52 protein-coding genes, 6 tRNA genes and 2 other RNA genes (1 of these 60 only partly in view) are annotated in these 57,516 nt (G+C 59.8%); 16 read left to right on the top strand and 44 right to left on the bottom strand.

What is annotated here, in order from left to right:
* The 8 genes from modF to gpmA form a co-directional block, all read left to right on the top strand.
* A protein-coding gene (gene modF, locus ACJ8J5_RS15575) for a molybdate ABC transporter ATP-binding protein ModF (protein WP_043137183.1) crosses the window boundary here: on the top strand, nt 1-1,359 show its 3' portion. Its footprint begins 129 nt before the window's first position; the window shows 1,359 of its 1,488 coding nt (coding positions 130-1,488); the start codon falls outside the window, past its left edge; it ends in the stop codon at nt 1,357-1,359.
* 95 nt (nt 1,360-1,454) lie between these two features.
* Entirely contained in the window at nt 1,455-2,027 is a 573-nt protein-coding gene (locus tag ACJ8J5_RS15570) for a cysteine hydrolase family protein (protein ID WP_265536168.1), read from the top strand.
* Nucleotides 2,028-2,194: 167 nt separating this feature from the next.
* Nucleotides 2,195-3,013: a CPBP family intramembrane glutamic endopeptidase gene (locus ACJ8J5_RS15565; protein ID WP_265536169.1), complete on the top strand. Its 819-nt coding sequence runs from the start codon at nt 2,195-2,197 to the stop codon at nt 3,011-3,013.
* Nucleotides 3,014-3,296: 283 nt separating this feature from the next.
* A complete protein-coding gene (gene galT, locus ACJ8J5_RS15560; protein WP_060432606.1) occupies nt 3,297-4,349 on the top strand; it encodes a galactose-1-phosphate uridylyltransferase in 1,053 nt (350 codons plus the stop codon).
* Nucleotides 4,346-5,497, top strand: coding sequence for a galactokinase (gene galK, locus ACJ8J5_RS15555; RefSeq protein WP_197825026.1), 1,152 nt, complete (start codon nt 4,346-4,348; stop codon nt 5,495-5,497). The genes galT and galK overlap by 4 nt, the downstream gene beginning before the upstream one ends.
* Nucleotides 5,491-6,534 (top strand): galactose-1-epimerase, encoded by a 1,044-nt coding sequence (gene galM / locus ACJ8J5_RS15550; protein ID WP_414105072.1) that lies wholly within the window; start codon nt 5,491-5,493, stop codon nt 6,532-6,534. Before galK ends, galM begins: the two co-directional genes overlap by 7 nt.
* A 197-nt stretch (nt 6,535-6,731) precedes the next feature.
* Complete coding sequence (locus tag ACJ8J5_RS15545) at nt 6,732-7,079, top strand: PsiF family protein (protein ID WP_025301896.1); 348 nt, start codon at nt 6,732-6,734, stop codon at nt 7,077-7,079.
* 215 nt (nt 7,080-7,294) lie between these two features.
* Nucleotides 7,295-8,047 carry a 2,3-diphosphoglycerate-dependent phosphoglycerate mutase gene (gene gpmA, locus ACJ8J5_RS15540; protein ID WP_016928714.1) on the top strand — a complete coding sequence of 251 codons (753 nt, stop codon included), beginning with the start codon at nt 7,295-7,297 and terminating at the stop codon, nt 8,045-8,047.
* A 49-nt stretch (nt 8,048-8,096) separates the two neighbouring features.
* Here gpmA and ACJ8J5_RS15535 read toward each other — a convergent pair whose 3' ends face one another.
* The 3 genes from ACJ8J5_RS15535 to aroG form a co-directional block, all read right to left on the bottom strand.
* Nucleotides 8,097-9,140, bottom strand: coding sequence for a M48 family metallopeptidase (locus tag ACJ8J5_RS15535; RefSeq protein WP_173889690.1), 1,044 nt, complete (start codon nt 9,138-9,140; stop codon nt 8,097-8,099).
* A 7-nt stretch (nt 9,141-9,147) separates the two neighbouring features.
* On the bottom strand, nt 9,148-10,338 hold the full coding sequence (locus tag ACJ8J5_RS15530; protein WP_025301894.1) for a YjgN family protein: 1,191 nt from the start codon (nt 10,336-10,338) through the stop codon (nt 9,148-9,150).
* 257 nt (nt 10,339-10,595) lie between these two features.
* Entirely contained in the window at nt 10,596-11,648 is a 1,053-nt protein-coding gene (aroG, locus tag ACJ8J5_RS15525; protein ID WP_025301893.1) for a 3-deoxy-7-phosphoheptulonate synthase AroG, read from the bottom strand.
* A 212-nt stretch (nt 11,649-11,860) separates the two neighbouring features.
* On the opposite strand from aroG, the gene ACJ8J5_RS15520 reads away from it, so the two are divergent.
* From ACJ8J5_RS15520 to zitB, 3 genes are read left to right on the top strand one after another with little or no spacing between them, the layout of a single operon-like run.
* Nucleotides 11,861-12,466, top strand: coding sequence for a response regulator transcription factor (locus ACJ8J5_RS15520; protein ID WP_089180635.1), 606 nt, complete (start codon nt 11,861-11,863; stop codon nt 12,464-12,466).
* Nucleotides 12,463-15,663 carry an ATP-binding protein gene (locus ACJ8J5_RS15515; RefSeq protein ID WP_414105071.1) on the top strand — a complete coding sequence of 1,067 codons (3,201 nt, stop codon included), beginning with the start codon at nt 12,463-12,465 and terminating at the stop codon, nt 15,661-15,663. Before ACJ8J5_RS15520 ends, ACJ8J5_RS15515 begins: the two co-directional genes overlap by 4 nt.
* Entirely contained in the window at nt 15,663-16,625 is a 963-nt protein-coding gene (gene zitB / locus ACJ8J5_RS15510; protein ID WP_025301890.1) for a CDF family zinc transporter ZitB, read from the top strand. The genes ACJ8J5_RS15515 and zitB overlap by 1 nt, the downstream gene beginning before the upstream one ends.
* Nucleotides 16,626-16,660: 35 nt before the next feature.
* Here zitB and pnuC read toward each other — a convergent pair whose 3' ends face one another.
* From pnuC to cydA, 21 genes are all read right to left on the bottom strand, one after another.
* Nucleotides 16,661-17,386, bottom strand: coding sequence for a nicotinamide riboside transporter PnuC (gene pnuC / locus ACJ8J5_RS15505; RefSeq protein WP_060432602.1), 726 nt, complete (start codon nt 17,384-17,386; stop codon nt 16,661-16,663).
* A 20-nt stretch (nt 17,387-17,406) separates the two neighbouring features.
* Complete coding sequence (gene nadA, locus ACJ8J5_RS15500) at nt 17,407-18,468, bottom strand: quinolinate synthase NadA (protein ID WP_414105070.1); 1,062 nt, start codon at nt 18,466-18,468, stop codon at nt 17,407-17,409.
* Nucleotides 18,469-18,791: 323 nt separating this feature from the next.
* Nucleotides 18,792-18,916, bottom strand: a non-coding RNA gene (locus ACJ8J5_RS15495) — RtT sRNA.
* 76 nt (nt 18,917-18,992) lie between these two features.
* A tRNA-Lys gene (locus ACJ8J5_RS15490) sits at nt 18,993-19,068 on the bottom strand.
* Nucleotides 19,069-19,074: 6 nt separating this feature from the next.
* Nucleotides 19,075-19,150 (bottom strand) — tRNA-Val (locus tag ACJ8J5_RS15485).
* Nucleotides 19,151-19,185: 35 nt separating this feature from the next.
* Nucleotides 19,186-19,261: transfer RNA gene (locus ACJ8J5_RS15480), tRNA-Lys, on the bottom strand.
* 151 nt (nt 19,262-19,412) lie between these two features.
* Nucleotides 19,413-19,537, bottom strand: a non-coding RNA gene (locus tag ACJ8J5_RS15475) — RtT sRNA.
* A gap of 15 nt (nt 19,538-19,552) precedes the next feature.
* Nucleotides 19,553-19,628 (bottom strand) — tRNA-Lys (locus tag ACJ8J5_RS15470).
* Nucleotides 19,629-19,635: 7 nt separating this feature from the next.
* A tRNA-Val gene (locus ACJ8J5_RS15465) sits at nt 19,636-19,711 on the bottom strand.
* Nucleotides 19,712-19,842: 131 nt separating this feature from the next.
* Nucleotides 19,843-19,918: transfer RNA gene (locus ACJ8J5_RS15460), tRNA-Lys, on the bottom strand.
* 178 nt (nt 19,919-20,096) lie between these two features.
* On the bottom strand, nt 20,097-20,891 hold the full coding sequence (gene cpoB, locus ACJ8J5_RS15455) for a cell division protein CpoB (RefSeq protein WP_414105069.1): 795 nt from the start codon (nt 20,889-20,891) through the stop codon (nt 20,097-20,099).
* Nucleotides 20,892-20,900: 9 nt separating this feature from the next.
* Nucleotides 20,901-21,410: a peptidoglycan-associated lipoprotein Pal gene (gene pal / locus ACJ8J5_RS15450; protein WP_025160033.1), complete on the bottom strand. Its 510-nt coding sequence runs from the start codon at nt 21,408-21,410 to the stop codon at nt 20,901-20,903.
* A 44-nt stretch (nt 21,411-21,454) separates the two neighbouring features.
* Nucleotides 21,455-22,747: a Tol-Pal system beta propeller repeat protein TolB gene (tolB, locus tag ACJ8J5_RS15445; protein ID WP_025301887.1), complete on the bottom strand. Its 1,293-nt coding sequence runs from the start codon at nt 22,745-22,747 to the stop codon at nt 21,455-21,457.
* 136 nt (nt 22,748-22,883) lie between these two features.
* The gene (gene tolA / locus ACJ8J5_RS15440) at nt 22,884-24,110 is read right to left on the bottom strand and encodes a cell envelope integrity protein TolA (protein WP_025301886.1); all 1,227 of its coding nucleotides are present in this window, start codon (nt 24,108-24,110) and stop codon (nt 22,884-22,886) included.
* 81 nt (nt 24,111-24,191) lie between these two features.
* On the bottom strand, nt 24,192-24,620 hold the full coding sequence (gene tolR, locus ACJ8J5_RS15435; RefSeq protein WP_004939859.1) for a colicin uptake protein TolR: 429 nt from the start codon (nt 24,618-24,620) through the stop codon (nt 24,192-24,194).
* A 12-nt stretch (nt 24,621-24,632) separates the two neighbouring features.
* Entirely contained in the window at nt 24,633-25,316 is a 684-nt protein-coding gene (gene tolQ, locus ACJ8J5_RS15430; protein WP_004939862.1) for a Tol-Pal system protein TolQ, read from the bottom strand.
* Nucleotides 25,313-25,717 carry a tol-pal system-associated acyl-CoA thioesterase gene (gene ybgC / locus ACJ8J5_RS15425; RefSeq protein WP_025160034.1) on the bottom strand — a complete coding sequence of 135 codons (405 nt, stop codon included), beginning with the start codon at nt 25,715-25,717 and terminating at the stop codon, nt 25,313-25,315. The genes tolQ and ybgC overlap by 4 nt, the downstream gene beginning before the upstream one ends.
* 130 nt (nt 25,718-25,847) lie before the next feature.
* Nucleotides 25,848-26,144, bottom strand: a complete 297-nt coding sequence (gene ybgE / locus ACJ8J5_RS15420; RefSeq protein WP_025301885.1) for a cyd operon protein YbgE — start codon at nt 26,142-26,144, stop codon at nt 25,848-25,850.
* Nucleotides 26,144-26,257 carry a cytochrome bd-I oxidase subunit CydX gene (gene cydX, locus ACJ8J5_RS15415; RefSeq protein ID WP_004939868.1) on the bottom strand — a complete coding sequence of 38 codons (114 nt, stop codon included), beginning with the start codon at nt 26,255-26,257 and terminating at the stop codon, nt 26,144-26,146. The genes ybgE and cydX overlap by 1 nt, the downstream gene beginning before the upstream one ends.
* Nucleotides 26,258-26,274: 17 nt before the next feature.
* The gene (gene cydB, locus ACJ8J5_RS15410; RefSeq protein WP_019454033.1) at nt 26,275-27,414 is read right to left on the bottom strand and encodes a cytochrome d ubiquinol oxidase subunit II; all 1,140 of its coding nucleotides are present in this window, start codon (nt 27,412-27,414) and stop codon (nt 26,275-26,277) included.
* A gap of 14 nt (nt 27,415-27,428) precedes the next feature.
* Nucleotides 27,429-28,997, bottom strand: coding sequence for a cytochrome ubiquinol oxidase subunit I (gene cydA, locus ACJ8J5_RS15405; RefSeq protein ID WP_019454034.1), 1,569 nt, complete (start codon nt 28,995-28,997; stop codon nt 27,429-27,431).
* Between the two features lie 683 nt (nt 28,998-29,680).
* On the opposite strand from cydA, the gene ACJ8J5_RS15400 reads away from it, so the two are divergent.
* Nucleotides 29,681-31,579 carry a bifunctional metallophosphatase/5'-nucleotidase gene (locus tag ACJ8J5_RS15400; RefSeq protein ID WP_414105068.1) on the top strand — a complete coding sequence of 633 codons (1,899 nt, stop codon included), beginning with the start codon at nt 29,681-29,683 and terminating at the stop codon, nt 31,577-31,579.
* A 72-nt stretch (nt 31,580-31,651) separates the two neighbouring features.
* Here ACJ8J5_RS15400 and sucD read toward each other — a convergent pair whose 3' ends face one another.
* The 8 genes from sucD to sdhC form a co-directional block, all read right to left on the bottom strand.
* Nucleotides 31,652-32,524 (bottom strand): succinate--CoA ligase subunit alpha, encoded by an 873-nt coding sequence (gene sucD / locus ACJ8J5_RS15395; protein WP_004939878.1) that lies wholly within the window; start codon nt 32,522-32,524, stop codon nt 31,652-31,654.
* Entirely contained in the window at nt 32,524-33,690 is a 1,167-nt protein-coding gene (gene sucC, locus ACJ8J5_RS15390) for an ADP-forming succinate--CoA ligase subunit beta (RefSeq protein ID WP_025301883.1), read from the bottom strand. Before sucC ends, sucD begins: the two co-directional genes overlap by 1 nt.
* A 122-nt stretch (nt 33,691-33,812) precedes the next feature.
* The gene (gene odhB / locus ACJ8J5_RS15385) at nt 33,813-35,030 is read right to left on the bottom strand and encodes a 2-oxoglutarate dehydrogenase complex dihydrolipoyllysine-residue succinyltransferase (RefSeq protein ID WP_025301882.1); all 1,218 of its coding nucleotides are present in this window, start codon (nt 35,028-35,030) and stop codon (nt 33,813-33,815) included.
* 63 nt (nt 35,031-35,093) lie between these two features.
* Nucleotides 35,094-37,901 (bottom strand): 2-oxoglutarate dehydrogenase E1 component, encoded by a 2,808-nt coding sequence (sucA, locus tag ACJ8J5_RS15380; RefSeq protein WP_025301881.1) that lies wholly within the window; start codon nt 37,899-37,901, stop codon nt 35,094-35,096.
* A gap of 275 nt (nt 37,902-38,176) precedes the next feature.
* Nucleotides 38,177-38,893: a succinate dehydrogenase iron-sulfur subunit gene (locus tag ACJ8J5_RS15375; protein WP_025301880.1), complete on the bottom strand. Its 717-nt coding sequence runs from the start codon at nt 38,891-38,893 to the stop codon at nt 38,177-38,179.
* Between the two features lie 16 nt (nt 38,894-38,909).
* The gene (gene sdhA / locus ACJ8J5_RS15370) at nt 38,910-40,676 is read right to left on the bottom strand and encodes a succinate dehydrogenase flavoprotein subunit (RefSeq protein WP_015376974.1); all 1,767 of its coding nucleotides are present in this window, start codon (nt 40,674-40,676) and stop codon (nt 38,910-38,912) included.
* A complete protein-coding gene (sdhD, locus tag ACJ8J5_RS15365) occupies nt 40,677-41,024 on the bottom strand; it encodes a succinate dehydrogenase membrane anchor subunit (protein ID WP_004939891.1) in 348 nt (115 codons plus the stop codon).
* Entirely contained in the window at nt 41,018-41,407 is a 390-nt protein-coding gene (gene sdhC, locus ACJ8J5_RS15360) for a succinate dehydrogenase cytochrome b556 subunit (RefSeq protein WP_004939893.1), read from the bottom strand. Before sdhC ends, sdhD begins: the two co-directional genes overlap by 7 nt.
* Nucleotides 41,408-42,136: 729 nt before the next feature.
* Here sdhC and ACJ8J5_RS15355 point away from each other — a divergent pair.
* Nucleotides 42,137-43,429 carry a citrate synthase gene (locus tag ACJ8J5_RS15355; RefSeq protein WP_016928730.1) on the top strand — a complete coding sequence of 431 codons (1,293 nt, stop codon included), beginning with the start codon at nt 42,137-42,139 and terminating at the stop codon, nt 43,427-43,429.
* A 58-nt stretch (nt 43,430-43,487) separates the two neighbouring features.
* Here ACJ8J5_RS15355 and nei read toward each other — a convergent pair whose 3' ends face one another.
* The 12 genes from nei to ACJ8J5_RS15295 form a co-directional block, all read right to left on the bottom strand.
* The gene (gene nei / locus ACJ8J5_RS15350) at nt 43,488-44,279 is read right to left on the bottom strand and encodes an endonuclease VIII (protein WP_025301879.1); all 792 of its coding nucleotides are present in this window, start codon (nt 44,277-44,279) and stop codon (nt 43,488-43,490) included.
* A 54-nt stretch (nt 44,280-44,333) separates the two neighbouring features.
* Nucleotides 44,334-44,978, bottom strand: coding sequence for a pyroglutamyl-peptidase I (pcp, locus tag ACJ8J5_RS15345; RefSeq protein WP_016928732.1), 645 nt, complete (start codon nt 44,976-44,978; stop codon nt 44,334-44,336).
* An 8-nt stretch (nt 44,979-44,986) separates the two neighbouring features.
* A complete protein-coding gene (locus ACJ8J5_RS15340) occupies nt 44,987-46,006 on the bottom strand; it encodes a DUF979 domain-containing protein (RefSeq protein WP_033641071.1) in 1,020 nt (339 codons plus the stop codon).
* A complete protein-coding gene (locus ACJ8J5_RS15335) occupies nt 46,003-46,734 on the bottom strand; it encodes a DUF969 domain-containing protein (RefSeq protein WP_197835348.1) in 732 nt (243 codons plus the stop codon). The genes ACJ8J5_RS15340 and ACJ8J5_RS15335 overlap by 4 nt, the downstream gene beginning before the upstream one ends.
* 62 nt (nt 46,735-46,796) lie before the next feature.
* A complete protein-coding gene (gene pxpA / locus ACJ8J5_RS15330; RefSeq protein WP_025301876.1) occupies nt 46,797-47,537 on the bottom strand; it encodes a 5-oxoprolinase subunit PxpA in 741 nt (246 codons plus the stop codon).
* Nucleotides 47,527-48,459, bottom strand: a complete 933-nt coding sequence (gene pxpC, locus ACJ8J5_RS15325) for a 5-oxoprolinase subunit PxpC (protein ID WP_197835346.1) — start codon at nt 48,457-48,459, stop codon at nt 47,527-47,529. The genes pxpA and pxpC overlap by 11 nt, the downstream gene beginning before the upstream one ends.
* Nucleotides 48,453-49,109: a 5-oxoprolinase subunit PxpB gene (pxpB, locus tag ACJ8J5_RS15320; protein WP_025301874.1), complete on the bottom strand. Its 657-nt coding sequence runs from the start codon at nt 49,107-49,109 to the stop codon at nt 48,453-48,455. Before pxpB ends, pxpC begins: the two co-directional genes overlap by 7 nt.
* 159 nt (nt 49,110-49,268) lie before the next feature.
* Nucleotides 49,269-50,012: a type 2 GTP cyclohydrolase I gene (locus ACJ8J5_RS15315; RefSeq protein ID WP_197780777.1), complete on the bottom strand. Its 744-nt coding sequence runs from the start codon at nt 50,010-50,012 to the stop codon at nt 49,269-49,271.
* Nucleotides 50,013-50,030: 18 nt separating this feature from the next.
* On the bottom strand, nt 50,031-51,011 hold the full coding sequence (locus tag ACJ8J5_RS15310) for an MBL fold metallo-hydrolase (protein ID WP_414105067.1): 981 nt from the start codon (nt 51,009-51,011) through the stop codon (nt 50,031-50,033).
* Nucleotides 51,012-51,033: 22 nt separating this feature from the next.
* Nucleotides 51,034-52,464: a deoxyribodipyrimidine photo-lyase gene (gene phrB / locus ACJ8J5_RS15305; RefSeq protein WP_414105066.1), complete on the bottom strand. Its 1,431-nt coding sequence runs from the start codon at nt 52,462-52,464 to the stop codon at nt 51,034-51,036.
* Between the two features lie 15 nt (nt 52,465-52,479).
* A complete protein-coding gene (locus tag ACJ8J5_RS15300; protein ID WP_414105065.1) occupies nt 52,480-53,436 on the bottom strand; it encodes a YbgA family protein in 957 nt (318 codons plus the stop codon).
* Between the two features lie 142 nt (nt 53,437-53,578).
* Nucleotides 53,579-53,788, bottom strand: a complete 210-nt coding sequence (locus ACJ8J5_RS15295; protein WP_004939916.1) for a YbfA family protein — start codon at nt 53,786-53,788, stop codon at nt 53,579-53,581.
* A 441-nt stretch (nt 53,789-54,229) separates the two neighbouring features.
* Between ACJ8J5_RS15295 and ACJ8J5_RS15290 the strand changes: the two genes are divergently transcribed.
* The 3 genes from ACJ8J5_RS15290 to kdpB form a co-directional block, all read left to right on the top strand.
* On the top strand, nt 54,230-54,319 hold the full coding sequence (locus ACJ8J5_RS15290) for a K(+)-transporting ATPase subunit F (protein WP_016928742.1): 90 nt from the start codon (nt 54,230-54,232) through the stop codon (nt 54,317-54,319).
* Nucleotides 54,319-56,007 (top strand): potassium-transporting ATPase subunit KdpA, encoded by a 1,689-nt coding sequence (gene kdpA, locus ACJ8J5_RS15285; protein ID WP_414105064.1) that lies wholly within the window; start codon nt 54,319-54,321, stop codon nt 56,005-56,007. The genes ACJ8J5_RS15290 and kdpA overlap by 1 nt, the downstream gene beginning before the upstream one ends.
* 26 nt (nt 56,008-56,033) lie before the next feature.
* Nucleotides 56,034-57,516: potassium-transporting ATPase subunit KdpB (gene kdpB, locus ACJ8J5_RS15280; protein WP_442520483.1), on the top strand; the 1,483-nt coding region annotated here is incomplete at its 3' end.

Genomic DNA, 57,516 nt, shown 5'->3' with positions numbered 1-57,516 from the left:
GCCCTGGCGCGCGCGCTGGCCGACGAACTGGTTCTGCTGAGCGGTGAACGCCGCAGCGACTTTCAGCATGCGGTGCGCATCTCCTTCGAACAGCTGCAAAAAATGGTCAGCGACGAGTGGCAACGCAACAACACCGACCTGCTCAGCGCGGACGAGGACGATACCGGCCGCACCGCGGCGGAGATCATTCAGGAAGAGGTGAAAGACGCCGCGCGCTGTGAGCGGCTAGCCGCGCAGTTCGGCATCACCGCCCTGCTGACCCGCCGCTTTAAATACCTCTCCACCGGCGAAACGCGCAAGACCCTGCTGTGCCGGGCGCTGATGCCCGAGCCTGACCTGCTGATCCTCGACGAACCCTTCGACGGGCTGGACGTGCACTCGCGCGCACAGCTCGCCGCGTTGCTGAGCGAGCTTTCCTCCCAGGGCCAGACCGTGGTGCTGGTGCTCAACCGGTTCGACGAAATACCGGATTTTGTCCGGCAGGTGGGCGTGCTGGCGGACTGCACCCTGACCAGCCGCGGGCCGCGCAGCCAGGTGATGGCGGACGCGCTGGTGGCGCAGCTGGCGCACAGCGAAAACCTCAGCGGGCTGGCGCTGCCGGAAACCGAGGATCCGACGCAAAAAGTAGCCCTGCCGACGGACCGGCCGCTGATCGTCCTGCGCGACGGCGTGGTCAGCTATAACGATCGGCCGATCCTCAATCACCTCAACTGGCAGGTTAACCCCGGCGAGCACTGGCAAATCATCGGCCCGAACGGCGCCGGCAAATCCACGCTGCTCAGCTTGATCACCGGCGATCATCCACAGGGCTACAGCAACGATCTGACGCTGTTCGGCCGCCGTCGCGGCAGCGGGGAAACCATCTGGGAGATCAAGCGCCATATCGGCTACGTCAGCAGCAGTCTGCATCTGGATTATCGCGTCAACACCAGCGTGCGCAACGTGGTGCTGTCGGGGTTCTTCGATTCGATCGGCATTTATCAGGCGGTCTCGGATCGTCAGCGGCAACTGACCGAGCAATGGCTGGCGCTGCTCGGGCTCGACGGCGCGCGCGGTGATGCCCCGTTCCATAGCCTTTCCTGGGGCCAACAGCGGCTGGCGCTGATCGCCCGTGCGCTGGTGAAACACCCGGCGCTGCTGATCCTCGACGAACCGCTGCAAGGGCTGGATCCGCTCAATCGCCAGCTGGTGCGCCGCTTCATCGACGTGCTGATCGGCCAGGGCGCCACCCAGTTGCTGTTCGTTTCGCACCATGCCGAAGACGCGCCGCAGTGCATCACTCACCGCCTCAGCTTCGTGCCCGACGGCGAGGGCGGCTACGGCTATCAACACCAGCGGCTGGAGGCGGCCTCCGCCTGAAGCGCGGCGTAAACATATCCGGCAACACTTCACCGCAGCACATCACATTTGGCCTTTTATCATAGAAAGAAAGAAGGCCATTTTCTGGAGACGCCATGTCCGCTGCGTTGATTATCATCGACCTGATCGAGGATCTGATCGGGCTCAAAGGGCGCGCCAACCACTGCCGCGAACAGGTGGTGGCGACCCACCTGCTCGCCAACGTCAATGCCGCCGCGGCCTACGCCCGGGTGCGAAAAATCCCGGTGATTTGGGTGCGGGTGGGATTCGCCGACGATTATCATGATATTCCCCCCCACTCGCCGCTGTTCAACCATTTGAAACAGATAGGCGCGCTGCGGCTTAACAGCCCGGGCTGCCGCTGGATGCCCGACCTGCATCAGGAAGAGAGCGATCTGCTGTTTGAAAAAACGGCGGTCAGCGCCTTCTCCGGTAACAATTTGTTAGCCTGGCTGCGGCAGCATCGGTGCCATCATCTGCTGCTGGCGGGCGTCAGCACGCCGCTCGCCATCGAGAGCACCGCGCGTCAGGCGCACGACGCCGGCTTTCAGGTGACCGTACTGCACGATCTGTGCGCAGCCCCTACGCAGGAGATCCACCAGCAGAGTCTGGATACCCTGCAAAACCTGGCCGAAATCACCCGTTCGCAGGCATGGATGAAAGGCTGACCCGCATCGCCGCCGATCGTGTGGGCCGGCATCATGCACGAATGCATCACTGCCCCGACCTTTAGCGTCATCCTGGTGTGCTACTATCCGCTCTAGCGCTCAATTTCGCCATCATCGCACGCCGCAAAGGCGCTGAGCGCCGTGTACATATTTTAAAGGGACATATTATGTGGGGCGTACTGGCTGCTTCGTTATTTTTCTTGCCGTTTAACCGGCTGATAGCCTGGGTGATCCTGGCCGCCTCGGCGGGTATGGGGCTTTATCATGGGGTACTGACGCCGCTCAGCCTGAGTTATATGCTGGCGATCGTAGCGCTAGCGGGGCTGCGTCACCATTTTCGCGCGCAGCGCAATCTGGCGATCGTGCTCGAAGGGTTGGTGGTCGCCGGCTGCGTGGCGCTGTTCTTGCATCTGGTGCCGGGCATCCACAACCAGCTGATGATCGACGGCGAAAGAGCCGGCCCGCTCAGCGCGCCGTTCACCATGTATTACAACTTCGATAAGGCGATGGTGCCCTTCCTGCTGTTCGCCTGCTTGCCCACGCTGTTTTCCGCCGAACGCGACGGCAACGCCGGCAGAGCGGGCTGGATTGCGCTGCTGCTGGCCGTGCCGGCGCTGTTGCTGCTGGCCGTAGCGCTGGGCGGCTTAAAAATCGAGCTGCATGCGCCCGCCTGGATCCTGCCTTTCGTGATGGCGAACCTGTTCTTCGTCTGCATGGCCGAGGAAGCGCTGTTTCGCGGCTACCTGCAACAGCGCCTCAGCCAGTGGCTAGGCGCCTGGCCGGCGCTGATCGTCGCCTCCCTGGTGTTCGGCGCCGCACATTTGGCGGGCGGTATGCTGATGGTGATCTTCGCAACCCTCGCCGGGGTGATCTACGGCCTGGCGTGGATGTGGAGCGGCCGTCTGTGGGTGCCGATTCTGTTCCATTTCGGGCTTAATCTGACCCATCTGCTGTTCTTCACCTACCCGCTGTATCAGCATTCTTAACGGCTGACGCCGGCAGAGAGCCCCTTTCTGCCGGCTGGTCGGGTGAAAACGCTATCACTAGCACCTCACCGTATGACCTCAATCATGCCGCCCCCTGCTTTTCTCCGCCCGTCCAGTGCTTTTCAATGAAGTGTAAACGATTCCATTTTTCGCGTTAGATCACCTTTTTACCGTCGCGAGCGTGCTATCTTTTTGCGCAATGACTTCTCCCTGTTCAGCAACGGGCGTATTAAAACGGTAATTGGAAGCGATTACACCCTTGTCGACGCCAATAAGGAACCGTATGACGGAATTTAACCCTATCGACCATCCGCACCGCCGCTTTAACCCGCTGAGCGGCCAGTGGGTGCTGGTCTCACCGCACCGCGCCAAGCGCCCCTGGCAGGGCCAGCAGGAGACTGTCCCCACGGAAACGCTGCCGGCGCACGATCCCGACTGTTTCCTGTGCCCGGGCAACGCGCGCGTCACCGGCGATCGCAATCCGGAATATCGCGGCACCTATGTCTTTACCAACGATTTCGCCGCACTGATGAGCGATACGCCGCCGGCGCCCGACAGCCACGATCCGCTGATGCGCAGCCAGAGCGCGCGCGGCGTCAGCCGGGTGATCTGCTTCTCTCCCGATCACAGCAAGACTCTGCCCGAACTGACGCTGCCGGCGCTGGAGCAGGTGGTCACCACCTGGCAGGCGCAAACCGAGGAGCTGGGCAAGCACTACCCCTGGGTGCAATTGTTCGAAAACAAAGGCGCGGCGATGGGCTGCTCCAACCCGCACCCGCACGGGCAGGTCTGGGCCAACAGTTTTCTGCCAAACGAGGCCGAGCGCGAAGATCGCCTGCAACACGACTATTTCCGGGAACATGCCTCCCCGCTGCTGCTGGATTATGCGCAGCGCGAGCTGGCCGCAGGCGAACGCATCGTGGTGAACACCGAACACTGGCTGGCGGTGGTGCCCTACTGGGCCGCCTGGCCGTTTGAAACGCTGCTGCTGCCGAAAACGGCGGTGCAGCGCATCACCGATCTCAGCGCGGCGCAGAGCCGCGATCTGGCGCTGGCGCTGAAGAAGCTGACCAGCCGCTACGACAACCTGTTCCAGTGTTCTTTCCCCTATTCGATGGGATGGCACGGCGCGCCGTTCAACGGCGCCGACAACCGACACTGGCAGCTGCACGCCCATTTCTATCCGCCGCTGCTGCGTTCAGCCAGCGTGCGTAAATTTATGGTCGGTTACGAGATGCTGGCGGAAACCCAGCGCGATCTGACCGCCGAACAGGCCGCAGAGCGTTTGCGCGCCGTCAGCGATATTCATTACCGTGAAGCCGGAGCCCAAGCATGAGCCTGAAACCGCTTACCCATTCCCTGTTTACCGAACACTTCGGCTACGCGCCGGCGTTGACCATCCAGGCGCCGGGGCGGGTGAATTTGATCGGCGAGCATACCGATTACAACGACGGCTTCGTGTTGCCCTGCGCCATCGATTACCAAACCGTCATCGCCTGCGCCAAGCGCGACGACCGCCAGATCCGCGTACTGGCCGCCGATTATCAGAATCAGCAGGATCAATTCTCGCTCGACGAGCCGATCGTCAACCACCCCGATCAGCGCTGGTCCGACTATGTGCGCGGCGTGGTGAAACATCTTCAGCGACGCAACCCCGATTTCGGCGGCGCGGATCTGGTGATCGCCGGCAATGTGCCGCAGGGCGCGGGGCTCAGCTCCTCCGCCGCGCTGGAAGTGGCGGTAGGCCAGGCGCTGCAGGCGCTCTATCAGCTGCCGCTGGACGGCGTGGCGCTGGCGCTGAACGGCCAGGAGGCGGAAAACCAGTTCGTCGGCTGCAACTGCGGCATCATGGACCAGCTGATCTCCGCGCTCGGCCGGCGCGACAGCGCTCTGCTGATCGACTGCCGCTCGCTGGAGACCCGTGCGGTGCCGATGCCGGACAGCGTCGCGGTAGTGATCATCAACTCCAATGTGCAGCGCGGGCTGGTGGACAGCGAGTACAACACCCGCCGCAAACAGTGTGAAGAAGCGGCTCGGTTCTTCGGCGTCAAGGCGCTGCGTGACGTCAGCCCGGAACAGTTTGAAGCACGTCAACATCAGTTGGATCCGTTGGTGGCCAAACGCGCGCGCCATGTCATCAGCGAGAATACCCGCACGCTGGCGGCGGCCGATGCGCTGGCGGCCGGCGATCTGCAACGCATGGGCCGGCTGATGGCGGAGTCCCACGCCTCGATGCGTGACGACTTCGAAATCACCGTGGCGCCAATCGATCGGTTGGTCGAGATTGTCAAAGCGACGATCGGCTCGCGCGGTGGCGTGCGCATGACCGGCGGCGGCTTTGGCGGTTGCATCGTCGCGCTGATGCCACAGGATCTCGTGGAGACGGTGCGTGCCGCCGTGGCGCACGAGTATCCGCGGCAAACCGGCGGATTACAGGAAACGTTCTATGTCTGCCAGGCTTCGCAGGGGGCCGGTACATGCTGACGATGAACACGGCAGCGGCGCCCGATGGGGAGCCTTATCAGCTGACGCAGCTGCAAAACGCCGCCGGCATGACGGTGACGCTGATGGACTGGGGCGCCACCTGGCTGTCCGCCGTCTTGCCGCTCAAATCCGGTGAAAAACGCGAACTGCTGCTCGGCTGCCGCAGCCCGGCAGACTACCCGCGCCAGGGCGCCTATCTGGGCGCCACCGTCGGCCGTTACGCCAACCGCATCGCCAACGCCAGCCTGCCCATCGATGGGACTCCCCATGCGCTGGCCGCCAATCAGGGCGTCCACCAGCTGCACGGCGGCCCCGACGGTTTTCATGCCCGCCGCTGGCGCCGGGTCCAGCAGGATGCGCAACAGGTCTGCTATGCGCTGCACTCGGCGGAGGGCGATCAGGGTTTCCCCGGCAATCTCGACGTGCAGGTCTGCTACCGTCTGACCCCGGATAATCGTTTGGAAATCAGCTATCTGGCACAGGTCGATCGCCCCTGCCCGGTCAACCTGACCAACCACGCCTATTTCAATCTGGACGGCGCCGGCACCGACGCCCGCGCCCAACGGCTGCAGCTGTTCGCCGATCGCTATCTGCCCGTCGACGCCGAGGGCCTTCCCTGCGCCGATCTGACGCCGGTGGACGACAGCGGCATGGATTTTCGTCAGCCGAAAACGCTGCTGCAGGATTTCCTGCGCGATCGCGACCAGCAGCGGGTAAAAGGCTACGATCACGCATTCTTGCTGCACCGCACCTGCGGCGCGCTGGAGAGCCCGGCAGCCCATTTGTGGTCCGCCGACGGCCAGGTGCAAATGAGCGTGTTCACCGACGCGCCTGCACTGCAACTCTACAGCGGCAATTTTCTGGCCGGCACGCCGGCGCGCGATGGCGGCAGCTACGCCAACCATGCCGGCGTGGCGCTGGAGAGCGAGTTTTTGCCGGACAGCCCGCACCATCCCGAGTGGCCGCAGCCGGACTGCTGGCTGCAACCGGGGAGTCGCTACCGCAGCGCCACGCATTATCAGTTTTATCCTATCTGACCCGCTACGCCCCTCGCCGTGCGGCCGGGGGCAATTTGTTATAAATGCTTACCTTTTAGCGCTATCCCCCTACCGGCGCCCACCTTCCCTTATTCCAAAGCGCGCACTACACTCAGGCTACCGTGATAAGCACAACGCCTTGTGCAACGTCACCATTTTCGGCCGATGGCGGCCAATCAATAGCTGAAGGAACACCTATGCGTCTGATTACTGCACTTCCATTGCTGGCGGGCTTAATGCTGAGCACCAATCTGATGGCGGCCGACGCGACGACGGCGACGAAAACGCCTTCTCCGGCGCAGGCCGCCCAACAGAAACGCATGACCGATTGCAACCAGCAGGCATCCACCAAATCGCTGAAAGGCGCCGATCGCTCCACCTTCATGAGCACCTGTCTGAAATCCGAAGGCTCCGCCGCGGCGGGCAAAACCCTGACGCCGCAGCAGCAGAAAATGAAAAGCTGCAACGCCGACGCCAAGACCAAGGATCTGAAGGGCGACGCGCGTAAAACCTTCATGAGCAACTGCCTGAAAAAATCGGCCTGATTTCCCCCACGCCACGGCGCGCCCGGAGCGATTTCGGCGCGCCGTTTCCCCCTCACAGCGCCAGCCTGAACGATTCAGCTTTTTCCTTTCGCCAGCCCTTACTTTGCGGCAAGAAATTGGCTATGGTTAGACACTATCGATTGCCGAGCCCCGGCCCGCGGCAATATAATGATTTTCGTTATCATTGAAATGTCAGATTATTAAGGAGTTAAGCTATGGCTGTAACTAAGCTGGTTCTGGTGCGTCACGGCGAAAGCCAGTGGAACCAAGAAAACCGCTTCACCGGTTGGTATGATGTTGATCTGTCCGACAAGGGCCGCACCGAAGCGAAAGCAGCAGGCAAGCTGTTGAAAGAAGAAGGTTTCACTTTCGACTTCGCTTACACCTCCGTACTGAAGCGCGCGATCCACACCCTGTGGAACATCCTCGACGAGCTGGATCAGGCCTGGTTGCCAACCGAAAAATCCTGGAAGCTGAACGAACGTCACTACGGCGCGCTGCAGGGTCTGAACAAAGCCGAAACCGCTGAAAAATACGGCGACGAGCAGGTGAAACAATGGCGTCGCGGCTTCGCGGTGACCCCGCCGGAGCTGACCAAAGAAGACGAACGTTACCCTGGCCACGATCCGCGCTACGCCTCGCTGAGCGAGCAAGAGCTGCCGCTGACCGAGAGCCTGGCGCTGACCATCGATCGCGTTATCCCTTACTGGGACGAAGAGATCCTGCCACGCATCAAGAGCGGCGAACGCGTGATCGTTGCAGCACACGGCAACTCGCTGCGCGCGCTGGTGAAATACCTGGATAACCTGAGCGAAGACGAAATCCTCGAACTGAACATCCCAACCGGCGTGCCGTTGGTGTATGAGTTCGATGAGAACTTCAAGCCAACCAAACGTTACTACCTGGGTAACGCCGACGAAATCGCTGCAAAAGCGGCCGCCGTGGCGAACCAGGGTAAAGCGAAGTAATTTCGCCCGTTAACGAAAAAGCCCCCGGTTTTCACCGGGGGCTTTTTTATTACTGTCGCGGCTGCTGCGCCATCGCCTCGTTCACCGCGTCCAGCCGTTCCTGCATCGCCGGATGGGTGCTGAGCCAGGCAGGCAGCGCCCAGTCATCGGTCTTTTCTCGTTCAGGCGCCTGCGCCAACGCGCGATAGATCGCCGCCATTTCCGCCAGCGAACGCCCCTGGCGCTGCATTTCCGCTATCGCAAACGCATCGGCCTCACGCTCCATCCCGCGAGAAAACTGCATCTCATTCACGAAGGACGCGGACTGCAGCAACGTGTCGCCGATGCCGCTGACGTCACCCGTCATCCACATCAGCGTCAACGCCACCAGTGACGAACGCACCAGCATGCGCATCGGATGACGATAAGCGTGATGCCCCATTTCGTGCAGCATCACCGCCGCCAAGCCATCGTCGTTTTTCGACAAAGTGACCAGCTCATCGCTGAGCACCAGCGTGCCGTCTGGCAACATAAAGGCGTTCGGCGCACCGGGCACCGCCATCAACTTCAGCGACAGCGGCGTGCGCTCCTGGCGCATCTCAGGCGGCATCACCTGCCGGAACAGCTGTTGCAACGCCTGCTGCCGCTCGGCCGGGAGTGCGGAGGGCGCGAAGCCGCTCTGGTCCAAAAACGTCTGTGTATGCTCGCCCAGCGTCTGTTCCACCGAGGTGGGGATGCGCATGGCGATCTCGCTGCTCGCCCACGGCAGCACCACGTAAACGTAAGCCACTACCGCCAGCAGCGTCATCAGCAGCGCCAGGGCAACGCCGCGTTTATGGCGTTCCAGCCGATGTACCCACCCCGGCGAACGACGCTGATAGAACCAGCGGCGAAAGGCCGCATCGTCATCCGGCACAAAGCGCGCACCGTCGCTAAAGGTGAGCGTCAGCGGAATATTGCCCAGCGCGGCAGAAACGGTGATGTCCGCCAGCGGGATGTAACGCTGTTCATCCTGCCGCTGCAGCGTCACGCCTTCGCCGCTTTCGTTCACCAGTAAACGGGCCGCCTCACGTGCGGCCCGCCCCGGCAATTGATAAGCGCCTTCAAGGATCATCGGCGCCTCAGAAGCTGCCGCCCAGATCCAGCGCCTGCACCGCTTCTTCGGCCACCGCGCTGTTGGCAGTTTCCTGATGCGCAGTAATGTTCAGCAGCGCCAAATCGCCTTCAACCGCCGTGCAGGCCGCCAGATAACGGGCATGGCGCACTTCCGCCACCGGCGCCGCCAAACCGAGCGAGAACAGGGTAATCAGGGTATTGGTGATCAACAATCCCATGTACGGCATCGTTTTCATTGAGGAATGCAGCTTGATGTCGCCGTTCAGCCTTGCCTGGTTAAACAGGTAGTTGCGTTGGGCGACAACCTGGTAACTGCTGGCCACCAGGGCGCCGATCAGCAGCACCACCATCATCAGCAGCAGGCTGCTGATATTGTCCAGCACCAGCACATCAATGGCTTCATTGGTCAACATGCCCATCAACACCATCTGATAGAGGGTAAGGAAGAACGAACCGATGCACACCAGCGCGACCAACATGAACGGCAGGAATATGAGCAGGCCAACCAAGGCAAATTTGATAAAGGCCGATTTCTTCAGTTCGGCAATAAACGGTGTCTTCCCGAAAAACAGGTTATTAACGTACAAGTCATGCTGCAGTGCGCTAATAATGCCGTTTACCGCCGCAAATGCCGGCACGGCCAAAATCAGCGTCAGCACCAGCATAAAAGCAATAGCGTTGATGCTGCCAAGACCGCTGCCAATGCCGAGCAAGACGATCAGACCGACATACAGCCCGATAATCAGCAATAACGGGCAGAACAGTAAAGCCCAATAGGCGCGCCCGGTGCGGCAGACATAATTAAAACGCACGCCGCGATAGCTCGACATAATCGCATTGTAACGCCAGCTGCGGATAACGATCCACGGCAACAGGGCAAGCAACACCAGCAAAGCCAGCAGCCCCAGCAGAGGCGTTATCGCCAGCAAGATATAAAACACGATGATGCCGCCGATCACCAACAGCCGCCCTTTCAGAATTTGCAGCGGTTGTGCATGATAATCGAAACGATCGCCGTCCAATTCCGTGTTGCCGTAAAAATAGCGACGACGACGCACCGTCGCCCAGGCGGAATAGATGCCCAGGGTCAGAGCCGTCAATAACGCGTTGACTAACCAAATAGCGAAGTACTCACCACCTTTCCCATGGAATTTAATCCGGTGCAGCCCCAGCGGCTGCGAGGTATTACTTGTCATAATTCTTTCGTCCTGAAAGGAATAGGTCATACCACTCCCCGCTTATTCGTCATGCGGAGTTTGTGGAATAAAAAAGCGTCTTATATAAGCACAATGCCGAGAGCGGTGACAATTATTCTTTTATTAAATAGGAATAATGCGAAGACGGTCGCTTAATGATTTAATAAGCCTATTGACTGTAGGCCTTAAATTGACAGGAGATATAAAAATTTAAGATAAATAGAAAAGGGCCCGCTGGCGAGCCCTTCTTTACGCGATTAACCGCGGCGCGCTTTCACCGCCGCCGCCAGATCGCGCAGCACGGTTTCGGTATCCTGCCAGCCGATGCAGCCGTCGGTGACGCTCTTGCCGTAAACCAGCGGTTCGCCGCTTTCGAGGCTCTGGTTGCCTTCCACCAGATGGCTTTCGATCATCACGCCGATAATCGCTTTTTCACCGCCGCCAATTTGCCCGCAAACATCGGCGCTCACGTCCATCTGCTTTTTGAACTGTTTGCTGCTGTTGGCATGGCTGAAGTCGATCATCACCTGCGCCGGCAGCCCGGCTTTGCTCAGACCGGCTTTGACGTCCTTCACGTGCGCCGCGCTGTAGTTCGGCTCTTTGCCGCCGCGCAGGATAATGTGGCAGTCGCCGTTGCCGCTGGTGTTAACAATCGCCGAGTGGCCCCATTTAGTCACCGAGAGGAAGCAGTGCGGCGCGCCGGCGGCGTTGATAGCGTCGATCGCCACCTTGATGGTGCCGTCGGTGCCGTTCTTGAAGCCGACCGGGCAAGAAAGGCCGGAAGCCAGCTCACGGTGCACCTGCGATTCCGTGGTGCGCGCGCCGATGGCGCCCCAGCTCATCAGATCCGCCAGGTACTGCGGCGTGATCATGTCGAGGAATTCGCCGGCGGCCGGCAGGCCGCTGTCGTTGATCTCCACCAGCAGCTTGCGCGCCAGGCGCAGGCCGTCGTTGATGTTGAAGCTGTTGTCCATTTGCGGATCGTTGATCAGGCCTTTCCAGCCCACGGTGGTGCGCGGTTTTTCGAAGTACACGCGCATCACCACTTCCAGCTCGCCGCTCAGTTCTTCACGCAGCGCCAGCAGGCGCCCCGCGTACTCTTTGGCGGCTTGGGTATCATGGATGGAGCAAGGGCCAATCACCACCAGCAGGCGATCGTCGCTGCCGCGGAGGATATTGTGAATTGCGCTGCGGGCCTGGGACACCGTCTTTGCCGCGCGTTCAGTGGCCGGGAATTTCTCCAGCAAAGCCACCGGCGGCAGGAGTTCCTTAATATCATTAATGCGTAAATCGTCGTTTTGGTAATTCATAGCTTTTCCATTCGGTATCGTGGGGTATTTCGCAGTGCGTAACGGTGTAGATCCCAACAATCTAGCCTGTGAGAATGGCGCTGTAAATCACCTTTGCCCCCCACCGCTGGAACCGCCAAATTAACAGCAGATTGTGCTGTTTCATCTGGCGAGCGCAGAGCCTCCTTTTTCGCTATGCTAGCGATCAGAATATAAAGTGACCCGAGTTGAACATGCCCTCTCTGCTATTAGTTGATGACCACCCGGTGGTTCATGTCGCACTGGAAGCGGCGCTAATGAAATCATCCCGTCCCTACCACCTGCAGGCGGCACAGGATGACGTACAGGCGCTGGCCCTGCTGGCCGAGGCCGCTTTTGGCCTGGTGATCCTGGATATCGGCCTGCCGCAGGCCGACGGGCTGCAGCTGTTGAAAAAAATCCGCCGCCGCTATCCGCAACAAAAAATCCTGATCTATACCGCGCAGGAAGCCGATGTCTATGCGCGCATGGCGCATGCCGCCGGCGCCGACGGTTTCGTCAATAAAGGCAGCTCGCTGGCGGAGTTGGTGCAGGCGATCGAGCAGGTGCTGGACGGTGAAACCCGCTTCCCCGCCGCCGCGCTGGCCGAAGAGCCACCGACGGCGGACGGCGGGCAGCTCACCCCCAAGGAGCTCGAGGTGCTGGGCTTGCTGAGCCAGGGGCTGTCCAACCTGCAGATCGCCGACCGGCTGCACATCAGCAACAAGACCGTCAGCACGCACAAAAAAAACATCCAGCGTAAAACCGGCGCCGGCAACCTGCTGGAGCTGGTGGCGGTGTTTAAAGAGCTGGCGCCATGATGCGCCGCGCCCTGCTGCTGCTGATCCTGTGGTGCGGCCTGGCGCAGGCGGCGGAGCCGGTGCGCTATCAGTTGGTCAGCAACCTGAATACCCCCGAGAACATGCTGATCGTCGGCGAGAAAAATCCCTGGCGCGATCGCACGCTGCGCGTCGGCATCATCAGTGAGAACACCAGCCCATACAACATCATCGTGGACGACGATCTGTATGGGCTGAACGCCGACTACCTCGGCTATATTCAGCAGGTGACCGGCATCCGCTTCGCCATTTACGGCTTCGCCGACCTGACGCAGCTGGAGCAGGCGCTGCACGACGGCAAGGTCGATCTGCTGTACGGCATCCCGCAGAGTGAAGCGCTGCACGGGCTGGAGATCTCTCAGCCCTACTACGTCAGCAATCTGCGCGTATTGCGCGATCGCAGCAACGATCGGCCGGTGATGCTCAATTCCGCCAACGCCCGCGTCGCGATCGGCGCGCTGACCGACATGCAGTCCGGCGGCGCCCTGCAGGCGGTGGCATCGCAGATCCAGCGCTACGACAACAACCTGCAGGCGGTCTATTCGCTGCTCAACGGCAGCAGCGACTACTTTATCGCCGACGAGGCCAGCGCCAGCTTTATCATCGACCAGCTGCAGCTCGGCCAGCTCTATCAGATTGAAAGCAACGAGAACCTGGGCAACCTCTCCTTCGTGTTCGCCGCCGCCGATCCGCGCCTGATAGACACGCTGGACACCGCCATCGCCGACGCGCCGATGGAGCTGATGAATGCCCTGCAGAGCCGCTGGAGCAAAAAGATCCCCAGCTACCTCGACACCGGCAATGCCGATCTGACGGCGATGGAGAAAAACTGGGTGGCGAGCCACCGCGTGGTTTACTACGCCGCCATCGAGAACAACTTCCCGTTCGCCTACCGCGGCTCCGACGGCCAGCCGCGTGGCTACGCCATCGACATTCTCAACATCATCGCGCAAAACACCGGACTGCGTTTCGCGCCACTGTGGGCGCGCAACGCCGAGCAGGCCGATGAGCTGGTGCAGTCCGGCCAGGCCAGCTTCCGCGCCGCCCTGCCGCTGGCGCGCGGCGTCAAGGCGCGCTACGGTGCCAGCATGCCGATCCACCGTTCGCTATGGGGCGTTTACGTCGGCCAATACGCCAACGGCATCTCAACCTGGAGCGATTTGGCCGGTAAGCGCATCGGCGTGCTGCAGGGCGATTTGGCGCGGGGGCTGGTACCGGAACAGGAGCAGACCGTCAGCTTCGCCGACAGCAAGTCGATGTACGACGCGCTGGCCAACGGCCAGTTGGATGCGCTGGTGGATAACGTCATTTCCGCCAACTTTTTGGCGCTGTCGCGCTATTCCGGCGCCATCAAACTGGCCTTCGCCGCCAACAATATCCCCTATCCGGTGGCCTTCGGCGTGCGTCGCGATCAGACGCTGCTACTGGCAATCCTCGATAAGAACCTGATGCAGATCCCGGCGGACACCCTGCAATCGCTGCGCGACGAGTGGATCGTCGATCGCAGCAACCTGATCGATGCGGTGAACGATAACCGCATGCCACCGCAGACTACCTGGCTGCTGGCGCTGCTGGCCGCCGCCACCGTGCTGCTGTTGGCGCTGACGCTGCGCCGTTTCATGCTGCAGCGCCGTGAAAAACGCGAACGCGAAGAGCTCGAGCAGGCGCGCCGCCGCGCCGAAGCGGAAAACCGCATGAAGAGCAAATTCCTCGCCACCGTCAGCCACGAGTTGCGCACGCCGATGCACGCCATCCTCGGCCTGCTGGAACTGGAGCTCAAACGCCAACCCGCGCAGGAAGGCCTGCCGGTGATATACAGCTCGGCCTCTTCGCTGCTCAACCTGCTCAACGACCTGCAGGATCACGCTCGGCTGGAAACCGGTTCGCTGACGCTGGCGCCGAAACCGGTGGCGCTGCGCCCCTGGGTCGCGCGCATCGACGCCCTCTACCGGCCGCTGATCGGCGAACGGCCGTTGACGCTGAGCGTAGTGGCGGATCCGGCGCTGCCGGAGGCGGTGATTATTGATGGTGAGCGTTTACTTCAGGTGGCTAATAACTTGATAAACAACGCGATAAAGTTCACGCCACGCGGCGCTATTCAGGTCGAGGTCGGCTGGCGCGCGCAGGATGAACGGCAGGGAGAGTTGCAGTTAACGGTAAACGACAGCGGCTGCGGCATCGCCGCCGATGAAATAGGCAAGTTGTTCCAACCGTTTTACCGTGCGCGCGGCGCGCAACGCATCTCGGTGCAGGGCACCGGTTTGGGGCTGTCGATCTGCAAAGAAATCGTCGAACAGATGGGCGGCCGTATCGAACTGCACTCGCAGCCGGGCGTCGGTACCCGTGTCAAGGTCGCGATACCGGTCGAGCTGAGCGGCGCGCTGCCGGCTGTCGCCCCGGCAGAGCGCACTTTTGATCTGCCGTCTTCCGCCTTACGTACCGCGCTGATCGACGATCATCCCACCAATCTGTTGCTGATGGAACGCCAGCTGCGCCACTTCGGATTACAGCCGGCCCGCTTCGAACAAGGCTATGCGCTGCTGAAGGCCCAGCGCCGACAGCCGTTCGATCTGCTGTTTATCGACTATAACATGCCGCGCCCGGACGGCCTGACGCTGGCCAGACTGATCCGACGCGACGAACAGCGGCTGCAGCGCCCGCCTTGCCGCATCGTGCTCTGCTCGGCAGACGTGCAGGAGTTTACCCGCATCCCGCCGGGGCTGGTGGCGATCGACCACTTCCTGACCAAACCGATTTCACTGGCGGCGATCGGCCAGGTATTGGCTCAACAGCCGCAGGCTCAGGAAGAAAAGTCAGTCCTTACTGACCTGCGGCAAACGCTGGCCGAAATGGCGGGTGGCGATCGCGCCATGCTGCAGCGGCTGGCGCAGACGCTCGGCAATACGCTGCGGCAAGACCGGCAGCGGCTCGCGGACGCCGTCGACGCGCACGACTGGCCGCGCCTGGAGCAGGCGGCGCACCGCATCAAGGGCAGCCTGCTGATGCTGCAGCTGCCGGAAGCCGCGCAGCTGTGCCAGCAGCTGGTGGATACCGCACGTCGGGGCGAGCTTGCCGCCGCCGCTTATACTAAATTAAAGGCGTTAGTGGCGCAGATAGAACCGGAGCTGGACGCTCTGCTCGCCGCCGCCCCCTCTTTCGCTATGCATAAGGATGAATAATGTCGGACACTCCACACGTACACCTGCCGAAAGACAGTAATAGTAAACGCCTACTGACCGCTTTTTTAGTCACCGCGGTCTTTATGGTGGCCGAGGTGGTCGGCGGCCTGTTGTCCGGCTCGCTGGCGCTGTTAGCCGATGCCGGGCACATGCTGACCGATGCCGCCGCGCTGTTGGTGGCGCTGATGGCGGTGCACTTTTCCCAGCGCAAGCCCAACGCGCGCCACACCTTCGGCTATCTGCGCCTGACCACCCTGGCGGCCTTCCTCAACGCCGCGGCGCTGCTGGTGATCGTGGTATTCATCCTGTGGGAGGCGATACGGCGTTTCTTCGAACCACAGCCGGTGATGGGTACTCCGATGCTGATCATCGCCATAGCGGGGCTGCTGGCGAACCTGTTCGCCTTCTGGCTGCTGCATCGCGGCAGCGAAGAGAAAAATATCAACGTGAGGGCGGCCGCGCTGCATGTGTTGGGCGACCTGCTCGGCTCGGTGGGCGCCATCGTCGCCGCCATCGTCATTCTCGCCACCGGCTGGACGCCGATTGACCCGATCCTGTCGGTGCTGGTCTCCTGCCTGGTACTGCGCAGCGCCTGGCGGCTGCTGAAGGAGAGCTTCCACGAGCTGCTGGAAGGCACGCCGCAGGAGGTCGACATCGCCAAGCTGCAAAAAGACCTGTGCCTGAATATCCCGGAAGTGCGCAACATCCACCACGTACACGTCTGGCAGATTGGCGACCAGAAGCTGATGACGCTGCATGCGCAGGTGATCCCGCCGCATGACCACGATGGGCTGTTGCAACGCATTCAGGCTTATCTGTTGGAACACTACAAAATTGGCCACGTGACCATTCAGATGGAGTACCAGCACTGCGAGACGCCGGACTGCGGTATCAACCGGGCGCCGGAGCCGAGTGAACACTCACATGCCGAAGCGCATTCCCATCTGGGACATCGCCACTAAGCCAAGAGGGCGCCACCACGGCGCCCTCTGCGTTGTTAAGGAGCGGAAGATAACGGATTGGAATGGTTGCGCCCGGCGCTCTTGATCCACAGCCAGGAGCCGTTCAGGGCGATCAGCGTCAGAATGACGTACTCCAGCGCCATCGCGTACACCCCTTGGTAGGCGAAGATCGCCACGCTGATGACATCAATAACCACCCACAGCAGCCAGTTTTCCACGTACTTGCGCGTCATCAGGATCATCGCCACGATGGAGAGCACCATCATCGCCGAATCCCAAAACGGGAACGCGTCCGGCTGCAGCGTCGGCATCTGCACGTTCAGCCCCAGCCCTTGCATCACCGCCACCGCAACCTGCGTCAGCCAGGCGAACACGCGGTCGATGTTAAAGGTCATCAGGCCGATGCCGATGACGCAGACCGCCGCCCAGGCCAACGCTTTCGGCAGCGGCAGCCAGCGGATCTGCAGTTCGGCCTGATTATCCTGGGTCTGGCGGCTCCAGGCATACCAACCGTAAATATTGGCGCCGAAGAAAAACAGCTGCAGCAGCAGGCTGGCGTACAGCTGGATCTGGAAGAAAATCACCGCGAACAGCGTGACGTTGATCAGGCCGAACAGGTAGTTGATGATTTTTTCCTTGCTGGCGTACCAGATGCACAGCAACCCGAACAATGTGCCGATAGCTTCGATCCACGACAGATCGTAACCGCCTGCACCAAGCGGAATGTGCACCAGAATATTGCTGGTACTGAAAAAGCTCATGAGGTCATCCTTTTAAACGGTTAAGCGTTGCCTTTAACCTGCATCTTAAGCTGAGCGGCGAAATCCAGCATGCGATTCAGCGGCACCAGCGCCTTCTCACGCAGCGCGGCGTCCACGTGGATTTCATGCTGCGCGCCCCCCTGCTCCAGCCCTTCGGCAATTGCCTTCAGGCCATTCATCGCCATCCACGGGCAATGCGCGCAGCTGCGGCAGGTCGCGCCTTCTCCGGCGGTCGGTGCTTCGAATAACTCTTTGTCCGGGCAGGCCTGCTGCATCTTGTAAAAGATACCGCGATCGGTGGCGACAATCAGCTGTTGATACGGCAATGTTTTCGCCGCCTGGATCAGTTGGCTGGTAGAGCCCACCGCATCCGCCAGCTCGACCACCGCCTGAGGCGATTCGGGATGCACCAGGATCGCCGCCTGCGGATAAAGCGCCTTCATGCGCCGCAGCGCCTGGGTCTTGAACTCGTCATGGACAATGCAGGCGCCTTGCCAACACAACACGTCAGCGCCGGTCTGCTTCTGCACGTAGCTGCCGAGATGACGATCCGGCGCCCAGATGATCTTCTCGCCCAGGCTATCCAGATGCTCGATCAATTCGACGGCGATGCTGGAGGTCACCACCCAGTCAGCGCGCGCTTTGACCGCCGCCGAAGTGTTCGCATAGACCACCACGGTGCGATCGGGATGGCTGTCGCAAAACGCATGAAACTCCTCTTCCGGGCAGCCCAGATCCAGCGAACATTCGGCAAACAGCGTCGGCATCAGCACCTGCTTTTCCGGGCTGAGGATTTTGGCGGTTTCCCCCATGAAACGCACGCCGGCCACCAACAGCGTGGAAGCCGGATGGGCGCTGCCGAAGCGCGCCATTTCCAGCGAATCCGCCACGCAGCCGCCGGTTTCTTCCGCCAGCGCCTGGATTTCCGGATCGGTATAATAGTGGGCGACCATCACCGCATTGCGCTGCTTGAGCAGGGTTTTTATCTTCTCGCGATAAAAGGCTTTTTCGGCTACGTCCAGCGGTACCGGTTTAGGCGGGAAGGGATACACCGTCGCGTTGACATCAAACATTTCACTCATCGCTGCAATCTCATGCTAGGCTGGGCGCCTGCCGCGTGAATATCGCCTGCCGCAACGCCCTTCGTTTTATATACTAAACAAAATACCTAAAACTGCGCGAAAAGTCCGCTGATATTTTCATATTTGCGCACCTATTGTTTAATGAATTAAAAAAACAGGCGTTACCGCGCAGTTCACAGCGGATTAACAGCCTGGCGAGAACGTATAGCCGTTCAGAAAAGAGCGGGATGACGATCGGTGTGGTGTTGAAACGAGAAAGCAGCGGATTTAGATTGCGATGACGCAGATGCGAAAAAAGCGCCAAAAGGCGCTTTTTTCTGAATGGGTGGGTCGTGCAGGATTGATTCGGCCTGTGGCCTCACCCTACGGGCAACGCTGCGCGTTGTCGTATCGCTGCGCGATGCTCGAACCTGAACGCAGGATCTCACCCGCACGACTCAGTGGGCTATGTCAGCAAGAAGATAAAGGTAGAGTCAGGTGGGCGCAGATGCGAAAAAAGCGCCAAAAGGCGCTTTTTTCTGAATTGGTGGGTCGTGCAGGATTCGAACCTGCGACCAATTGATTAAAAGTCAACTGCTCTACCAACTGAGCTAACGACCCGCAGTGTGGTGGGTGATGACGGGCTCGAACCGCCGACCCCCTCCGTGTAAAGGAGATGCTCTACCAACTGAGCTAATCACCCACTGCTGTGGTACTGCTATTTTCACTCTCAAAGAGTGGTGGGTCGTGCAGGATTCGAACCTGCGACCAATTGATTAAAAGTCAACTGCTCTACCAACTGAGCTAACGACCCACTGATGTGGTTTACTGCTGATGGCGAATAGGTTATTGGAACCGACTCGCGGAAAACAAGGATGGGGATGTTCAGGACAACTCGACGGGTACTCGACTCGGACCTTTACTTGCCACATCAAACCGATTCTGAAGCTGCCATTCTTAAAGAATGGTGGGTCGTGCAGGATAACTCGGCCTTTGGCCTCGCCCTTGCGGGCCATCACCGGAGTGATGTTGTCTCGCTGCGCGAGACTCGAACCTTTACGGTTCTCATCCTTTACGATTCTCTATCGCAGCCATTCGCGAAGAATGGTGGGTCGTGCAGGATTCGAACCTGCGACCAATTGATTAAAAGTCAACTGCTCTACCAACTGAGCTAACGACCCATAACAGTGGTGGGTGATGACGGGCTCGAACCGCCGACCCCCTCCGTGTAAAGGAGATGCTCTACCAACTGAGCTAATCACCCACTGTTGTGGTTACTGCTACTTCAGAAATTGGTGGGTCGTGCAGGATGACTCGGCCTTTAGCCTCGCCCTGACGGGCCATCACTTCGTGATGTTATCCTTCCCGATTCCACTTCATTTCTTGCTTCAAAATTGGTGGGTCGTGCAGGATTCGAACCTGCGACCAATTGATTAAAAGTCAACTGCTCTACCAACTGAGCTAACGACCCAATTTCCCTGCCGCTTTAACATCTTGCAAGATGTCTTGGCAACGGCGGCATATATTACTAATTTATCTTGGCAGCGCAACCTAAATTTTTTACCGATGCGTTCAACTGCTTGTTCTTCACGCGAATGAGCCCAGAAATCGGTCAAATCGACTAACTTCTGGGCTCATTTTTCTGACTATTAACCGCCTACACGACTTTTCGCCTGTTTGGCCGCCGCACTGGTTGGGTATTGTTTAATCACCTGCTGGAACACGGCTTTGGCTTTATCGGCCTGCCCTTTCTCCTGCATGATGATACCCACCTTGTACATGGCGTCCGGCGCCTTCGGTGATTTAGCGTAATTCTTCACCACCACCGCAAAATAGTAGGCCGCGTCGTCCTTTTTACCCTTGTTGTAGAACAACTGACCCAGCCAATAGTTGGCGTTGGGCTGATAGGTAGACTTCGGGTACTGTTTTACGAAGGACTGAAAGGCAGAAATCGCCTGGTCATACTGTTTTTTTTCCAGCGCCAGAGAAACAGCGGCGTTGTAGTCGCTGTTCTCATCACCGCCGCTCGGCGTTGCAGACGCGGCTGCAGGCGCGCTGCTGCCCGCATCGGAAGATGCGCCTGCGGCTGCCCCACCGGTAGCGCCCGCGGCCGCAGAGGCGCTCTGAGCGCCGCCCTGGCTGAGGCTATCCATCTGCTGATAGATTTGCTTCTGGCGTTCAACCACCTGATTCAACTGATACTGACTTTCCTGGATTTGCCCACGGAGAGAATCAATGTCGCGTTGGTTATCAGAGAGTTGTTGCTGGAGTTGGTTTAAAAGCTGGCCTTGAGCATTGCTGATGCGCTCAAGCGAGGTGACGCGGTCTTCGACCGAGCCGGAGCCGACATTACTGATTGGCGCTTGGGCAGTAGCGGCCCAGGGGGCCGCTACGCCAACCAGTAACGACAGACTCAACAGGTGACGTCTGAAGTTACTGTTCATGCGATTCTCTTAGTAAACCAGAACGGCACGACGGTTTTTAGCATAAGCCGCTTCGTCGTGGCCCAGTACTGCTGGTTTTTCTTTACCGTAAGAAACGATAGAGATCTGGTCAGCGGAAACGCCTTTACCCTGCAGGTACATTTTAACGGCGTTAGCACGGCGCTCACCCAGAGCGATGTTGTATTCCGGCGTGCCGCGTTCGTCAGCGTGGCCTTCAACGGTCACTTTGTAAGACGGGTTGTTACGCAGGAATGCAGCGTGCGCGTCCAGCATCTGAGCGAATTCGGAGCTAACGTCATACTTGTCCAGGCCGAAGTAAACGATGTTGTTCTTCTGCAGTTCTTGCATCTGCAGACGAGCTTGTTCTTCGGAAGACAGGTTGCTGCTGCCGTTTTCCATACCAGTGCCAGCGCCCATACCAGATTGGTCGTTGTTCGCGCTTTTGTTAGAACTACAAGCTGCTACAGCCAGAACTGGCAGTGCCAGCAGAAGCCCTTTCAGCACTTTGTTCAGTTGCATTTCTTTGATCCTTTTATAGTTTGCCATACATATTTACACATGCATCACAGATACGGCGACCAGGCAGGGAATTTGACCTGTCCATCAGTTGCCGGAAGACGCGCTTTGAAACGCCCATCAGTTGACACCAACTGCAGCACGGAGCCCATACCTTGCGTGGAGCTATAGATCACCATGGTGCCGTTTGGCGCAATACTAGGCGTTTCATCCAGGAAGGTGCCGGTCAAAACCTGAACGGCGCCCGATCCAAGATCTTGTTTGGCGATGTGTTGTGCACCACTGTTGGTGCTCACCATCACCAGGAATTTACCGTCGGAGCTAACTTCAGAATCCTGGTTCTGAGAGCCTTCCCACGTCAGACGCTGTGCGGCACCGCCGCTGGCGCTGATTTTATAAATCTGCGGACGCCCGCCCTGGTCGGAGGTAAACGCCAGAGACTGGCCATCCGGGAACCAGGTCGGTTCGGTGTTGTTGTTGCGACCATCGGTCAGCTGCGTGATTTGGCCGGAGCCGAGGTTCATCACGTACAGGTTCAGGCTACCGCTCTTGGACAGCGCGAACGCCAGCCTGCTGCCGTCCGGAGAGAACGCCGGCGCACCGTTGTGGCGCGGGAACGAGGCGATCTGGCGGATAGCGCCGTTAGCCAGGGTCTGTACCACCAGCGCGGAACGGCCGCTCTCGAAGGTCACGTAAGCCAGTTTGCTGCCGTCCGGCGACCAGGCCGGCGACATCAGCGGCTCAGGCGAACGGTGCACCGTGAACTGGTTGTAACCGTCGTAATCCGCTACGCGCAGCTCATACGGGAATTTCCCCCCGTTGGTCTGCACGACGTAGGCGATACGGGTACGGAACGCGCCCTTAATGCCGGTCAGCTTCTCGAACACTTCGTCGCTGGCGGTATGGGCAGAATAACGCAACCACTGTTTGGTCACTTTATACTGGTTCTGCGCCAATACGGTGCCCGGCGAACCCGAGGTGTCCACCAGCTGGTAGGAGATCAGGTAGCTGCCGTCGGCGCCAGGCTGAACCTGGCCAACAACCACGGCGTCGATGCCCAATGCAGTCCAGGCCGCCGGCGTCACTTCAGACGCGGAGGTCGGTTGCTGCGGCATGCGCGCCACGTCGATCGGGTTGAATTTGCCGCTGTTGCGCAGATCCGCGCCGACAATCTTGCCGATATCTTCCGGCGGCGTGCCTGGGCCCGCCCACTTAAACGGCACCACGCCAATCGGGCGAGCGGAGTCGACCCCTTGGGTGATTTCAATGCGAACTTCCGCGTGCAGCACGGACGCCCACAGAATTAAAAAACCTAGCGCTACTCGAAATGCCTGCTTCATCTCATCTCCCTTATCCAGGCGGGATGCCTGCGATAAATTAGCAGAATTTTAACAAACCAACTTACGTAAAACTACATAATCCCTGTTGGTTACCTTAGTACATCCCTGTGATCTTACTCAGCTCAAACAACCATTATTAAGGTTTGAATTCAAGGGTAGCATTCTTAACATGCTGATAAACGGCATCGCTCGGCGGCTTCGGTATATGCGCCAACTTGGCGGCAGATACCGCGGCCTGGCACAATGCCGGATCGCCTCCCGCCGGTTGTACACTTATCAGCAGGCCGTCCGGCGCCAGCTTGATACGCAGGTCACAGGTTTTTCCGGCGAACGAACTGGCGTCATAGAACTTGCTTTCAATCGCGTTTTTAACCTGCCCAATATAACCATTGATATCCGCCCCGCTGGCGCCTGCCGCCTTGGCATTGCCCTGCCCGGCCGGTTTACCATCACCTTTCGATTTGGCACCGCCGCCCTTCGGCGCGTTCTTGCCGTCCGCCAGGCCGCCAAACAGATCGCTCACTTCATCCGATTGTTTCGCAGCCTCAGCGGCGGCCTTCTTCTTGGCGTCCGCAGCGGCTTTCTTGGCTGCCGCAGCTTTCTCAGCGGCGGCCGCTTTCTTCTCTGCCTCAGCGGCAGCCTTCTTCTCGGCTTCCGCTGCGGCTTTTTTCTCGGCTTCAGCGGCCGCTTTCTTCTCCGCGGCCTCTGCGGCTTTTTGCTCTGCGGCGGCAGCTGCGGCTTTCTTCGCCTCTTCCGCCTGTTTCTTGGCGGCGGCAGCGGCGGCCGCTTCTTTCTTGGCTTCCGCTTCGGCTTTCTTCTGCGCGTCCGCCTGTGCCTTGGCGACCTTTTCCGCTTCGGCCTTCGCCTTGGCGGCGGCGGCTTCGGCGACCTTCTGTTGCTCTTTGGCCTTGGCTGCGGCGGCTTCCGCCGCTTTTTGCTGCTCGGCGGCCTGTTTCTGCTGCTCCGCTGCCTTCTGCTGTTGCTCAGCCTGCGCCTTGGCGTCCTGCGCAGCTTTCTCCTGCGCCGCCAAACGCTCTTTCTCCAGCTCCTTCAGGCGCTGCTGCTGCTCCGCCTGCTTCTGCTGAAGCTCTTCGGCCTGTTGCTCCGCCTTTTTCTGGCGCTGCTTCTCGGCACGCTGCGCATCGTTGCTCTGCTGCTGCTGGCGGTTGTATTGCTCCACCACCGCGCCAGGATCGACCATCACTGCGCCCACCACGGTGCCATCACCGCCACCGCCGGCGCCCATGTCGACCTTTTCCTGCAGCGATCCCCAAATCAGCAGGGCAATCAATATGAAGTGCAGAACGACCGAAACAATAACGGCGCGGTTCAGCTTATCGTTTTGCTCAGTTGCCTTTACCAAAATAGATTCCCAAAAACTGGTGTTGCTTATACGGGGTTCCTGGGCCGCAGCGCAGGAACCGGGTTGCCGTTCGCCTCACGGTCAGATCGGCTGGGTCATCAGCCCCACGGAAGCCACGCCCGCCTGATGGAGAATATTCAATGCCTTAATAATCTCATCGTAAGGGACTTCCTTCGCACCGCCGATCAAAAAGACCGTTTTCGGGTTAGCCGCCAAACGCGACTTGGCTTCGGCCGCGACTTGCTCAGGCGGCAGCAGCTCCATACGGTTATGGTCCACCACCAGGGTGTATTGACCTACGCCGGAAACCTCAAGGATCACCGGCGGATTGTCATCGCTGGACACCGTTTTGGAATCGGTGGCGTCCGGCAGGTCAACCTCCACGCTCTGCGTGATGATTGGCGCGGTTGCCATAAAGATCAGCAGCAGCACCAGCAACACGTCGAGCAGCGGAACGATGTTAATTTCGGACTTCAGCTCGCGCCGACTACGTCCACGTACTCTCGCCATGCTACCTCCTACTTATTTGCTGTCGCTGGAGAAGGCCTGACGATGCAGAATAGCGGTGAACTCTTCCATAAAGTTGTCGTAATTCTGCTCAAGCTTGTTGACGCGCTGGTTGAGACGGTTGTAGGCCATTACCGCCGGGATAGCGGCGAACAGACCGATCGCGGTGGCGATCAGCGCTTCGGCGATACCCGGCGCTACCATCTGCAGCGTGGCTTGTTTCACCGCGCCCAGCGCGATAAAGGCGTGCATGATCCCCCACACGGTGCCGAACAGGCCGATGTACGGGCTGATCGAACCGACGGTGCCGAGGAACGGAATATGGGTTTCCAGCGTTTCCAGCTCGCGGTTCATCGAAATGCGCATCGCGCGCGACGCCCCTTCGATCACCGACTCCGGCGCATGGTTGTTGGCGCGGTGCAGGCGAGCGAACTCTTTGAAGCCGGAATGGAAGATCTGCTCGGAACCGGTCAGGCTATCGCGACGCGCCTGACTTTCCTGGTACAGACGGGAAAGCTCGATACCGGACCAGAATTTGTCTTCAAAGGCTTCGGCGTCACGCGTCGCCGCATTGAGGATGCGGGTGCGCTGAATGATGATCGCCCAAGAAGCTACCGAGAAGCATATCAAAATCAACATGATAAGCTTAACCAGCAGGCTCGCCTTCAAGAATAAATCTAGGATGTTCATGTCAGTCACTGCTTAAACTCCGCGACAATAGACTTAGGAAGCGCTCTTGGCTTCATTTGGTGTGGATCAATACAGGCAATCAGGACATCTGCCTGGCTCAGTAGGGCCCCGTCAGAATTGACAATGCGTTGAGCAAACGTGAGAGAAGCCCCGCGCAGACAGGTGATTTCGCTCTGGACCTCCAGTTGCTCGTCGAGACGAGCCGGAGCCAGATAATCCACCGTCATGCGCCGGACGACAAAAGCGACTTGTTCACTGAGCAGCTGCTGTTGATGAAAGTTGTGCTGACGCAGCATCTCTGTGCGCGCTCTTTCAAAAAAGGCGACGTAGCGGGCGTGATAGACCACACCACTGGCATCGGTATCCTCGTAGTAAACGCGAACCGGCCATCGAAACAACGTATTACTCACTCTACTTCCCAGCAATGCAATTTAACGCTGCTACTATACGCAAGACGGATCGGGTTGGGAATGGGTTACAAGATGGGAATGAAAATAATTATGGGCCGTGAGGGCCCATAACAAGGGGACATCGGGGAGATTATAAAGAAACGTAAAGTAATCCTGCGAACAAGATCACAATGGCGGGAAGCGGCGCGAAAAAAGCGCGCCAGACGCTGCGCTGTGGGCGGAATCCGAAACCGTGGATCACCCCGGCGCACACCGCCCAAATCAGCAACAGCCCTTCCCAAATCTCCAGCGAGCTGGTTTTGGCGGCGAAACGCGTCGGATCCCAGAACACGCACCCCGCCAAAATCAACGCCAGCACCAGGGAAAGGGCCCGGATCGGGCCCTTGTCGGTGACAGCGTACAGCTTGTCAATCACGGACGAGCTCATCACTTACCGTCTTGCTGAGCTTTGGTCGCTTCGCTCTGCTCAAGCGCCAGCGCCGTGATAATGCCGAAGGCGCAGGCAAGAAGCGTTCCGAGAATCCAGGCAAAATACCACATGGTTTAGCTCCTTATCCTTAGTACAGCGAGTGCTTGTTGTTTTCGATGTAGTTCTTGTCGAGGCGACCGAACATTTTGTAGTACGACCAGCTGGTGTACGCCAAAACGATAGGCACGAAGATCGCCGCCACGACGGTCATCACTTTCAGCGTCAACAGGCTCGAGGTCGCATCCCACATGGTCAGGCTGACGTTAGGCACGGTGCTCGACGGCATCACGAACGGGAACATGGTGACCCCGGCGGTGAGGATGACGCAGGCGATGGTCAGCGACGAGGTGACGAACGCCAGCGCGCCCTTCTCCAGACGCGAGAACAGGATGGTGAACAACGGCAGCACCACGCCCAGCGCAGGCAAGGCCCACAGCAGCGGATACTTGTTGAAGTTGATCAGCCAGGCACCGGCCTGATGCGCCACTTCTTTACGCATCGGGTTGGATTCCGCCAGGGTGTCCAACGCCGACGTCACAACGAAGCCGTCGATGCCTTTCACCAGCCATACGCCCGCCAGCAGGAAACATACCGCCATGATCAGCGTCGCGATCTGTGCCGCAGCGCGTGAACGCAGGTGGATCTCGCCGGTGGTGCGCATTTGCAGGTAGGTCGCGCCCTGAGTGACCAGCATGGTCAGGCTGACCACGCCCGCCAACAGACCGAACGGGTTCAGCAGTTGGAAGAAGTTGCCGGTGTAGAACAGGCGCATGTACTCGTCCATGTGGAACGGCACGCCCTGCAGCAGGTTACCGAACGCCACGCCGAATACCACTGCAGGCACGAAGGAGCCGATGAAGATGCCCCAGTCCCACATGTTGCGCCAGCGGCTGCTCTCCAGCTTGGAACGGTAGTCGAAACCGACCGGGCGGAAGAACAAGGCGGCCAGCACCAGGATCATGGCGACGTAGAAGCCGGAGAAGGCCGCTGCGTAGACCATCGGCCAGGCGGCGAACAGCGCGCCGCCGGCGGTGATCAGCCACACCTGGTTACCGTCCCAGTGCGGAGCGATGGAGTTAATCATCACCCGACGCTCGGTGTCGGTTTTGCCGATGATGCGCACCAGAATGCCGACGCCCATGTCGAAACCGTCGGTGACGGCGAAGCCGATCAGCAGAACGCCAACCAGGACCCACCAAATAAATCGCAGTACTTCATAGTCAAACATACGTGGACTCCTGTTTAGCGCGCTTCCTGCACGGCGGCAGTCGGTTGTTCAAAGTGATAGCGGCCGGTTTTCAGGCTGCTTGGACCCAGACGCGCAAACTTGAACATCAGGTACAATTCAGCCACCAGGAACAGGGTGTACAAGCCGCAGATCAGCCCCATTGAGAACAGAATGTCGCCCGCGGTCAGCGAAGAGTTGGCGACCGCCGTCGGCAGCACCTCACCAATCGCCCACGGTTGACGGCCGTATTCCGCCACGAACCAACCCGACTCGATCGCGATCCAAGGCAGCGGCAAACCGTACAGCGCCGCGCGGTGCAGCCATTTTTTCTGGCCGATGCGGCCGCGGATCACGTTCCAGAACGACAGGCCGATGATCAACAGCATGATCACGCCACAGGCCACCATGATGCGGAAGGCGAAGTACAGCGGCGCCACGCGCGGAATGGAGTCCTTGGTCGCCAGCTGGATTTGCGCTTCCGTCGCGTCGGTGACGTTCGGGGTATAGCGCTTCAGCAACATGCCGTAGCCCAGGTCTTGCTTGGTTTTGTTGAATTCGGCACGCACCGCAGGATCGGTATTGCCGCCGCGCAGCTCTTCCAGCAGCTGGTAGGCTTTCATCCCGTTGCGGATACGCACTTCATGCTGCGCCATCAGATCTTTCAGGCCGGTGACCTGAGTGTCCGTGGAGCGGGTGGCGATCAGGCCAAGCGCATACGGGATCTGAATAGAGAAGGAGTTTTCCATCTTGTCCTGATCGGGAATGCCGAACAGGGTGAAGGAGGCCGGCGCCGGCTGAGTGTCCCATTCCGCTTCGATAGCGGCCAGTTTGGTTTTCTGCACGTCGCCCATTTCGTAGCCGGATTCATCACCCAGAACGATAACGGACAGAATGGCAGCCATACCAAAGCTGGCAGCGATGGCGAAGGAGCGCTTGGCAAAGGCGATGTCGCGGCCTTTCAGCAGATAGTAGGAACTGATACCCAGCACGAACATCGCGCCGCAGGTGTAGCCGGAAGCCACGGTGTGAACGAATTTCACCTGCGCAACCGGGTTAAGCACCAGTTCGGAGAAGCTGACCATCTCCATGCGCATGGTTTCGAAGTTGAAATCCGAAGCGATCGGGTTCTGCATCCAGCCGTTGGCGACCAGGATCCACAGCGCGGACAGGTTGGAGCCGAGGGCCACGAACCAGGTTACCGCCATGTGCTGCACCTTGCTCAGACGATCCCAGCCGAAGAAGAACAGGCCGACCAGCGTCGATTCAAGGAAGAACGCCATCAGACCTTCGATAGCCAGAGGGGCCCCGAAGATATCGCCGACGTAGTGAGAGAAATACGACCAGTTAGTCCCGAACTGGAACTCCATGGTCAAACCGGTGGCCACACCCAGAGCAAAGTTAATCGCAAATAACTTTCCCCAGAATTTGGTCATGTCTTTATAAATTTGTTTGCCAGACAGGACATATACCGTTTCCATAATTGCCAGCAAGAACGCCATACCGAGCGTTAATGGGACAAATAAGAAATGGTACATCGCCGTTAAAGCAAACTGTAAGCGCGACAGTTCGACAATATCAAACATCTTGACTCCTTGCTCCTCGCAGGAAGACTCCGACACGCGGTTATCGGCACGCTTCTTTCAAAGCTGCCAGTAACGCCCCGCAGTGAATGCCCTTAAACACAACAAATTTGATCCAGCTTCTCCGCTTTCAACCGCACACTCGGCCAATAGCCCCTCGGGCCCTCGACAAGCACGCCACTGAAAACCGACAACGGGTAACAAATGCAACAAGATCAACCATCCATAATCACAACATGGATGATACTCGCCCAATCCCACACAATAAATAGGTTTTTACGTGACGTGGGTTAGACTTTTGGTTACAGGTCAAATCTTAGCCGAAAGAGGTACTTCGGGCTAATTTGATCTGAGACAATTTAAGCCTATCCGCATCTTATTTCCATATTCATCAGCACATTTCGCATAATTTTCTTAGGGTCATGTTGCGCAATGGTTTAATTGTTTTTTAATGATATTTTTGTGTTAAATAAATGTAATTTAAAAGAGCCGCCATTGTATTATTACGCGCTTATTATGCGACATAATTAACCTTTTATTTCCAATAAGCCGTGACAGTGATAGCAGTCACAAAACAACAAATCTCTCTCCAATATTAGTCTATTTCTCGCGATGGGATCGTAAAGGTTGCGATTTTGTAGCAAAATGACCACTAATGTTAAAATTACATTGAGTGACAATAACTTATGAAAAAAATCATCTTTGCCTCTGTATTGGGACTCTCGGGAAACGTCATGGCCGCCGAAACGGTAAATATCACCTTGCTGGGTACTTCCGATCTGCACGGCACTTTCGTGCCCTGGGACTACGCCAGCGACACGGAAAATCTGGCGGGCAGCCTGAGCCAGATAGCCACTCAGGTCAAACAGGTGCGGGCCGAGCAGCCCAACCTGATCCTGGTGGACGCCGGCGACACCATTCAGGGCAATTTCGTCGAAACCTTCAAGCATGAGGCCGTCAGCCCGATGATGCTGGGCCTCAACGCGCTCAATTATGATGTCTGGGTGATGGGTAACCACGAGTTCGACTTCGGCCTACCGGTGCTGGCTACGCCGCTCAAGCAGTTCAAAGGCGCGGCGCTGGCGGGCAATATCGTCTGGGACAGCGGCAAGCCCTACCTGCCGGCCTACACCATCGTCGAACGCCAGGGGGTGAAAATTGGCATTATCGGCATGGACACGCCGATGACCGCGGAATTCGCCAAGGGCACCGATCGCATCAAAGGGTTGAACTTCACCGATCCGGTGCAGGCGGTGAAACAGGTCATCAGGCAAATCGACGGCCAGGTCGACGCCATCGTGCTAGTGGCGCATATGGGCATCGACAACGAGAACCAGCGCCCCGGCACCGGCGTGGCCGACATCGCCAACGCCAACCCGGAGCTGGCGGCGATCGTCGCCGGCCACATGCATGTTAAGATCGACAAAGCGGTGGTTAACGGCGTCATCATCACCGAGCCGGATAAATACGGCCGCGCGCTGTCGCGCATCGACCTGCAGTTTGAACGCCGCGACGGCAAATTCACGCTGATCGACAAAAACAGCTACACCTACCCGATCAAAGGGCTGGCGCCGGACAGCGCCATGCAAGCGCTCTACCAGCCGTACCATGACATTTTGCGCGCCAACGCCAACCGGGTCGTGGCGAAGCTGAGCGGCAGCGATCTGGTGCCCGCCGACGAGTTTCGCGGCATTCCCCAGGTTCACGTGCAGGATACCGGCATCAGCGCGCTGTTCCAGCAGGCCGCCCGCCACTATGCGCCGCTGGCTCAGGTGATCGCCCTGCAGATCGACAACGATCGCGCCAAATTGAACGTCGGCGACATCAAGGCCAAGGACATCGCCTTTAACTACCAATACGCCGGCGGCGAGATCACCGTTTATCAGCTCAACGGCAAAGCGCTTAAACGCTACATGGAGTGGTCCGCCGACTATTTCAATCAGCTGCAGCCGGGCGACGTCACCTACAGCTTTAACCCGGCGCGGCGATCGTCCAAATATTCCACCAACGATTTCTTCGACGGCGTCACTTACACCATCGATCTGCGCCAGCCCGCCGGTTCGCGCATCGTCGATCTGCGCCTGGCGGACGGCACACCGGTCACCGACGACATGCCGATCCGCCTGGGCATGAACAGTTACCGCATGGGCCACCTGACGCAAAAGGGCGGCGCGTTGGAGGGGCAATCCTTCCCGGTGCTGTTTGACAGCAAAGCGCAATACGGTGAAGAAGAAGGCACCATTCGCCACCTGGCTCTGCGCTACCTGGCGGAAGTGAAACACGGCCAGTATCAGGGCGTGACGCCGCAGCGCTGGAAGCTGGTCGGCATGGAGGGGTACGAACCGCAGCGGGCGATCGTCAAACGGCTGCTCAATGAAGGCGTTATCCAGGTGCCGACCACCGACGATGGCCGCTACACCAACGTCGCCTCGATCAACGTCAAAGACGCGCTGTTCCGCAACGCCGACGATTACCGCACCGCCCTCACCTCGCTGGAAAAACAGCGGCAAACCGCCGCGGATCCGGTGCAACAGCGCCGCCTGCAGGATCGGATCGCGCTGATCAAAGCACTCAACGATTTCTGATCTTCCCCCATAAAAAAGGCCACCCAATGGGTGGCCAAACATGTCGAGATATTATTATTTCGTACTAAGATCTTAGCGCTTCAGCACCGCTTTTACCGCGTCGCCGATGTCCGCCAGGCTGCGAACGGTTTTCACGCCCGCCGCTTCCAGCGCAGCAAACTTCTCGTCCGCCGTGCCTTTGCCGCCTGCGATGATGGCGCCCGCGTGGCCCATACGCTTGCCTTTCGGCGCGGTTACGCCGGCGATGTAGCCGACAACCGGTTTGGTGACGTGTTCTTTGATGTAAGCTGCCGCTTCTTCTTCAGCGCTGCCGCCGATCTCACCGATCATCACGATCGCTTCGGTCTGCGGATCCTGCTGGAACATCTTCAGGATATCGATGAAGTTGGAGCCCGGGATCGGGTCGCCGCCGATGCCCACGCAGGTGGACTGGCCCAGACCGGCATCGGTGGTTTGTTTCACCGCTTCATAGGTCAGGGTACCGGAGCGGGAAACGATGCCCACTTTGCCCGGCAGGTGGATGTGGCCAGGCATGATGCCGATTTTGCACTCGCCCGGGGTGATCACGCCAGGGCAGTTCGGCCCGATCATGCGCACGCCGGCTTCGTCCAGCTTCACTTTCACGGTCAGCATGTCCAGGGTCGGGATGCCTTCGGTGATGGTGATGATCAGTTTGATGCCGGCATCGATCGCTTCCAGGATGGAGTCTTTGCAGAAAGGCGCTGGAACGTAGATGACCGAGGCAGTCGCGCCGGTCGCTTCAACCGCTTCGCGCACGGTGTTGAACACCGGCAGACCCAGATGCTGAGTGCCGCCTTTGCCCGGGGTTACGCCGCCAACCATTTTGGTGCCGTAAGCGATAGCTTGTTCGGAGTGGAAAGTCCCCTGGCTACCGGTGAAGCCCTGGCAAATTACTTTGGTGTTTTTATCGATTAAGATGGACATTATTTACCCTCCACTGCTGCAACAACTTGCTGAGCCGCATCAGTCAGGCTGGTCGCAGCAATGATATTCAGGCCGCTGTCCGCCAGTTTCTTGGCGCCCAGTTCGGCATTGTTCCCTTCCAGGCGCACCACGACCGGGACGTTAACGCCCACTTCGGCCACTGCGCCGATGATGCCGTCGGCGATCAGATCGCAACGTACGATACCACCGAAGATGTTAACCAGAACCGCTTTCACCTTGTCATCGGACAGGATGATTTTGAACGCTTCGGTCACGCGCTCTTTGGTCGCGCCGCCGCCAACGTCCAGGAAGTTGGCCGGTTCGCCGCCGTGCAGTTTAACGATGTCCATAGTGCCCATCGCCAGACCGGCGCCGTTAACCATGCAACCGATGTTGCCGTCGAGGGCAACGTAGTTCAGCTCCCACTGAGCAGCACGGGATTCGCGCTCGTCTTCCTGCGAAGGGTCACGCATTTCACGCAGTTCCGGCTGGCGGAACAGGGCGTTACCGTCGGCGCCCAGTTTGCCGTCCAGGCACACCAGATCGCCCTGCTTGGTGATCACCAGCGGGTTGATCTCAACCATCGCCAGATCGCGCTCCAGGAACAGCGTCGCCAGGCCCATGAAGATCTTGGCGAACTGGCTGACTTGCTTACCGGTCAGACCCAGTTTGAAGGCCAGCTCACGGCCCTGATAAGGCTGTGGACCCGCCAGCGGATCGATGGTCATTTTGTGGATCAGTTCTGGGGTTTCTTCCGCCACCTTCTCGATTTCCACGCCGCCTTCGGTAGACGCCATGAACACCACGCGACGGGTAGAACGATCCACTACCGCGCCCAGGTACAGCTCTTTATCGATGTCGGTCGCCGCTTCTACCAGGATCTGGTGAACCGGCTGGCCCAGCGCGTCAGTCTGGTAAGTCACCAGACGCTTGCCCAACCAGGCTTCCGCGAAAGCACGGATATCTTCTTTGCTGTTGACGACTTTAACGCCGCCCGCTTTACCACGGCCGCCAGCATGAACCTGACATTTCACCACCCACGGGCCGGAGCCGATTTTGGATGCGGCTTCTTCTGCTTCACGCGGAGTGGTACAGGCGTAACCGGTTGGTGCCGGCATGCCATACCGAGCAAACAGCTGTTTTGCCTGATATTCGTGTAAATTCATGATGTTCTATCCATTCAGTTCTGAAGGTTTTTAGCCGGACCATTATTACGCGGTAAACCGCATGGTTTTCCGGCCACATAGCACAGAGTGCGGGCGCGGCACGCCGCGCCCGGCAAGGGTTACTAGACGTCCAGCAGCAGACGAGCCGGATCTTCCAGCATCTCTTTGACCGTCACCAGATAGCCGACGGATTCTTTACCGTCGATCAGGCGGTGGTCATAAGACAGCGCCAGATACATCATCGGCTGGATCACCACCTGACCATTGACCGCCATTGGGCGATCTTTGATGGCGTGCATGCCCAGGATGGCGCTCTGCGGCGGGTTGATGATCGGGGTAGACATCAGGGAGCCGAATACGCCGCCGTTGGTAATGGTGAAGTTACCGCCGGTCAGCTCTTCAACGGTCAGTTTGCCGTCGCGGCCCTTAACGGCCAGCTCTTTGATTTTCTTCTCGATGTCAGCCATGCTCATGGCGTCTACATCGCGCAGTACCGGCGTCACCAGGCCGCGCGGGGTAGAAACCGCGATGCTGATGTCGAAGTAGTTGTGGTAAACCACGTCGGAACCGTCGATCGACGCGTTCACTTCCGGGAAGCGCTTCAGCGCTTCAACCACGGCCTTGATGTAGAAGGACATGAAGCCCAGACGCACGCCGTGGCGCTTCTCGAAGGCTTCGCCGTACTGCTTGCGCAGGTCCATGATCGGCTGCATGTTGATTTCGTTGAAGGTGGTCAGCATCGCGGTGCTGTTCTTCGCTTCCAGCAGACGCTCGGCAACGCGTTTGCGCAGGCGGGTCATCGGTACGCGTTTTTCGCTGCGGCCGGCCAGAACAGGCTGCGGTGCGGTTTCAGCGGCGGCGGCCGGTTTGGCAGCGGCGCCGCCTTTGGCCAGGTGCGCTTCCACGTCTTCACGCGTGATGCGGCCACCCACGCCGGTGCCTTTGATGGCGCCAGCATCGAGATCGTGTTCGGCGATCAGGCGGCGAATCGCCGGGCTGAGCGCGTCATTGCTTTCTTCTTCCAGGCTCGCGGTAGCGCGCTGTGCAGGCGTGGCTTCTTTCTCTTGGCTCTTCTCAGCGGTCGGCTTGCCGGAGCTGTCGCCCGGACGGATGCGGCCGAGCAGCTGGCGAGACAGCACGGTCGCGCCCTCTTCTTCCACGATAGCATCGAGAATACCCGCTTCACTGGCCGGCACTTCCAACACCACTTTGTCGGTTTCGATTTCAACCAGGACTTCATCACGCTGCACGCTGTCGCCCGGTTTTTTGTGCCAGGTGGCTACGGTCGCATCGGCAACCGATTCAGGAAGGTCAGGAACCAGAATATCTACGCTACTCATTTAGCTTTCCCTTAAGTTTTTTATCATCTGCTTGCCGGCCCTCGGCCGGCAAGCGAGCGAACATTAGTCAATATTCAGCGCGTCGTTCACCAGAGCCTGCTGCTGCTTCTGGTGTACGGACATATAGCCCACTGCCGGAGAGGCGGAGGCCGGACGTCCTGCGTAACGTAAAGAAGCCCCGAACGGCACCACTTCACGGAAGTTGTGTTGGCTGCAGTACCAGGCGCCCTGGTTCAGCGGCTCTTCCTGACACCAGACGAAATCATGCACGTGCGAGTATTGTTCCAGCACGGCCTGCACGGCCTGATGCGGGAACGGATACAGCTGCTCGATACGCACGATGGCCACGTCTTTCTGCTCGTTCTTGCGACGCTGTTCCAGCAGGTCGTAGTAGACCTTGCCGGAGCACAGCACGACGCGCTTGACCGCTTTCGGATCCAAGTCGTCGATCTCGCCGATCGCCGGCAGGAAGGTGCCGTTGGCCAGCTCGTCCAGCGAAGAAATCGCCAGCGGGTGACGCAGCAGCGACTTCGGCGACATCACCACCAGCGGACGGCGCATACCGCGCAGCGCCTGACGACGCAGCATATGGTAAACCTGCGCCGGCGTAGACGGGACGCACACCTGCATGTTCTGCTCTGCGCACAGCTGCAGATAGCGTTCCAGACGCGCGGAAGAGTGCTCAGGGCCCTGGCCTTCATAGCCGTGCGGCAGCAGCATCACCAGGCCGCACATACGGCCCCATTTTTGCTCGCCGGAGCTGATGAACTGGTCGATAACGACCTGTGCGCCGTTGGCGAAGTCACCGAACTGCGCTTCCCAGATGGTCAGCGTGCGCGGTTCCGCCGTGGCGTAGCCGTATTCGAACGCCAGCACCGCCTCTTCAGACAGCACGGAGTCCCAGACCTTGAATTCGCCCTGGCCGCTGTGAATATTCGCCAGCGGAACATAGACGGAACCGTTTTTCTGGTTGTGCACCACCGCGTGACGGTGGAAGAAGGTGCCGCGGCCGGCGTCTTCACCGGAGATGCGGATCGGGATGCCTTCATCCGCCATGGTCGCGTAAGCCAGCGTTTCGGCAGCGCCCCAGTCGAACGGCTTGTTGCCCGCCGCCATCTCGGCGCGGTCAGCGTAGATTTTCGCCACGCGCGACTGCATTTCAATCGCTTCCGGCACGGTGCTGATGCGACGTGCCAGCTCTTGCAGGCGCTTCATCTCAACCTTGCTCGGGTACTCCTCGTCCCACTCATGGTTCAGATACGGTGACCAGGTGAAGGAGTGCAGGTTCATCGGACGCCACTCTTCAACCACGCAATCGCCGCGGTCGAGCGCGTCGCGGTACAGGTTGACCATTTCCGTGGCATCTTCCAGGCTGGCCACTTTCTGCTCGGTCAGCACGTCAGCGTAGATTTTGCGCGGCGTAGGGTGTTTCTTGATCTTCTGATACATCACCGGCTGGGTGGCGCTCGGCTCGTCGGCCTCGTTGTGCCCATGGCGACGGTAGCAGACCAGATCGATCATCACGTCACGCTTAAAGGTGTTACGGAAATCCAACGCCAGGCGGGTGACGAAGGCCACGGCCTCCGGATCGTCCGCGTTAACGTGGAAGATCGGCGACTGAACCATTTTGGCGATGTCGGTGCAGTATTCGGTAGAGCGCGCATCCAGCGGGTTGGAGGTGGTGAAGCCAACCTGGTTGTTGATGACGATACGCACGGTGCCGCCCACTTCGTAACCGCGAGCCTGAGACATGTTCAGGGTTTCCTGAACCACGCCCTGGCCGGTGATGGCGGCGTCGCCGTGGATGGTGATCGGCAGCACCATGTTGCTGCGCGCTTCGTCCAGACGATCGCGACGGGCACGTACCGAGCCCATGACCACCGGGCTGACGATCTCCAGGTGCGACGGGTTGAACGCCAGCGCCAGGTGAACCATGCCGCCTTCGGTTTCCACGTCGGAAGAGAAGCCCTGGTGATATTTCACGTCACCGGTGCCGAGATGTTCTTTATGCTTACCGGCGAATTCGTCGAACAGATCGGCCGGCTTTTTGCCCAGCACGTTGATCAGCACGTTCAGACGGCCGCGGTGGGCCATGCCCAACACCACTTCGCGCGTGCCGTTCTTACCGGCGTGGCGCACCATCTCTTTCAGCATCGGCACCAACGCGTCGCCGCCTTCCAGCGAGAAGCGTTTGGCGCCCGGGAATTTGGCGCCCAGGTAGCGTTCCAGGCCTTCCGCCGCAGTCAGCTCGTTCAGGAAACGGCGTTTTTCGTCGGCGGTAAAGCTGGCGCGCCCCACCACCGATTCGATGCGCTGCTGGATCCAGCGTTTCTCTTCGGTGTTGGTGATATGCATGTACTCAGCACCGATCGACCCGCAATAGGTCTGCTTCAGCGCGGCGTACAGATCGCCCAGCTTCATGGTTTCTTTGCCGATGGCGAAAGAGCCCACGTTGAAGGTTTCCTGGAAATCGGCTTCGGTCAGGTTGTGGTAAGCGGGATCAAGGTCAGGAACTTGCTCGCGCTGCCACAGGCCGAGCGGATCGAGGTTGGCATGCTGATGCCCGCGGAAGCGGAAGGCGTTGATCAGCTGCAGTACCTTGACCTGTTTGGCGTCGGTTTCCGGATCGGTGATGGTGGTATTGTAGCGCGCGGAGTCTTTCGCCAGGCGGCGGAAGTAATCGCGCGTTTGAGAGTGAAGCTGATCGGGTTTGACACCCGCGGTTGGTAGCTGTTGAAAAATGGAACGCCAGCTATCTTCAACGGAACCCGGATCGGTTAAGAAGTCTTCATAGAGCTGTTCTATGTAAGACTGGTTCGCGCCCGCCAGATAGGAGGAATCCAGCCAGGCCTTCATTGCGCCGTTCTGCATCATGATCCCTTAAGCTTTGAAGCTTTAGTTTTCGCCGTGGTTAACATAATTACCGTGATGAATACGGTTTGCCGTAAAACGGTTCACTCGACGTACTTGCGGCCATGACGGCCCGATACGTTCTGTTATGGACCTTGCGGTCCCTTACAAGGAACCTCTAAAAACCGGCGGAAGAACCAGGCTGCATAGCGCCGCAGCCGCGGGTCAGTTTTTAGAGGTTCCCTCCCCTATGGGATGTGCGCCGGAAAAGAGCCCGGCGCAGCATCTCATTCCGTTTATGCGCCGCGTTGCAGCAGCATGGACTTGATATGCCCGATCGCACGCGTCGGGTTCAAGCCTTTAGGACATACACTGACACAATTCATAATGCTATGGCAGCGGAAAACACTAAAAGCGTCGTCCAGATCATCTAAACGTTCTTGCGTTTCCGTGTCACGGCTGTCGATCAGGAAGCGATACGCCGCCAACAGACCGGCTGGGCCAATGAACTTGTCCGGGTTCCACCAGAACGATGGGCAAGAGGTCGAGCAGCAGGCGCACAGGATGCACTCGTACAGACCGTCCAGCTTGGCGCGTTGGTCCGGCGACTGCAGGTGCTCGCGCGCCGGCGGGTTCTTGCCGTCGTTCAGCAGGTATGGCTTGATCTTTTCATACTGGGTATAGAACTGGCCCATATCCACCACCAGATCGCGCACCACCGGCAGGCCCGGCAGCGGACGGATCACGATCTTGCCGTTGCCTTTGCGCAGCGACGAAATCGGGGTGATGCACGCCAGGCCGTTTTTACCGTTCATGTTCAGGCCATCGGAACCGCATACGCCTTCACGGCATGAGCGACGGAACGACAGGGTCGGGTCTTTTTCTTTCAACTGGATCAACGCATCCAGCAGCATCATGTCGCGACCTTCTTCCGCTTCCAGGGTGTAATCCTGCATGTGCGGCGCGTCATCGACATCCGGGTTGTAGCGATAAATGGAAAATTCGAGTTTCATCTGTCGATCTCCGCAATTAGTAAGAACGCACTTTCGGCGGGAATGCCGGGCGCAGCTTCGGTTGCATGTTCACTTCACGACGCGTCATGCTTTCCGATTGCGGCAGATACAGCGAATGGCACAGCCAGTTGGCGTCATCGCGTTCCGGGTAGTCGAAGCGGCTGTGTGCGCCACGGCTCTCGGTACGGAAGTTGGCCGACACGGCGGTGGAATACGCGGTCTCCATCAGGTTATCCAACTCCAGGCACTCGATGCGCTGGGTGTTGAACTCGCTGGAGGTATCGTCCAGGCGTGCGTTCTTCAGACGTTCACGGATCACTTTCAGTTCTTCCAGGCCCTTGGCCATCGCATCGCCTTCACGGAATACCGAGAAGTTGTGCTGCATGCAAGACTGCAGCGCTTTGCGAATTTCGACCGGGTCTTCACCGGAACGGGTGTTGTTCCAACGGTTCAGACGGTCCAACGAGGCTTCCACGTCGGAGTCGCTGGCGTCACGGCTCACGCCCTGCTCTTCCAGCGATTCCTGCAGGTGCATGCCGGCGGAACGGCCGAACACCACCAGGTCGAGCAGCGAGTTGCCGCCCAGGCGGTTGGCGCCGTGCACCGATACGCAGGCGATTTCGCCCACGGCGAACAGCCCCGGGATCACCACGTCTTCGCCCTTCTCGTTCACGGTCAGCGCCTGGCCGGTCACCTTGGTCGGAATCCCGCCCATCATATAGTGACAGGTTGGGATAACCGGGATCGGCTCTTTCACCGGATCGACGTGCGCGAAGGTGCGGGACAGCTCCAGAATGCCCGGCAGACGGGATTCCAGTACCTCTTTGCCCAGGTGATCCAGCTTCAGCTTGGCGTGCGGGCCCCAAGGACCGTCGCAACCGCGGCCTTCGCGGATTTCGATCATGATCGAACGGGCAACCACGTCGCGGCCCGCCAGATCTTTGGCATTCGGCGCATAACGCTCCATGAAGCGCTCGCCGTGTTTGTTCAGCAGGTAACCGCCTTCGCCGCGGCAGCCTTCAGTCACCAGTACGCCCGCGCCAGCGATGCCGGTCGGGTGGAACTGCCACATTTCCATGTCCTGCACCGGCACGCCAGCGCGCAGCGCCATGCCGACACCGTCGCCGGTGTTGATGTGGGCGTTGGTGGTGGACTGATAAATACGGCCTGCGCCGCCGGTCGCCAGCACGGTGGCCTTGGCTTTGAAGTAAACCACTTCACCGGTTTCGATGCAGATAGCCGTGGTGCCGACCACCGCGCCATCCTGGTTTTTCACCAGATCGAGCGCATACCACTCGGAGAAGATGGTGGTGTGGTTTTTCAGGTTCTGTTGGTACAGGGTGTGCAACAGCGCGTGACCGGTACGGTCGGCTGCAGCTGCGGTACGCGCCGCCTGCTCGCCGCCGAAGTTCAGCGACTGACCGCCGAACGGGCGCTGATAAATGCGGCCGTCGTCCAGACGAGAGAACGGCAGGCCCATGTGTTCCAGTTCCAGAATTGCTTCCGGGCCGGTTTTACACATATATTCGATGGCGTCCTGGTCACCGATATAGTCGGACCCTTTCACCGTGTCGTACATATGCCATTCCCAGTTGTCCTCGTGGCTGTTGCCCAGCGCGACGGTAATGCCGCCCTGTGCAGACACGGTATGGGAACGGGTCGGGAAAACTTTGGACAGCAGGGCACAGGTCGAGCCCGCTTGGGAAATTTGCAGCGCGGCACGCATGCCCGCACCGCCGGCGCCGATTACGACGGCATCAAACTCTCTGACTGGCAGTTTCATTTAAGCACCCCACACTACGATTGTTCCGTACAGTAAATAGACCAGCAACGCGACCACGACAGCCAGCTGCAACACCAGGCGAACCGCCAGCGGCTTGACGTAGTCCGTCAGCACCTGCCACAGCCCGATCCAGGCGTGCACCAGAATCGACAGCAAGGTCAGCAGAGTGAACACTTTCGTAATGGAAGTGGCGAAGAAACCGCGCCAAATGTCATAAGTGAGTTCCGGAGCCGTGACGAAAAAGCCCAGGATATACAGGACGTACAGGGTGATGATGATCGCGGAAGCACGCAGCAGCAGCCAATCGTGCACGCCGTTGCGCCCTAATGCAGAAACGTTGTTTACCATACGAGGACTCCAGCCAGAACTGACAGCACGACGGTCAGACCGATCGCCACCTGGGCGGAACGGGTACCGGCGGCCAAACTCTCTTCGATGTAGCCAAAATCCATTAACAAGTGACGGATGCCACCGCAAATGTGATAGGCCAGCGCCGTGAGGATGCCCCAGAATATGAATTTGACGATGAAGCTATTCATGATGGCGGCCGCCTGCAGGAACCCCTCTTGGGAAGAGAGTGACAGGCCCAGCAGCCAGAGGAGGATACCCACGGCAACGAAGGTAATTACGCCAGAGACTCGGTGTAAGATAGACGCTATCGCAGTTACGGGGAACCGGATCGTTTGCAGATCCAAGTTGACAGGTCGTTGTTTTTTCACGTATTTGCCCACACAGCTCTTATTATTTTCCTTCCTCCGGGCCTGGGCGGGGATCAGACAGCGTTAAGAGCCTAAAACCCTTACACGTCACGCGCTCAAACATCAACATCCTCTGTGCTCAAACGGCGCGCATTTATAACGCTGGGTGCTCCTACTTCAGGGTAATCCGGAGACCTGGCGGCAGTATAGGAGGATCACATTCTGATTACAATTCTCATACAACCGCTTTGATAACATTTCCCCCGAACAGTGATTCAGATCACGGATTTCACAATTAGTGCAAAATTAATTATCTGATTTGACAAGAGATCAACATTTCCATTACATATAGGGGCACAAACGGTCCTATGATGCGCTATGGGTCAGCAGATACACTTCCTCCCGGGTTCGAGTTATGCAACAGTGTATTTGGCGAACCTATCCCAATAGACGTTGTTTCCCGCTCGAGTTTGCCGGCGTCAAAAGCAAATAAAGCACATAAAAACAGATTATTGGGATAGGTTCACATCTCTTCGAACAGCTCATAGGTAAGATTAACAGACTATAACGAATTACTCTGAATCGTTAACAACTGGTCACCCGTCTCGTTCGCCTGGTCAGCACTCTGTACCCTACCCGCGCACAGTTGCGCAGTCGCTCACAGAGTTAGCGTCCGCACCATTTTTTGCGGGCAACCTGCAGAGATTTAAGGTATTTCAGTTGTTAGTGGTTTTTTAAAATAAGGCGCTAAGGAGACAGTAAATGACTGATAAGAAAGCGACGCTAACCATTAACGACAGCGAAGCTCCGATCGAACTGGGCGTATTGACACCGACACTGGGCCCTGATGTCCTCGATGTCCGCGCTCTGGGTTCCAAAGGTTATTTCACATTTGATCCCGGCTTTACCTCCACCGCTTCTTGCGAATCCAAGATTACCTTCATCGACGGCGACAAAGGCGTGCTGCTGCACCGCGGCTTCCCTATCGAGCAGCTGGCGAAAGAATCTTCCTACCTGGAAGTGTGCTACATCCTGCTGTACGGCGAGACCCCAACGCCGGAAGAGTTCGAAACCTTCAAGACGACCGTAACCCGTCACACCATGATCCACGACCAGATCACCCATCTGTTCCGTGGCTTCCGTCGCGACTCGCACCCGATGGCGGTGCTGTGCGGCGTGACCGGTGCGCTGGCGGCGTTCTACCACGATGCGCTGGACGTCAACAACGAACGTCACCGCGAAATCACCGCGTTCCGTCTGCTGTCCAAAATGCCGACCGTGGCCGCGATGTGCTACAAATACTCCCTGGGCCAGCCGTTCGTTTACCCGCGCAACGATCTGTCCTATGCCGGCAACTTCCTGCACATGATGTTCGCCACCCCGTGCGAAGAGTACGTGGTGAACCCGGTGCTGGAACGCGCCATGGACCGCATCCTGATCCTACACGCCGACCATGAGCAGAACGCCTCTACCTCGACCGTGCGCACCGCCGGCTCTTCCGGCGCCAACCCGTTCGCCTGCATCGCGGCCGGTATCGCCTCCCTGTGGGGGCCGGCACACGGCGGCGCCAACGAAGCGGCGCTGAAAATGCTGGAAGAGATCAAGACCGTCGAGCACATTCCAGAGTTCATCAAGCGCGCCAAGGACAAGAACGACTCCTTCCGCCTGATGGGCTTCGGCCACCGCGTGTACAAGAACTACGATCCGCGCGCCACCGTGATGCGCGAAACCTGTCACGAAGTGCTGAAAGAGCTGAACAAGAAGGACGACAACCTGCTGCAGGTCGCGATGGAGCTGGAACACATCGCGCTGAACGACCCGTACTTCATCGAGAAGAAACTGTACCCGAACGTCGACTTCTACTCAGGCATCATCCTGAAGGCAATGGGCATTCCTTCTTCCATGTTCACCGTGATCTTCGCCATCGCACGCACCATCGGCTGGATCGCCCACTGGAACGAAATGCACGACGAAGGCATTAAAATTGCCCGTCCGCGTCAGCTGTACACCGGCTATGCCGAGCGTGATTTCAAATCCCAGCTGAAAAACAAGTAAGCCGCTTTCCTGGCTGAAACCGCACAGCGCCGCCCCTTCGGGCGGCGTTTTTTTTTGGTTATTTCTGGCAACCCGGGCACCAATAAAACGGCCGCGATGACAGCTCGGTGCGCACAATCATCGCGCCGCAGCGTTCGCAAGGCTCACCGCTGCGATGAAATACCTTGAAGCGAAACAGCGCGCCGTGATGCCGGTTGTCATCCGCCTGCCCGCGCGTCTGGTAGGAAAGGCGCGGCACTGCCAGCAACGCCTCCGCCAGACGGCGCAGCGCCTCTGGCGTCAGATCCTGCGGTTTATGCTGCGGCGCCAGTTCGGCCTGCCACAGGATTTCGGCACGCAGATAATTGCCCAATCCGGCAAGAAATGCCTGGTCGAGCAGCATGCCGCTCAGCTGCCTGCGGCGAAAACGCGGCGTCAGCAACCGCTCCGCCACGGCGTCTACCGTCAGCGACATGTCCAACACGTCAGGGCCGATGCGTTGCAAAAACGGGTGCTGTTCTATTTCCTCGCGCGGCCCGACGGTAATGTCGGAAGCGCTGTAGAGCAATATCGCGCTGCGGGCGGTTTCCAGTCGCACCCGCAGATCGCGTTTGGTCTCCGGCGTCTCTCCTGCCGCCGCCACTTTCCACACGCCATACAGCTGGTTATGGCTGTACATCGTCAGCCCATTGGAGAAATGGGTCAGCAGCGCCTTGCCGCGCGGCTCGATGGCGACGATACGCTCGCCGATCAGACGCTGGCGATAGTGTTTCAACTGAGGAAAAGCGAAATCGACGGCGGTCAACGGCTGATCGATCACCGCCGCCGCCAGTTTGTCCGCCGCCCGGCGAATCTCCGGTCCTTCCGGCATAGACCACTCCTTGCGTAGACCCGGCGCAGCCCGGTGCGCCGGGAGTGTTCTTGATTAATGCGTTGCGCCACCCACCACTTTCAGATCGTGTTCCACCTGCAAAGCGATGGAAACGGCCAGCTCCAGCGCAAACAGCACCGTCGAAGCCGCCATGCTCGGCGCACCGGGGTGGGCCGCCGCCTGTTCCGGCAGGTATGGAATATGGATAAAACCGCCCTTCACCTCACGCTGGCCGCTCAAACGGTGCAGCAGCCCATACATGACATGGTTGCACACGTAGGTGCCGGCAGTCTGCGAAACGGCAGCCGGAATGCCAGCTTCGCGCATCGAACTGACCATCGCTTTGATCGGCAAGGTGCTGAAATAGGCCGCCGGACCGCCGGCGACGATCGGCTCGTCCACCGGCTGCTGCCCCTGATTGTCGGGAATGCGCGCATCGTCGACGTTGATCGCCACCCGTTCAATCGTGATATCGGTGCGGCCGCCGGCCTGGCCGATAGCCAGCACCATCACCGGCTGCACCTCATCGATCGCCGCATTGAGCGCCTCCAGCGCCGCGCCGAACACGCACGGCAGCTGGCGCGCCACGATGCGCGTGCCGACCAGCTCCATATCATTGAGCTGCTTCACCACTTCCCAGGAGGGGTTAAGGCGTTCGCCGCCAAACGGCTCAAAGCCGGTAATCAATACTTTTTGCATCCTTACTCCTACAGGAACATCAGGAAATACAGCAGGAACACGTTAACCAACAGCAGCAGCACGCCGGTCGGCACCTGCGCCTTGATCACCGCATTCTTGTCCGGCAACTCCAGCAGCGCCGCCGGCACAATGTTGAAGTTCGCTGCCATCGGCGTCATCAGGGTGCCGCAATAGCCGGAGAACATGCCGATCGCCGCCATCACCGCCGGGTTGCCGCCGTGTTGCAGCACCAGGATCGGAATGCCGATGCCTGCGGTGACGATCGGGAAAGCGGCGAAGGCGTTGCCCATCACCATGGTCAGCACCGCCATACCGATAGCGTAGACCGCCACGGCGATAAAGCGGTTATCGACCGCCAGATACTCCTGGGTCAAATGCGAGATCGCAGTACCAACGCCAGCGACGGTAAACAGCAGCCCCAGCGTGGCGAGGATCTGCGGCAGAATGAACGCCCAGCCGATCGAATCCAGCAGGCGCCGCGCTTCCTGCACCGGCTGCAACGCCTTCTCATGGGTCATTTTCACCGCGATCGCCAGACCGATCAGGCAGCCGACGGTCATCGAGAACAGCGTGATCAGCGTCGCGTGGTTACCGCTGCCGAACACCGCGCTTTGCAACGCCGGAATGTTGTTGAACAGCAGCACGCCGATCACCGTCACCACCGGGATCGCCAGTGCGGGGATAAACAGCTTGTTGCCCAAACGCTTGGCGCTGGTCTCGCGCTCCTGCGGCGTTCGCTGATGATAGCTGCCGAGGCGCACACCGCCGAAGCCGGCGATCAGGGCCATCACCACCACCACCCCGCCAACGATGATGTGCAGCATACGTTTCTCGTTACTGCCCTCGCCCAGTACGTCGCCCAGCAGGCGGTAAGTCCAGTCGCCGACCAGGAATACCAGGCCGTACAACCCCCAAAACAGCCCGGTGGTGATGCGGCGCGGGTTGGCGCGATCGCGGAAGGACATCACCGCCACAATCAGCAGCACCGCGCCGGCCAGCCAGTAGAGATATTGTTGCTGGAAGTTCATCGCGCCTCCCCCTTCGCCTGCAGCGCCGCCTGATTCAGCTGCGCCAGCTCGGTGCTCAGCTGTTTATCCATTCGATACAGCCGGAATGCGTGGATCAGGAAAGCGAAAATGGCGGTCGGAATGCCCCACAGCGCGATATGCAGCGGCTCGGTCTGGATGCCGCCGGACTCCAGCATAAAGTTGTGCATGAAGATGATCGCGCCGAAGGCCACGAAGATATCCTCACCGAAAAACAGCCCGACGTTGTCGGTCGCGGCCGACATGGCGCGCAGGCGGTGGCGCGTACGCTCCGGCAGTTCGCCATAGCGGTTTTCCGTTGCCCCTTCCGCCATCGGCGCCAGCAGCGGCCGCACCATTTGCGGGTGCCCGCCCAGGCTGGTCAGCCCTATCGCCGCGGTGATCTCGCGCACGAACAGGTACACGATCAGCAAACGGCCGGCGGTGGCGCTTTTGATCTTGGCGATCCACGCCTGCGCCCGCTCCTTCAGCCCGTGGCGCTCCAGCAGGCCGATCACCGCCAGCGGCAGCAGCAGGATCAGCGGCAGGTTGCGGGTGTTGAGAAAGCCCTCGCCGAGCTTTTCCAGAATGACGTCCAGCGGCATCAGCGCCGCCAAACCGGTGATGATACCGGCGGCGATCACCACCAGCACCGGGTTGAAACGCAATACAAATCCGACCACGATGGCGGCGATGCCGATCAGTGGCCAGAGATTCACGGCCTGTTCCATAGTCTTCCCTCGATATTTTCTAATAGTTTTTTGCTTGTGATGTTGAGTCTTGCTTTACGGCTTTATTGCTCCGCGCTGACGCGAATACCCTGTTGAACAAAACTGTCCCGCAGCTTGCGCGCATACGCCAGCGCATGCTCGCCGTCCCCGTGCAGGCAGACAGTTTCCGCCTGAACGGCGGCCCAGACGCCATCCACGCTGCGCACCCGGTGATGGCGCACCATCTCCAGCGTTTGCGCCAGCGCCTGTTCGTCATCCTCGATCAATGCCCCCGGCAAACCGCGCGGCACCAGCGTGCCGTCGGCCTGATAACCGCGATCGGCGAACACCTCCTGCCGGGTGGTCAGACCGAGTTTTTCCCCGGCGCGGATCAGCTCGCTGCCGGCCAGCCCCACCAGCCGCAACGCCGGATCGACCGCCTGCACCGCCCGGGCGATCGCTTCCGCCAGCGCCGGTTCAACCGCCGCCTGGTTATACAGCATGCCGTGCGGCTTAACATGTACCATCACCCCACCCTCGGCGCGTGCGATCGCCGCCAGCGCCCCGAGCTGATACACCACCTGCGCGTACACCGTTTCCGGCGGCAGCTGCATGCGGGTGCGGCCGAAGTTCTCCCGATCGGGAAAACTCGGGTGGGCGCCGATCGCCACGCCGTACTGCAATGCCCAGCGCACCGATTGACGCATGGTCTGCGCATCGCCGGCGTGGAAGCCGCAGGCGATGTTGGCCGAGCTCACCAATTGCAACAGCGCCTGATCGTTGGCGCAGCCTTCGCCGAGATCGGCGTTCAAATCAACGATCATGTAACCCCCAGGCAATCTGTCGAAGGAAGAGATCCTGCTCGGCTTTGGCGCGCTGCGCCTCCGTCAGTGAGCAGAGAACGAAGTGGATCGGTTCGCCGAGACGGATCTGCGCCAAGTGGTAGAGATCGGCTTCGATCACGCAGGCGATACGCGGGTAACCGCCGGTGGTTTGCGCATCGGCCATCAGCACGATCGGCTGGCCGTTATGCGGCACCTGCACCACGCCGGGCATCAGGCCATGCGACAGCATCTCGCGGTCGGTGGTGCGCTCCAGCGGCGTACCGCCGTGCAGGCGGTAGCCCATGCGGTTGCTCTGCGGGCTGAGCTGCCAGGCGGTGCGCCAAAACGTATCCTGCGCCTCTTCGCTGAATTCGGCGTACTCCGGCCCCGGCAGCGCGCGGATGCGGTTGGTGAACAGCAGCTGTTTCACGCCGCAGCGATATTGCGGTTGAGCGGCTGATTTGCCCAGCGGCAGCCGATCGCCGTCTTTCAGATTACGGCCTTCGTGGCCGCCAAAGGCGGCTTTCATGTCGGTGCTGCACGAGCCCAGCATTTCCGGCACGGCGATACCGCCCGAGATCGCCAGGTAGCTGCGCATGCCGCGTTTCGGCGTGCCTAGCGCCAGCCGCTGCCCCTTTTTCACCGGGTAGCGCCAGCCGGTCCACAGCGGCTTGCCGTCCAGCTGCGCGTCGCAGCCGGCGCCGGTCAGGGCGATCCAGCCAGAGTGGGTAAACTCGGCGCTGAACTGGCCGAGCGTGATCTCCAGCCCGGCGGCCTCCGGCGCGTTGCCCACCAGCAGGTTGGCGATCTTCAGCGCCGGTTGATCCAACGCCCCGCCGGTGCTGATGCCCAGGCGGCGGAATCCCTCGCGGCCCAAATCCTGCACCGTGGTATAGATGCCGGCACGCAGAATAATCAGCATACGCCCTCCTTCTGCGGCACGAAGCGCACGCTATCGCCCGGACGCAGCAGCGTCGGCGGCATTTCATGCGGATTGAACAGCGCCAGCGGCGTGCGGCCAATCAGTTGCCAGCCGCCGGGCGTCACCAGCGGATAGATGCCGGTCTGGCCGCCGCCGATGCCGACGGAGCCGGCCGCCACCGCCAGACGCGGTTCGGCGCGGCGCGGCGTCGCCAATTTTTCCGGCATGCCGCCCAAATAGGAGAAGCCCGGCTGAAAGCCGAGGAAATAGACCACATAGGCCGCCGCCGCGTGGCATTCCACCACCTGCCGCGGCGTCATGCCGGTATGGCGCGCCACGTCATCCAGATCGGGGCCTTGCTCCCCGCCGTAGACCACCGGAATATCCACCTGGCGCGACTCCGGCGTCAGGCGCTCTTTGCTTTCCCAACCCTGCTGCAGCAACGCAAGCATCGCTTCGGCGTCGGCCTGCGGCGTATGCAGCAACAGCGTCAGGTTGTTCATCCCCGGCACCACTTCCCGCACGTCGGGGTGGTGATTCAGCTTTTCCGCCAGCGCCCAGATGCGCTGCTGGCTCGGTAACGTCACCGGCGGCGACAGTTCAAGCACTACCGCTCTTTCACCCAACAGGTAATAACGTGCTTGTTGCACCCTTATTCTCCTTATTATTATCGCGATGAAAAACACACCAGTTATGCGTGACGCGGCCCCGGCTGTCAATAGAACGCAACCATAAGGAAAATAAGGAAATAGCGCGATAAAAGGATTCAGCCGGCGCACAGGCCGGGCTGGATCCGGGGAAGAAAAAAATCAGGCGGGATTCGGGATATCGATAAAGGTCACATCAAAGCCGTGGTGCTGGGCCAGCCAGTCCCCCAACGCTTTCACGCCACCGCGCTCGGTCGCATGGTGACCGGCGGCGAAGAAATGCACGCCCATTTCGCGCGCGCTATGAATGGTCTGCTCAGACACTTCACCGCTGATGAACGCATCGACGCCGAAGCGCGCCGCGCTGTCGATAAAGCCCTGGCCACCGCCGGTGCACCAGGCCACCTGGCGAATGTGCTCAGGCGCGTTATCGCCGCAGTGCAGCACCGCGCGCCCCAGCCGGCTTTCGATACGCTGCTGCAGCGCCTCGCCGGTCAGCGGCTGTTCAAATTCGCCGTGTGGCACCAGCGGCTCGACGTCGCCAATCACCCGAATGCCCAGCGCCTGCGCAAGCTGCGCGTTGTTACCCAGCACCGGATGCGCGTCCAGCGGCAGGTGGTAGCCGTACAGGTTAATATCGTGAGTCAACAGCGTTTTCAGACGATTGCGCTTCATGCCGCGCACCGCCGGCGCCTCATTTTTCCAGAAATAGCCGTGGTGCACGATAATCGCGTCGGCCTGATGCGCCACCGCGGCATCCAGCAGCGCCTGACAGGCGGTGACGCCGGTCACGATGCGCTGCACGTGCGGGCGGCCTTCTACCTGCAATCCGTTAGGGGCGTAGTCCTGAAACGCCGCGGCGTTCAGTTCCGTATTGATCAGTTGTTCCAGATCGAGGTTACGCATTCTCTTCTCTCTTCATAGTCAAAATGTCTGCCGGTCGCCCTGCGCCATCAGGATGAATTTCACGCCCAGATCGTTGCCCTGCGCCAGCTGCTGCGCAATGGCGGCGCGCGTGTCTTCGCCCTGCTTCAGGCTGGGCTTGATGTGGCTGATCACCACCGGCAGACCGTTCAGCGAACCTTCACCGCCGCTGTACTGCGTCAGGTTCTTCAACTCCTTCAGCAGCCAGGCCGGCGTCAAATGGCCGTACAGATGTTTATCCTCCATCCCATTGGGGTACGAGGTTTCGATAATCATGCCTTTGAGCTTTTTCTGCTCGACAAGCGGCCCCAGCGTGCGCCAGACGGTATCGAGATCGCGTGATTGCTCCACCTTATCCGGCCCGGTATCGCCGAAGTAGGCGAAGAACTCGCTGCCGTTGGAAATCAGCAGCATCGACGACGGGTAGCGATCGTGGCTAAGCGGGTACATCACGCCGGTCAACCCGGTCAGGCCGAGGGTAAAGCGCTGCTGCGGCCGCACCATTTGCAGCCGGTAAGTGCCCAGCCGCGAACCGTTGCCGGCGTCGGTAAAGTTCGGCCAGGCCTTCCAGTTGAAGTAGTGATTACGCAGGGTCAGCACGGTGTCCGCCTGGGCGTAAACGGTTTTTTTATTGTCCTCGGGCGAGCCGACGATCAGCCCCGCCACGTGGTCCAGATGGCCGTGGCTGATAAAGTAACTGCCGATCAACTGCCGGAACACATAGCCCTGCGGCGTGTAAGGCGCGGCCAGCTCGGGGGTCACCTGCGGGAAACTGCCCTTCTCCAACCCTTTGGCGATGCCCGGTAGCAGCGAGCCGGCGTCCAGCGCCACATACTGCGGCTGATTATCGCTGCGGATCAGATAAGAGGTCAGGTTGCCGTCGCTAACGCCGCCGTCGACGCCCAGCGCCACCACGTCAAAGCCGGCTATCGCCAGCGCCGAATAGCCGCTCAGGCACAGGGCCAGCACCTTTTTCATCATTGCGTCGCTCCTTGCAGTTGCCTCAAGACTCTCCCCGTTTCGCCACCTCGAACGCCGCCAACGTCTCCATGCGGGCTTGTTTGTGATCGACGATCGGCAGCGGGTAGTTCAGCGTGCATCGCTGCTTTTCCGCCCAGCGATGGGGATGATGGATGTCATTGTCGGGCACATCCGCCAGTTCCGGCAACCATTTACGGATAAAAGTGCCTTGTGGATCAAAACGTTCACCCTGGGTGGTCGGGTTGAAGATGCGGAAATACGGCGCGGCGTCGGTGCCGGTGGAGGCCGCCCACTGCCAGCCGCCGTTGTTGGCCGCCAGATCCCCGTCCAGCAGTTGCGACATGAAATAGCGCTCCCCGGCGCGCCAGTCGATCAGCAGATCTTTCACCAGAAAACTGGCGCTGATCATGCGCAGCCGGTTGTGCATCCAGCCGGTGGCATTCAGTTGGCGCATGGCGGCATCGACGATCGGATAACCGGTTTCGCCCCGCTGCCAGGCCTGCAGCTTCGCCGCGTCATCGCACCAGCGCACCTTGTCCGTCCAGGCGATAAACGGCCGATGGCGACACAGCTCGGGATAGGCCACCAGCAGATGGCGGTAGAACTCGCGCCAAATCAGCTCGTTCAGCCAGGCGAAAGCGCCGCTCTCGCGATCTTCCAGCAGCTGCGGGCATTCGGCGCGCAGGCGGTTGAAGCACTGGCGCGGCGACAGCGCACCGATCGCCAGATAGGGCGACAGGCTGCTGGTGCCGGCGATGGCGGGCAGATCGCGCTGCCGAAGGTAATCCTGCACCTGCTCACGACAAAAGGCGCGCAGCCGCTGCAGCGCGGCCTCCTCGCCGGCGGGATAGTCATCCCCAATTTCCGCCGCGGGATAATCGAACGCCGCCGGCGCCTCAGGCGCAGGCAACGCGCCATCGGCACGGATCTTCGGCGCCGGCAGGCAGCTCACGTCGGACTCGGTCAGGCGCTGAATAAAGGCATTGCGAAACGGCGTATAAACCTTGTACATCTCGCCGCCGCCGGTGAGCACGCTGCCCGGCGGCAACAGCAGGCTGTCATCAAAACCGTGGCACGTTACCCGTCCATTCAACTGCTGCTCCAGCCGCACATCGCGTCGCCGTTCATTCAGTTCATACTGGCGGTTGTAAAACATCGCATCTACCTGCTCTCGCTCGCAATAGTCCGCCAGCCAGTCGATCGACGCGGCAAAGTCCGCACAGGCATGGCAATGCAGCGCAATGCCCTTTTGCGCCAGCGCCTGTTGCACCGCCTGCAGGCTGGCGTGGATCAGCGCCGCCTGCCGCGGCGCCATCTCATGTTGCCGCCACTGCTCCGGTGTGGCGATAAACACCGCCAGCACCCGGGCTTTCGGATCGCTGCAGGCGGCGTGCAGGGCTTTGTTGTCGGTGATACGCAGATCGTTACGCAACCAGACCAGATGCGTGGTCATAAAACTCCTTGTCAATCAATGGCCGTAACGCAAACGCAGCGCCTCCGGGTAAGGTTCGAAATAGCGTTGTTCCGCCAGATAGCGATCGGGGTATTCCGCCATGTAATGCTTGAGCAGCGCGATCGGCGCCAGCAGCGGCTGCATGCCCTGCCGGTAGCGATCGATCAGGTGCGCCAGCTCCTGGCGCTGCGCCGCGTTAAGCTGACGACGGAAGTAGCCCTGCACGTGCATTAACACGTTGGTGTGGTTGCGCCGCGTCGCTTTGTGCGCCAACAGCGCCATCAGGCGGCTGCGGTATTCCACGGCGAAGGCCTCCAGCGAGTCCCAGCGGTGAATATCGGCGACGAAGCGCCCCAGCTCGCGGTACGCCGGCTGCGAATGCGCCAGCAGCGACAGCTTGTAGCGGCTGTGAAACGCGATCAGCCCGCCGCGGGTCAGCCCCTGACGCCACAGCATGTTCAACTCATACAGCGCGTACACTCGCTCGATAAAGTTTTCCCGCAGCGCCGCATCCTGCAATCGTCCATCTTCTTCCACCGGCAGCCACGGCATCTGACGCAGCAGCTCGGCGGTAAACAGCCCAACGCCGTTTTTACGCGAGTCCTTGCCGTTCTCGCTGTAGACCCGCACCCGTTCCAGGCCGCAGCTCGGCGACTTGGCGCAGACGATATAGCCGCACAGGTGCTGCAACGCGGCCACGCGCTGCGCGGAGAAACTGCGCATCTCCTCGGTCAGATCCACGCCGGCGTCGTTGCTGTAGCGCATCGCCGGCCACGGCTGCGCCTGTTTCACCAGGCGCAGCGCCGGGCGCGGCGTGGGCAGGCCGATCGCCATTTCCGGGCAAACGGGCTCAAAGCGCACATAGGGCGCCAACTGTTCCACCGCAAAAGCCAGCCGCTTGTGGCCACCGTCGAAACGCACCGCGTCGCCCAGTAAACAGGCGCTGATGCCGATAGGGATCTTGTCGCTCATACCGCTCTCCCATGTTGTTGACCGATGAGGAAAGTGTAGAAGAATGGCTTGCCAAATACGACCTTGCGCTTGATAGGGGTGGCCAGAGGCATAAAAAAACCCCCGCCACAGGGCGAGGGTTTTTTCGTGAATCGGCAGCGACTCAGTAGAAATCGCAGGACGCCAGTTCCGCCTGCTGCAGCCAGACCGGCTTATCGCTGGTTTTTGACCAGACGCGGTGCAGGTAGCTGTAAAAACGCCCGCGATCGCTGCGGAACAGCATCACCGGCAGGGCCAAAATGCCCGCGATAACCACTGCGCTGCGGCGCAGGAGAATCCGATGCAGTGAATAAGCGTGATAGGTCGTAGACATGCGAACCTCCTTAAAAACGCCTGCCGTTGATTTGTCAGGGAAAACGGCGTGGGCGTATCAAATGAACAATCGGTAATTTGGTAACTGAGCAAAATTTTAGCGCACTTGATGAAAGTTTACTACTCATCCGACCACTAAATCGCACAAAAAATCGCTAATCACCGCAGCGATTCGTAATTTTGTTACAGTCAGGTTAATTTTTAACTTATCATGGGTTACATTGTGGTTATTATCCGGTTCCTGCTTCCACGCCTCTGCCCTTGCTTATTCACTCATCAGGCGCAATCTCGCCACCAACCTGCTGCTTGAAATGCTCAATTTCCGCTGAAATTTCAGCCATTTTTATACTTTTTTTACACCCGCCCGCGCGATTTTTTCATCTTCTTTCTACCCCGCTCCCTACACTGCCTCTATCAAAAACAACACCTCTGGAGGTGTCCCGTGAGTTTCAGCGTTATTGGTGGTGCGCTGTTGGTCCTGCTGCTGTTGGCCTATCTGGTCTACGCCCTGTTTAACGCGGAGGATTTCTGATGGCGGCTTCAGCCTTTTTACTGATCGCCAGTTTCCTGCTGGTGCTTCTGCTGCTGGCCCGGCCGCTGGGCGGCTTTATGGCGCGCCTGATCGAAGGTGAGCCGCTGCCTACGCTGCGCGGGGTGGAAGCCGGCGTCTGGCGCGCCTGCGGCATCCGCGCCACCGAGATGAACTGGTGGCAGTACGCGCTGGCGATCCTGGCGTTCAACCTGCTCGGCCTGGCGTTGCTGTTCGCCCTGCTGATGACGCAGGGCTCGCTGCCGCTCAACCCGCAAGGCTTCCCGGGCCTCTCCTGGGATCTGGCGCTCAACACCGCCGTCAGCTTCGTCACCAACACCAACTGGCAGGCCTACAGCGGTGAAAGCACTCTCAGCTATTTCAGCCAGATGGCCGGGCTGGCGGTGCAGAACTTCGTCTCCGCCTCCACCGGCATCGCCGTGGCCTTTGCGCTGATCCGCGCCTTTACCCGCCGCGCCGGCAAGACCGTCGGCAACGCCTGGGCCGATCTATTCCGCATCACGCTGTATGTGCTGCTGCCGATCGCGCTGCTGATCGCTCTGTTCTTCGTCAGCCAGGGCACGCTGCAAAACTTCCTGCCTTACCTGCACGTCACCACGCTCGAAGGTGCGCAGCAGACGCTGCCGATGGGGCCAGTGGCCTCGCAGGAAGCGATCAAGATGCTCGGCACCAACGGCGGCGGCTTCTTCGGCGCCAACTCGGCGCACCCGTTCGAGAACCCAACCGTGCTGACCAACTTCGTGCAGATGCTGGCCATCTTCCTGATCCCCTGCGCGCTGTGCTTCTCCTTCGGCCAGTTGGCCGGTGAAAACCGTCAGGGCCACGCGCTGATCTGGGCGATGGCGCTGATCTTCGTGGTGGCGGTGGTGGTGGTGATGGTCGCCGAGCTGGCGGGCAACCCGCACCTGAGCGCGCTGGGCGCCGACAGCAACATCAATATGGAAGGCAAAGAGTCGCGCTTTGGCATTTTCGCCACCAGCCTGTTCTCGGTGGTGACCACCGCCGCGTCCTGCGGGGCGGTCAACGCCATGCACGACTCCTTCACCGCGCTGGGCGGCATGGTACCGATGTGGCTGATGCAGATCGGTGAGGTGGTGTTCGGCGGCGTAGGCTCCGGCCTGTACGGCATGCTGCTGTTCGTACTGCTGACGGTATTTATCGCCGGTCTGATGATCGGCCGCACCCCGGAATACCTGGGCAAAAAGATCGACGTTTACGACATGAAGATGACCGCGCTAGCGATCCTGGTCACGCCGACGCTGGTGTTGCTGGGCAGCGCGCTGGCCATCGGCACCGACGCGGGCCGCGCCGGCATCCTCAACCCGGGCGCTCACGGCTTCAGCGAAGTGCTGTACGCCCTGTCCTCCGCCGCCAACAACAACGGCAGCGCCTTCGCCGGGTTGAGCGTCAATACGCCGTTCTACAACCTGCTGCTGGCCTTCGCTATGTTCGTCGGCCGCTTCGGGGTGATCCTGCCGGTGCTGGCGATCGCCGGTTCGCTGAGCGCTAAACAACGCCAGCCGGCGGGCAACGGCACCCTGCCGACCTATGGGCCGCTGTTTATCGGTCTGCTGATCGGCACCGTATTGCTGGTGGGTGCACTGACCTTCGTGCCGGCGCTGGCGCTAGGCCCGGTGGCCGAGCATTTGCAGCTTTGGTTGGCAAACTAACCGACGTCACAGAGAGAGAATAAGAGATGACTCGCAAACAACGCGCGCTGTTTGAACCGGCCCTGGTGCGCACCGCGCTGATCGATGCGGTGAAAAAACTGGATCCTCGCGTTCAATGGCGCAACCCGGTGATGTTCGTGGTGTATATCGGCAGCCTGCTGACCACCGCCATCTGGCTGGCGATCCTCGCCGGCCAAACCGACGGTGCCGCCGCCTTTACCGGCAGCGTCGCCCTGTGGTTGTGGTTCACCGTGCTGTTCGCCAACTTCGCCGAGGCGCTGGCCGAAGGCCGCAGCAAGGCCCAGGCGGAAAGCCTGAAAGGCACCAAGAAAACCAGCTGGGCGAAAAAGCTGGCCGGCCCGCGCCGCGACGGCGCCACGGAGAAAGTGGCCGCCGAAAGCCTGCGCAAAGGCGATATCGTACTGGTGGAAGCCGGCGATACCGTCCCGTGCGACGGCGAAGTGCTGGAAGGCGGCGCCTCGGTAGATGAAAGCGCCATCACCGGCGAATCCGCCCCGGTGATCCGCGAATCCGGCGGGGACTTCTCCTCGGTCACCGGCGGCACCCGCGTGCTGTCCGACTGGCTGGTGGTACAGTGCAGCGTCAACCCGGGGGAAACCTTCCTCGATCGCATGATCGCCATGGTGGAAGGCGCCAAGCGCCGCAAAACGCCGAACGAGATCGCGCTGACCATCCTGCTGGTGGCGCTGACCATCGTGTTCGTCCTGGCCACCGCCACCCTGTTCCCGTTCTCGCAATACAGCGTGGAAGCGGCCGGCAGCGGCAGCGTGGTCACCATCACCGTGCTGGTCGCCTTGCTGGTTTGCCTGATCCCCACCACCATCGGTGGCCTGCTGTCCGCCATCGGCGTGGCCGGGATGAGCCGCATGCTCGGCGCCAACGTGATCGCCACCAGCGGCCGCGCGGTGGAAGCCGCCGGCGACGTGGACGTGCTTCTGCTGGATAAAACCGGCACCATCACGCTGGGCAACCGCCAGGCTTCAGAGTTCCTGCCGGCGCCGGGCGTGAAAGAGCAAGAGCTGGCGGACGCCGCGCAGCTGGCCTCGCTGGCGGACGAAACGCCGGAAGGCCGCAGCATCGTGGTGTTGGCCAAACAGCGCTTCAACCTGCGCGAACGCGATCTGCAGGCGCTGAACGCCACCTTCGTGCCCTTCTCGGCCCAAACCCGCATGAGCGGCGTCAACGTGCAGGAGCGCATGATCCGCAAAGGCGCAGTGGATGCCATTCGCCGTCACGTCGAATCCAATCAGGGGCACTTCCCGCGGGCGGTGGACGATCTGGTGGAAAGCGTGGCGCGCACCGGCGGCACGCCGCTGGTGGTGGCGGAAGGCGCCCGAGTGCTGGGCGTGGTGGCGCTGAAGGATATCGTCAAGGGCGGCATCAAGGAACGCTTCAATGAGCTGCGCAAGATGGGCATCAAAACGGTGATGATCACCGGCGATAACCCGCTGACCGCGGGGGGGGGGGGGGGCGGAGGGGGGGGGGGGG

Origin of the sequence: Serratia sp. CY43202, assembly GCF_052168755.1 — a bacterium.
GTDB lineage: Bacteria > Pseudomonadota > Gammaproteobacteria > Enterobacterales > Enterobacteriaceae > Serratia > Serratia bockelmannii.
This window is presented reverse-complemented; position numbering and strand designations above follow the sequence as displayed.

Coding starts and splice junctions, on each gene's coding strand:
- ACJ8J5_RS15570 (WP_265536168.1), top strand. CDS start 1,455: ATGTCCGCTGCGTTGATTATCATCGACCTGATCGAGGATCTGATCGGG.
- ACJ8J5_RS15565 (WP_265536169.1), top strand. CDS start 2,195: ATGTGGGGCGTACTGGCTGCTTCGTTATTTTTCTTGCCGTTTAACCGG.
- galT (WP_060432606.1), top strand. CDS start 3,297: ATGACGGAATTTAACCCTATCGACCATCCGCACCGCCGCTTTAACCCG.
- galK (WP_197825026.1), top strand. CDS start 4,346: ATGAGCCTGAAACCGCTTACCCATTCCCTGTTTACCGAACACTTCGGC.
- galM (WP_414105072.1), top strand. CDS start 5,491: ATGCTGACGATGAACACGGCAGCGGCGCCCGATGGGGAGCCTTATCAG.
- ACJ8J5_RS15545 (WP_025301896.1), top strand. CDS start 6,732: ATGCGTCTGATTACTGCACTTCCATTGCTGGCGGGCTTAATGCTGAGC.
- gpmA (WP_016928714.1), top strand. CDS start 7,295: ATGGCTGTAACTAAGCTGGTTCTGGTGCGTCACGGCGAAAGCCAGTGG.
- ACJ8J5_RS15535 (WP_173889690.1), bottom strand. CDS start 9,140: ATGATCCTTGAAGGCGCTTATCAATTGCCGGGGCGGGCCGCACGTGAG.
- ACJ8J5_RS15530 (WP_025301894.1), bottom strand. CDS start 10,338: ATGACAAGTAATACCTCGCAGCCGCTGGGGCTGCACCGGATTAAATTC.
- aroG (WP_025301893.1), bottom strand. CDS start 11,648: ATGAATTACCAAAACGACGATTTACGCATTAATGATATTAAGGAACTC.
- ACJ8J5_RS15520 (WP_089180635.1), top strand. CDS start 11,861: ATGCCCTCTCTGCTATTAGTTGATGACCACCCGGTGGTTCATGTCGCA.
- ACJ8J5_RS15515 (WP_414105071.1), top strand. CDS start 12,463: ATGATGCGCCGCGCCCTGCTGCTGCTGATCCTGTGGTGCGGCCTGGCG.
- zitB (WP_025301890.1), top strand. CDS start 15,663: ATGTCGGACACTCCACACGTACACCTGCCGAAAGACAGTAATAGTAAA.
- pnuC (WP_060432602.1), bottom strand. CDS start 17,386: ATGAGCTTTTTCAGTACCAGCAATATTCTGGTGCACATTCCGCTTGGT.
- nadA (WP_414105070.1), bottom strand. CDS start 18,468: ATGAGTGAAATGTTTGATGTCAACGCGACGGTGTATCCCTTCCCGCCT.
- cpoB (WP_414105069.1), bottom strand. CDS start 20,891: ATGAACAGTAACTTCAGACGTCACCTGTTGAGTCTGTCGTTACTGGTT.
- pal (WP_025160033.1), bottom strand. CDS start 21,410: ATGCAACTGAACAAAGTGCTGAAAGGGCTTCTGCTGGCACTGCCAGTT.
- tolB (WP_025301887.1), bottom strand. CDS start 22,747: ATGAAGCAGGCATTTCGAGTAGCGCTAGGTTTTTTAATTCTGTGGGCG.
- tolR (WP_004939859.1), bottom strand. CDS start 24,620: ATGGCGAGAGTACGTGGACGTAGTCGGCGCGAGCTGAAGTCCGAAATT.
- ybgE (WP_025301885.1), bottom strand. CDS start 26,144: ATGAGCTCGTCCGTGATTGACAAGCTGTACGCTGTCACCGACAAGGGC.
- cydX (WP_004939868.1), bottom strand. CDS start 26,257: ATGTGGTATTTTGCCTGGATTCTCGGAACGCTTCTTGCCTGCGCCTTC.
- cydB (WP_019454033.1), bottom strand. CDS start 27,414: ATGTTTGACTATGAAGTACTGCGATTTATTTGGTGGGTCCTGGTTGGC.
- cydA (WP_019454034.1), bottom strand. CDS start 28,997: ATGTTTGATATTGTCGAACTGTCGCGCTTACAGTTTGCTTTAACGGCG.
- ACJ8J5_RS15400 (WP_414105068.1), top strand. CDS start 29,681: ATGAAAAAAATCATCTTTGCCTCTGTATTGGGACTCTCGGGAAACGTC.
- sucD (WP_004939878.1), bottom strand. CDS start 32,524: ATGTCCATCTTAATCGATAAAAACACCAAAGTAATTTGCCAGGGCTTC.
- sucC (WP_025301883.1), bottom strand. CDS start 33,690: ATGAATTTACACGAATATCAGGCAAAACAGCTGTTTGCTCGGTATGGC.
- odhB (WP_025301882.1), bottom strand. CDS start 35,030: ATGAGTAGCGTAGATATTCTGGTTCCTGACCTTCCTGAATCGGTTGCC.
- sucA (WP_025301881.1), bottom strand. CDS start 37,901: ATGCAGAACGGCGCAATGAAGGCCTGGCTGGATTCCTCCTATCTGGCG.
- ACJ8J5_RS15375 (WP_025301880.1), bottom strand. CDS start 38,893: ATGAAACTCGAATTTTCCATTTATCGCTACAACCCGGATGTCGATGAC.
- sdhA (WP_015376974.1), bottom strand. CDS start 40,676: ATGAAACTGCCAGTCAGAGAGTTTGATGCCGTCGTAATCGGCGCCGGC.
- sdhD (WP_004939891.1), bottom strand. CDS start 41,024: ATGGTAAACAACGTTTCTGCATTAGGGCGCAACGGCGTGCACGATTGG.
- ACJ8J5_RS15355 (WP_016928730.1), top strand. CDS start 42,137: ATGACTGATAAGAAAGCGACGCTAACCATTAACGACAGCGAAGCTCCG.
- nei (WP_025301879.1), bottom strand. CDS start 44,279: ATGCCGGAAGGACCGGAGATTCGCCGGGCGGCGGACAAACTGGCGGCG.
- pcp (WP_016928732.1), bottom strand. CDS start 44,978: ATGCAAAAAGTATTGATTACCGGCTTTGAGCCGTTTGGCGGCGAACGC.
- ACJ8J5_RS15340 (WP_033641071.1), bottom strand. CDS start 46,006: ATGAACTTCCAGCAACAATATCTCTACTGGCTGGCCGGCGCGGTGCTG.
- ACJ8J5_RS15335 (WP_197835348.1), bottom strand. CDS start 46,734: ATGGAACAGGCCGTGAATCTCTGGCCACTGATCGGCATCGCCGCCATC.
- pxpA (WP_025301876.1), bottom strand. CDS start 47,537: ATGATCGTTGATTTGAACGCCGATCTCGGCGAAGGCTGCGCCAACGAT.
- pxpC (WP_197835346.1), bottom strand. CDS start 48,459: ATGCTGATTATTCTGCGTGCCGGCATCTATACCACGGTGCAGGATTTG.
- ACJ8J5_RS15315 (WP_197780777.1), bottom strand. CDS start 50,012: ATGCGTAACCTCGATCTGGAACAACTGATCAATACGGAACTGAACGCC.
- ACJ8J5_RS15310 (WP_414105067.1), bottom strand. CDS start 51,011: ATGATGAAAAAGGTGCTGGCCCTGTGCCTGAGCGGCTATTCGGCGCTG.
- phrB (WP_414105066.1), bottom strand. CDS start 52,464: ATGACCACGCATCTGGTCTGGTTGCGTAACGATCTGCGTATCACCGAC.
- ACJ8J5_RS15300 (WP_414105065.1), bottom strand. CDS start 53,436: ATGAGCGACAAGATCCCTATCGGCATCAGCGCCTGTTTACTGGGCGAC.
- ACJ8J5_RS15295 (WP_004939916.1), bottom strand. CDS start 53,788: ATGTCTACGACCTATCACGCTTATTCACTGCATCGGATTCTCCTGCGC.
- kdpA (WP_414105064.1), top strand. CDS start 54,319: ATGGCGGCTTCAGCCTTTTTACTGATCGCCAGTTTCCTGCTGGTGCTT.